The organism is Candidatus Phyllobacterium onerii (genome assembly GCF_028331445.1).
GTDB lineage: Bacteria > Pseudomonadota > Alphaproteobacteria > Rhizobiales > Rhizobiaceae > Phyllobacterium > Phyllobacterium onerii.
In genome coordinates, this window is record NZ_JAQMHX010000010.1 from 1 (window position 1) to 57,671 (window position 57,671).

The following is a 57,671-nucleotide window of genomic DNA, read 5'->3' on the forward strand; positions in this document are numbered from 1 at the left end:
GACTTCTCCAAAGATGAACTTGTCACGCGTGCTCAAAGCCCGACGAAGAGTGATTGTTCCCAAGAAAATTGGCACCGACGTCCAACCGTCCGGTGCATGACAAATGACGCTGAGTGCGTGTCGCTCGGGAACATTGCGGCTTCGCTAGAGTTTTCAGCTAAACAAATTCGGGAGTTGATGTTTATGTCGCAAGCCTCGGTCGGGGGTGGAAATGCCAAGCGCGACCCCGTCGTCGAGCCGAGCAAACCAAGACTGCTGAGTGTCCTTGGCCTTGGCCTGACAACAGGTGCTGCCGACGACGATCCGAGCGGGATTGCCACTTCTTCGCAAACGGGGTCTCAGTTTGACTATGCCAGGGTGTGGACCATATTCGCCGGTGGAACAAAATGAAGCATGTCGCTGTTGAGTCTGGATGATACGCACAACACGACCGTACCCAGAGCCGTGAACAACCCAGATCGATTTGAGCCGCGTTATAACTATGATGTCGGTCAAGGGTCGGTTCGGTCTGCTGCCGCCTCGACTCGCCTGATCGACAAACGGGGGAAAAATGATGAGCGCACGATTATTCGACAAGCTATTGTTTGGCGTCTTGGCAGGTGTCGCTGCGACCATGGCAATGACGGCTACGATGAGACGCTTACATACAGCGCTGCCTGATGACGAGCGCTACCCGCTTCCACCTCGCGAAATCGTCGATCATTCTGTTCCAGCGGTTGATGAGAAAAGCGCTCGGTCAAGAACACTACTGGCGCATTTCGGTTTCGGTGGTCTCGCCGGTGCCCTGTTTGCCATAATGCCCTTCCGAGGGGGTGGCGTATCCTATGGTATCGGTGTCTGGACACTGAGCTACCTTGGCTGGATCCCCGCAGCCCGCATTTTGACCCCCTCGCACCGTCATCCGCTCAGAAGGAACCTGCTGATGATGGCAGCTCACGTCATCTGGGGCCTGACGCTTGCAAAATCACTGAAGGAAATGGAAGACACGGCGGACGAGGCGTTCGCGTCACCTATCGGTCGGCTCATTCGGCAGAAGGAGCAAACAGAGAGGAGCGGTCTGTGATCGTTCAGCTTTCACTATTTCGAAGCGATCAGCCGGGGCTCGGCATATTATGATATCTGACCGCACATCAGGAAAGAAGATTCTCGTGACGGGATCGAACGGCCTGATCGGCACAGCCGTTTGCGCGTGCTTGGTCGCCAGAGGCTATGTTGTCGTGCGGACATCAAGAAGCAAGTCAGATCGGGTAGGTGAGAACGAGACGATCGTCATTGATATGGCGAAGGCGCTATCGCCTGAAGATTGGAGGCTTGCTCTTTCAGATGTCGACGCCGTTGTGAATTGCGCAGGTGCTCTGCAGGACAGCGCCCGCGAACACATGACAGAGGTTCATGCTACGGGCGCAGCAGCGTTATTTCGGGCCTGCGAGCTGGCCGGTGTGCGCCGCGTCATCCAGTTTTCTGCCATCGGGGTCGATCGAGAGCTACCCTCCGCCTTTTCCGCCAGCAAACGGGCTGGCGAAGAATCCCTGATGAAGCTGGACCTGGATTGGATCGTACTGAGACCCTCCGTCGTTCTGGGCCGGTCAGTTTTCGGAGCGAGTGCACTGTTTCGCGGGCTGGCAGCGCTGCCTGTCCTGCCATCCATGCCGAATACGGGGCGGCTTCAAGTCGTCCAACTTGATGACGTGGTGGAAACAGTGATCTTTTTCATTGAAGCCGACAGCCCATCAAGGATCGCTCTCGACCTTGCCGGCCCGGACGCCTTCTCCATGGAGGAGGTGATCGCGCAATACCGAAGATGGCTTGGATGGAAGGACACGGTGGTATTGGCCATCCCAAGCTGGGCGGCGCGTCTGCTCTATCGCCTTGGTGACGCAGCGAGCGCGCTAGGATGGCGTCCGCCCATGCGCACGAACGCCTCCCTGGAGATAAGTCGTGGCGCGACAGGAGACGCGGGACCTTGGAAGGCAGCAACTGGAATCGAGGCACAAGGTCTTTCAGTCGCGCTAGCCGTCAACCCCGCCACAGTGCAGGACAAATGGTTTGCGAATCTCTATTTCATCAAGCCCGCGATCTTCATCGTGCTGCCGTTCTTCTGGATCATGACGGGAATTATATCATTAACAACCGGTTGGCAAAGCGGCCTACAACTCTTGGTTGGTACGGCCGTGAGCGCGCTAGCGGCGCCGTTGGTCATCGCCGGGGCGTTGGCCGATGCGATCATTGGCATTCTCATCGCGATTCGCAAAACTGCGCGGCTGGGCCTGTGGGGAGCGATTTGCATATGCGTTTTTTATATATTGACCGGTACGGTCCTGCGCCCCGATCTGTGGAACGAACCGCTCGGTCCACTAATGAAAATCCTGCCGATCTTGCTTCTGCACCTCGCAGCATTGGCTATCCTGGAGGAGCGCTAATGCTCTACTTCGCTCTCAAATATTTGCATATCGTCGGTGCATCGGTTCTGCTGGGAACAGGCGCTGGCATCGCTTTCTTCATGCTGCTTGCGCATTGGACCGGAACTGCCGCTACTGTGGCGGCAGTAGCACGCATTGTCGTCATCGCCGATTTCCTGTTCACTGCCACTGCCGTTGTGGCTCAGCCAATCACCGGCGTCGCGCTCGCCTGGCAGGTCGGCTATACGCTTTGGGAAGGTTGGATCGTGGTCTCAATCCTCCTTTACATCGTAACCGGGCTCTTTTGGCTTCCAGTCGTCTGGATGCAAATGGAGATGCGCGATCTAGCAGCGGCTGCGGCTAAGGCTGGCCAGCCCCTTCCGCTGCGCTATCACCGGCTTTTCCGGCTTTGGTTCTTTTTTGGCTTCCCTGCCTTTGTCGCGGTTGCAGCGATTTTCTGGCTGATGATCACCCGACCAGTCATCGAATGGTAGGGACCGACTCTAGGGCTCTTCCCGGTCGTCTTTGCTGGGATTGATTTCAACATCTTGGACTTGCATCGCTGTTTTTGGCGAGCGAGCACAGGACTCCTCGATCCTTCAAGTTTAAGCGCGGCGGGCGATTTCATTTTTCGACACGGATCGAAATGGCTTTGCCGGTCGTTATAGCCAAACAGGAGGCAGCGATGAACGTCAGCGGCGAAGCCACGACATCCCTTTGGATGAAGGATACGGAATTTCCCTCGGCGCGGAAGCTCGATCGGGACGAGCGATGTGAAGTTGCTGTGGTGGGGGCAGGGATTGCCGGTGTATCAATAGCCTATGAGCTTGCGCTGGCCGGCAGAAGCGTTGTTCTCATCGATCGCGGACCATTGCTGGGCGGCATGACGTCCCGCACCACTGCCCATCTCGCACCGATCTGCGACGACGGGCTGAGCGAACTCGTCAAGATACGCGGCGAGGAGTTGGCGCGAGGTTTTCAGGAGAGCCAGCAAGCTGCCGTCGACCGTATCGAGCGGCATGTCAAGGAGCTTGGTATCGACTGCGATTTCAGAAGATTAGATGGCTTTCTGTTTCCGGCGGCGTGGATGGACGCGGACGAAGCTGGAAAGGTTTGCGAGGAAGAATATAAGGCTGCCGGGAAAGTCGGCGCCACCGTGGAGCACGGCAAGGGCGTCCCGTTGAAAGGGCATGAGTCCGCACAGGTTTTGCGCTATCCCAACCAAGCCACGTTTCACCCGCTCAAATATCTGCGTACCCTCTTGGCCGATTTCGAAAAACGCGGCGGCAAGATGTTTGCTGACAGCGCCGTCACCGAGATTGAGGAGGGCCAAGAGGTCCGTCTCCACGTCGAGGGCGGGGCGACCATCATCGCTGACAATGTGATCTTCGCCACCAACTCCCCCATCAATACTGTCGCGGCGATTCACAGCAAGATGGCGCCCTATCGTACCTACGCGATGGCTATGGAACTGCCCAAGGGCTCACTTCCCGATGCGCTCTATTGGGACATGGACGATCCTTATCACTATGTCCGCCTCCATCCCGGAACAGGCAACCTCGACTACCTTATAGCGGGTGGATGCGATCACAAATCAGGAGAAGCCGACGACGGCGAAGCGCGTTTCGATGCGCTCGAGGCGTGGATCAGAGCGCTGGTTCCGGACTTGGGCGCTGAAACGACCCGATGGTCGGGCCAAGTTCTCGATACGATCGACTATTGCGGATTCATCGGCCGCAGTCCGGGCAGCAACAACGTTTTCATTTCCACCGGCGATTCCGGTCAAGGCATGACGCACGGGGCTTTGGCGGGCTTGTTGATCCGCGACTTGATCGTTGACGGTTCGAGCCCGTGGGAAGATGTTTATGCTCCCGATCGGACGCCACCGTCGGCTTTGGCTAACTATATCAATGAAAACCTTACAGCGGTAAGGAATTTCGCCGAGCGTCTGTTACCCGGCGAAATCGGGTCGGCCGACGATCTCAATCCCGGCGAAGGGGGTATCCTGCGGCATCTTCTGAGCAAGCTCGCGGTTTGCCGTGATCAAAGCGGCCAAGTCCATACGCATTCCGCCTCTTGCACGCATCTCGGCTGTCTTGTTCACTGGAATTCGACCGAGCAATGCTGGGATTGTCCCTGCCATGGTTCGCAGTTCGCTCCCGATGGAACTGTGCTCAACGGACCGGCGATCCTATCTTTGTCTGGGTGCGACGCAGCTGCTGACCGTGATCCGACCGATGATACTAAAAGCGCAACCTGAAAAGTATGCGAACCATGGGCATCTATATCCGCTTCAGAGGCTCTTTCGAGCTGGACTGGTTGCTCGAAGCTTTCTACTTGACAATCGTTTAGGAAGCCGCCGCCATCAGATTCGCGCTCGACCACCAAGCGCAGCGATAAGTCAGCTCAGTTTGATCAGAGGGGTGCATCCCTTGGGTGCACACCGCAGGCATGCAGCCAAGACGAACGAAACACTAAACTCCAGCATGTGAACGGATAAGCGACTAGTCGCGATGGACATGACATCGGCGCGGATGGGTATGGGATCACGGCTCTGACAGCGTTCGGCGATAGCCTCTCACTGGATATGTCACCGCGCGGCGAAGTCGAATCGATGGCGGACACAAAAGAATTGTAAGGAACGTTCCCGCCTCTCTTGCGTTGGGAGCCTGTATCACCGAGAGGAGCATGATTATGGCCGAGAAAACACTGGCGACATTGTTTCACGAAACGCTCAAAGACGTTTATTATGCGGAGCGAAAAATTTTGAAGGCACTGCCGAAGATGGAAAGGGCCGCGTCCCATCCAGACCTTAAAGCGGCCTTTGAAAAGCATCGCATGGAAAGCGAAGTACATGTTGAACGCCTGCAACAGGTCTTCGAGATTTTCGGGAAACGAGCACAGGGCAAAACCTGCGATGCCATCGAGGGAATCATCGCTGAAGGCGAAGAAATAATGGAGGACTTTAAGGGTCAGGCAGCGCTCGACGCTGGCCTGGCATCCGCGGCCCAAGCGGTCGAACATTACGAGATAGCCCGCTACGGCACCTTGGCGCGTTGGGCCGGCGAACTAGGCTTGAAGGACGCGCAAAAGCTTCTTGTTACCACCTTGCAGGAAGAGACGAAGACCGACGAGGCCTTGACTGCTTTGGCTGAAGGCTCCCTCAACCCAGCCGCAATGGCGGCGTGATTGAAAGAGAGCGCCGCAAATGGCGCTCTCTTTGTTTTCGGAAAACAACGCGCGAAAAGCATCATGGCCGAGGGATTGAGATTTGGATCGATTGGAAAAGGTGCGGTTCACACCTGTGTCGACATGCAGGGATTGTTCCGGGGAGACAGCCCGTGGGCGATGCCGTGGTTCGAAAGGGTTCTGCCTAATATTCACTTGCTGGTCGAGCGCGACCCCCATGCAACGATCTTCACGCGTTTCGTCCCGGCCAGAAACCTCGACGAAGTTGGCGGAACGTGGCTTCGGTATTATCACAGATGGGAAGGGCTTACGCTCGAGCACGTCGACCCGTCCAAGGTCGACATCGTGCCAGAGCTCAAGCGCTATGCACCACCGGCCGCGATCGTGGATAAGTCCGTCTACTCTCCCTGGTTTGCCAGCACGCTTTCGACGCTTCTTAAAACTCGCGGCATTGACACGGTTCTCGTATCAGGTGGCGAAACTGACGTGTGCGTGCTGTCGACCGTCCTCGGGGCAGTTGACTTTGGCTTCAGGGTGATTGTCGTTCATGACGCAGTGTGCAGTTCGTCCGATGCGGCTCATGATGCGATGCAGCTCTTCTACGGTCAACGGTTATCCCAGCAAGTCGAGACTGCTTCGACGGAAGAAGTGTTGGATAGCTGGGTGGTAAGGCGATAGGCAAGCAGCATTTCCCATGACGGCAGGCCGCGAAGTACCGAATAGCAAGGGCACACGAGGTCTAGCGCGCTTGGCGAGGGATCGCTGAAGACTTCACGTCGTCAATTGTGTTTTGCAGCAACGATTTCGCGGGACGCTTGCCCTGTAAGCGCGGAGGCGATGTCCTGTGCCATCCGCAGATGTTTCATCACTGCGGGCAAGGTTGCCGCCGAATATTGTTGCAGTTGCGCATCCTCGCCGGACCCGATCTCCCATGCCAGCAATTGCGCGGTTTTTTGATGAGCGATGATCTGCGAACGGATGTATGCAACGTCAAATGCTTGTCCCTCGGCCGCGTCCAGCTTCTGTCGCATTGCCTTGTGGTCAGCGTCCAACTTGTCCGGCAATGGTATCTTGGCCGCATCCGCCAACGCCTTCAGTCTGCTGTTGGCATCGGAATGATCATCAACCATAGCCTGTGCAAATTCCTTGACCCTGGAATCGGTTGCCTTGGTTGCGGCAAGCTTTGCAAGATCGACTTCGGCCAGTCCACCCACCGCTGCGAGCTGTGCAAAAAGCCGATCCTGATTGTTGGTTTGATGTGCGGCGGGTACGCCCGGTTCCTCCATCCGTGTGTCCGGTGCAAACCCCGCGGGATTGCCCATCTGGGCAAGTGCCGGTGTGCTGACGAGCGTCACTAAAACTGTGGTCAGAAAATCACGCATGTTGTGTCTCCTCATATCAAATCAGAGTGTCAGCATGTAGGCCACGAGCGAATCCCTCTCGTCCTGGCTGAGCTTCACACCGAGCACCAGATTGAAGAACTCCACTGTGTCGGCCAAGGTGAGCAGGCGCCCGTCGTGCAGATAGGGCGGCGAATCCTTGATACCACGCAGGGTAAACGTCTTGATCGGACCGTCCGCAATGGCGACCTGATCATTGGCGGTGTAACCGATATTGTAAAAACGTTCGAGCTTGAGATCATGCATGTTGTTGTCAAGGAATGAGGTTTGCGGCAGGTGGCATTCGCCGCAGCGGCCTTTGCCCATGAAGACACGCTCGCCCGCCAATTCCTGCTCGCTCGCTTTCGCCGGGTCGAGTTTGCCCATCAGGTCGAGCTTCGGTGCCGGCGAAAAATCGATGATGTTCTGCATTTGCGCCATCATGGCAACTTGGTTGGGTCTGTCGGGCAAGTTCACACCTTTGCGGGTGGCGCTGACATGGTCGCCATTAAAATAAGCCGTGCGCTGTTCGAATTCGGTGAAATCCTCGATTGAACGCAGCGAGCGTTTTGATCCATGGATTTGTTGGTTGAACATGCCGCGCAGACTGGTGCTGTCGAGGCGAAAACGTGCGGCTTGCGGCCGGACATCGGGTGTGAGGTGAAAGGCTCCGTTCGTGTGAAAATTGGCGTGACAGTCGAGGCAGGCAACCCCCATGCTCTGCTGCGCGACCTTGCGATCTTCTGTCTGGTTGAATTCCTCTTGGGGAAATGGCGTCAGGAGAAGCCTGAGCCCCTCCATCTGGACCGGCGTAATGATGCCGTTCATATATTCGTAGAAATTTTTGATCGTCAGAAGTTCTCCGCGCGACACGTCACCCAGTTCGGGATGCGTCGTCAAGAAAATCGGAGGGGGAAATTCCGGCGTCAAATGATCGGGAAGATCAAAATCGACGTCAAAGCGTTTGAGGTCGCGGTTCTCCTGTTTGCCGATCTCGTCTATTGCCTTTTGCGGGAAAACCTGTCCCCCCGTGGCTTGCTTCACGTGCGGAAGGGGCCTGAAGCCCTCGGGAAGAAGGTTTTTGTCGCGGATCTCGGTTGGGCTCATACTTGCCAGGGTATCCCAGGTGACCCCGTCAGGCAGCCTGACCCTTACACCGTCCTGCACTTTTTTCTGGCCCCCGGACATGCTGGCGTCGGGAATAGGTTTATCCGCGAGGTCGTATCGTTTGTTGAGAAGGTCTTGCTGGCGTTTCATGACTTTGGGTTTCTGCGCCTCGTCATTGGCCCTGACGCTCGAAAGGGGCTGCGTCGGTAGCGGACGGTAGGTCAGATCCGGGGGCAGGGGATCCGAATATGCAGCAAGGCTTGCCGCGCTCGCACTCATAATACAGGCAAGAGCCATCAGTTTTAAGGGTGACATGGCCAATCTCCAGAACGCTCATGAATAACGCACGAACTTGCAAGGACAGAATTGGTTCCCCTGTTGCGGCATTTGCCGCTGGAGACGGGATCGTCTTCTGTAGCTGAGATTGCTTCGTGCGCCGCTGTATGTTCCACGGAACAAAGTGAGGCGTGGCTGGTTGGCGTTGCAACCCAGAAGGGAGGAAAGGATGGCACCACAAATTCTTTTGACGGACGATGTCGTCATCGACCGTGGGCGGTACGGAGTTTCGAGTTGATCTACATCAACTGGCTGACAACTTCGTCTCAAACGCAATCCCTCGCAAGGAAGTCTAATGTCGAGGCTGGGCTGATGAAAATGGGGATGAAGCAAGTTTCGGCGGTCAATCGTAGGGTGACACTTGCACTTTTGTGTCGGTGCCCAAGAGCTAGAGCAGGTCAAGAATGAATACCGCAACCAATGTCTTGGACTGTGCTATCGTCGGAGCCGGTGTGGCGGGGCTCACCGCCGCCCTTTATCTTGGTCGCTTTCGCCGCAACGTAACGGTGATTGATGGTGGTCCCAGCCGAGCCTCCTGGATACCGGAAATACACAATTACCCCGGGATAATGGGTTCGTCCGGGCAACATTTTCTCAGTCAGTTAAGGCAGCAAGCGCTTCGCTATGGTGCCAATATACAGCCGGGCTGGGTGACGAAGATTGATCGAACCGCCAATGGCGTCTTCGTTGTGGAAACAAAGGAGAATTCGATTTGTGCCTTCAACGTCATAGTAGCGACCGGCATTGAGGACGACCTTGCCGACATCGCCAATGCGGAAGATGCGGTGAAGGCGGCACGGCTCTGCCTCTGTCCTGTGTGTGACGGCTATGAGGCTATCGACAGGGAGATTGCCTGCCTCATTAGTCCCGACAATATCGACCACGCCCTTTTCCTGCGTACATACACCTCCCGTTTGACCGCCGTGATCGCCCGAAGAGCCGACAAAAATCTGACGGGGCGACAAAAGCGCGTTTTGGAGGATGCTTCGATAGAGGTGATAGCAGGTGATTTTGCCATTTGCGTCGATGCCGACCATGCAGACATTAAGACGGGAAGCGGAAAATCCCTTAGCTTTGACCGTCTCTATTGTTTGATGGGGTCGTTACCTGGAAATGGGTTTCTCCGGCAGGTTGGTCCCGAGATGGATCGTTCAGGCAAAATCATCACTGATCTCCACCAGCAGACGTCCGTCGCAGGATTGTATGCTGCGGGCGACGTCACCGCGGGCTTGTGCCAGATTGCCGTGGCTACGGGAGAAGGCGCTACTGCCGCCGCTCATATTCATTCGCGGTTGCCGAGCGACCCAAGATAGGATCGACAGACCGCGCCAGAGTCACCGCAGATGAGAAATACGAAGTCGATTATCTGATAAAGTCCCTCATGCTCGAACGCGACGATGCCGAGCAGTTGATAGAGAAGTATAATGGCGACCGGGAAAAAATCGAGGCAGAAGTAAAGAAGCGTAAACCTCGTCCTAAAAACTTGCCCATCTAGATGGCGTTTCGCCATACTGCGGGGACGACGTTGGTCGAGGATGCGGATAAATTGATGTGGCAATCCCAGCCACTGTCCTCACATCGGACGGCGTTGAATGCAACATTGCGGGCCCTCTAGAAGCCTTGTTCTTGATGCTCAACCATTGGCCCGTCAACGGTGCGCGGGAGTACGAAGATGCCATGGCAATTTGTTATTCGTCACTCGAGCTGCCTCCAATGCTCGAACATTCGCGCGTCGCATTACGTGCCGCTGCTCAGGAGGCAATGATACTGCTAAACCAGGTGTCGTCTTACCGCGAGCCGAGTGGCGGTCCGGCCAAGTTCATTTTAACTGGATTTTGACAAGCCCCGTCTCAGCACCCGAAACTCACGCTAAATCAAGACGACAGGGGAATATCCTCCGCGGCGGCAAGTTAGGATTGCCGTTTCATGGAAGGTTTCGGTGTTCACAAATTTCGTTTCGTCAACGCTCAGGATGAATCCACCTTCGTGAAATTCCACTGGAAGCCGAAACTCGGCCTCCAGTCAGTCGCGTGGGATGAAGTGGTCAAGATCAATGCGCTGACCCGGATTTCCATCGCCGCGACCTTTGGGAATCTATCAAATCAGGCGCATTTCCCGAATGGGAGTTGCAAGTGCAATTGTTCGACCAAGAATTCGCCGACAGTTTCGACTTCGACATTCTGGACGCAAACAAGATCATCCCCGAAGAAGTCCTGCCGCCGATCCCTGTTGGTCGGCTTGTTCCTGACCGCATGCCCGACAACTTCTTCGCCGAGACGGAACAGGTCGCGTTCATGACCCAAAACGTGCCACCGGGTACTTTCAAACGATCCACTGCTTCAGGGGCGTAACTTCTCATATCTCGACACGCAGCTGAAACGCCTCGGAGGACCCAATTTCACCCATATCCCCATCAAGGCAGGACCAAGCTGGTAACAACACTTCAAAAGGCCTTGCTCGCAGAGGGACGGCTCTAGGTAAAGGAGTTCACCAAGGCTGTGGCAGATGCGATGACTTCCGACAGCCCAGACAAGAATGTCGCAACCGTTGCCAAATAAAATTATAATGGGAAAATCCTCATGGACTACCTGCGCAACATATTCCAGCCGCGCGAGCACTGCCCTCTCCATGCCGCTTTCATGGAACGAACTCAGCCCTTGATCGGCCCCGACAGCGTGTCGAAATCGCACTGAAACTCAACTCCTGGCGCAACAGGATGCGACATCCTATGCACAAATGCAGCCGCACTTTACGTTGCTGGCGTTTCCTCCATGGTGCTTAGCACCGTTGTCGCCTCTAGGGAACGACTGTGCTGCAGAATAGTTACTGACGACAACAGGGCGGTTGGATTAAATGAACACAAGCATGCGCCAAGCTAAAGACAAGAACCAAGCCTCTGAACAAGAGCCCAAAGCGTTTCCAGTGTTGGGGGGGATACTCCTCGGCCTCGGGCTTGGAGGTTTTTTCGACGGGATTGTTTTGCACCAGATATTGCAGTGGCACCACATAGCAACGAGTGCGGGATATCCCGCCAACAGCGTTGAAAATCTGGAATTCAATACGATGCTCGACGGCGTTTTCCACGCCGGAACGTATGTGTTCACGGTCTCAGGATTGATCGTTTTGTGGAATACTGCTCGCAAACGGCATTTTCAGTGGTCGGCAGCTGAACTTTTGGCAACCATGCTGATTGGCTTTGGTTTGTTCAATTTGATTGAGGGTTTCGTTGACCATCATCTGCTCGGCCTTCACCATGTCAACGAAACCGTACGGCATGAGTTTTGGGTTTATTGGGATTTTGGCTTCCTTGTTTGGGGAGCAGTTCATGCTGCTTACGGGATTGGCACTTTTACGAAGAGGCCGATCTCCTCAATTACAGCAGCCCCCTGAAGCCTAGCGGGATGGGCACGGCGTTTTTCATTCAAGCCTTGATGCAACTTAGTTGCACTAGCCTACGGTAGGAGGTCGCAGATCCCTGCGGGGGCGAATGTTCGGCTGACATAGCCTTGCTTCGCCAAACATGGGCCGACCGCGTTATCGTTGTGAGCGCCGAGCTCTTCCGCTCCCAAACAATTACGATCATGCCGATAATTGCGCATATCGCTGGATGCGCAAGAGGAAGTAACAGGAGCCACAAAACCTCGGTCATAGGCTTTCCAAGAGAGTACCCGTATTTGCTGCACAAAATGCGCATGCATTGCAAAGGTTCCATATCCGTTCCCTGGCAAGCATCCTAGAACACCGTCTTCGATTATCGCAACTGCCCGCAACGACGCGTCGCACACCCTCGTCTAACGAATGTTCTTGGCTCCTCCGGGCCGCGTATTGAAAACTTTGGTAATACCGTTGGAGCTGCCAACAATCAGCTCTCAATGGGTACGAGGATGTCAACGACAAGCCCATCATCGGACCATTCTCGCTCCACCTTGCCAAGAAGCTGCTTTTCTATCATCGCACCGACCATGGCCGTACCAAAACCGGGCTGACGATCGGACGCGGGGGTACGGCCCCCGGTTTCTTCCCAACGAAGTTTGAAGCCGCCTTGTCCCGGTACTTCCTGCCAATGGATGTGCAACCGGCCCGACGGGGCACTCAGTGACCGGTGTACGGCCGCGTTGATGAGCAATTCATGCACGACAAGTGCCAAAGGTTGGACGATCATGCCGGAACGAGAATCTCCGGTCCTTCCATCGAGACTCGGGCAGGGGCTGAGTTCCTCAGATTGACAAGAAACATCCCGGTATTCTCATTGGTTTGGGCATCCTGCTGCGTTTTCCGTTCTACGGGCGCAAGCGCAGCCATGCTTCGCCGCAGTATGTTTTATTTGCCCGGTGCGGATCAAAAAGCTTCTGTCGACGTTGCGGACCATTAATTCAAGTTCAAGTCCGCTTGGGAGGTCCGATGTATTCCAGTCTCACCCTTCTTTGGTCCGTTTCCGTTTTGTGCCTCGCGCTGCCTTCCTCTGGAGGGGCGCAAACCAAGGGGACAGTCGGAGAATTTTCCGATGTCGTTGTCCAAGGCTCGATCCTTGAACCGGAAAAGCTTCAAATCAATGACGACGCCAAGCTGACTGCCCTAATCAAGCGGACCGAAGGATTCAAGGTCGACGTTTTCGCCCGCGACCTGATCAACCCCCGGATGCTTGCCGTTTCGGACAAGGGTGTTGTTTATGCCACCAGGCGTAGCGTCGGCGATGTGATTATGCTCAAGGATGACAATGGCGATGGCAAGGCTGATGACGTCCAGATGGTGGCCAGCCGCCCCGGCATGCACGGCATTGCTTTTGACGGCAAGACGGTTTTCCTCGTCGCGGTGAACGATGTCTTCACGGCTGAGGTGAACGACGACGGGACATTTGGTCCTCTCAAGCGCATTATCAACGACCTGCCCGACGCGGGGCAGCACGCCAACCGAACCATCGCCATCGGACCTGACGGAATGCTCTATATCACCGTCGGCAGCACCTGCAACGAATGCCAGGAGAGCAATCCGGAAAACGCAACGATCCTCCGCGCCAAGAAGGACGGCAGCAGCCGGACGATTTTTGCCAGCGGCCTGCGCAACACCATCGGCTTCGATTGGGAGCCGACGACCGGCGCCCTCTACGGCCTCGATCACGGGATCGATTGGCTCGGCGACGAGGTTCAGGTCGAAGAGGTCAACCGCATCGAGCAAGGAAAGCGGTATGGCTGGCCGTACGTCTTCGGCATGAGTGATATCAATCCCCATATCAACACGCCGGAAGGGATGTCGCTCCACCAGTGGGCAAAGCTGTCGACGGAACCCGTGCTTGGCTACACCGCTCACAGCGCGCCCATGCAGATGGCGTTCTACGACGGCAACGCCTTTCCGGCCGACTACAGGGGCGACGCGTTCGTCGCTATGCGGGGTTCATGGAATCGCCGTCCGCCGAGCGGGTATGAAGTGGTGCGGATCAATTTTGAAAACGGCAAACCCGTCGGCTTCGAGAAGTTTCTGGAAGGATTTCTTCTCAAGCAGGAAAACGGCAAATACGGCTTCCTCGGCCGCTTGACAGGTGTTGCTGTCGGCAAGGATGGATCGATTTACGTCGCGGACGATTCCAACGGCGTCGTCTACAGGGTTTCGTACGACGGCACGGCTTCTGCCCCAGCCGGGCCGGGGGCCGTTCCAAACGTGATCGCCGATATGCCGGTGTCAAAACTTGCCGTCGATCTGGTCGATGCAAAAATGACGGAGCCGATGAAGGTCATGTCGAGTTTCGAAAGCGATCAGGCCGTGCCACTTCCACATGCGGCGGACGGCGACAATGCCTCGCCGAGGCTCAGCTGGAGCGGTGCACCGCAGGGGACACAGTCATTCGTTATCATTGCGGACGATCCTGATGCGGCAGAACCAAAGCCCTTCGTCCATTGGCTCGCATATGACGTGCCGGGCACCACCACCGAGCTGCGCGAAGGCCTACCGACCGAGCCCGTGCTCTCGGATCCGAAGGGCATGAAGCAGGGCGCGAACTCGTCCGGTTCGCATGGATATACCGGACCCAAGCCACCTTTGGGCGATCCGGCCCACCATTACCATTTCCAGATATTCGCTCTCGACGTTCCCACCCTTGGTCTTGAACCCGGTGCCAAACGGGACGCCGTTTTGCAGGCGATGAACGGCCACGTTTTGGCGGAAGGCAAGATTGTGGGAACCTATGAAAGGAAGACCGCAAGCAAATAAGCGGGCAGGGAGGGGAGACACTACCAAGATTCGTCGGGAATGTGCGCGGGAGTCCTTCACCGCACCGCACCTACGGCAGCCTGCTTTCTTCGTGATAGCTGTAAGTCGCATCCCCCCGTTCCGCAGTAACCTTTCTTGGTCTTCTCGATAACATCCGGTTCGCCCGCCATGGCAAAGAAGATCGGAAGCCAGCCGTGGTGCTGGACGATTTCACGCGGTATGCAGCCATTGTCGATCTTGCCTGGCCAGCTTCGCAATTCGTTTCCGGTGCCATTCCTTTTTGCGGATGCCGCGGCCCTGTCGAGCCAGTCTGCTCAGGTTCGCATTGACGCCGCCGAGCGCTGTGCCGGCACAGGCCTTTGCCGGGGGCGTTTGCGGAACTACCCTCCGCATCTCAGGGTGTGCGATTGGCGGCAGGGACCTTGATCCGGATGCGCCCTGCTTGGGAGAAGGAACGTTTGGGTAAATCAAATGTTGTGCAACCACAACCACAGGAGGAAGCCATGAAACACGGACTGACTGTCATTGCAACCACGTTAATTGCATGTGGTGTCGCAGGAGCGCAAGAGGTCACGAAGCCCGCGGAATTTGCCAAGATGGCGGCGGTCTCGAATATGTTCGAAATCAAATCCAGCGAACTCGCCTTGACACGATCCAGCGATGAGGCCACGAAAAAGTTCGCAGAACATATGATCGCTGACCATACCAAGACCGGCCAGGAAATGATGCCGGCTGCCAAAGCGGACAAAGTCAAGGTCCCGGAGAAACTCGATCAAAACATCAAGCCAGATTGGATGCGCTGAAGGCCGCGGACAAATCAGCTTTTGACGCAATGTACAGGGCAGAACAGCTGAAGGCGCATGAAACGGCTGTTGCCTTGTTCTCCGATTACGCGAAAAACGGCGAAAAAGGCGAGCTAAAGACCTTTGCTGCCAAAACGCTTCCGACGCTGGAGCAACATCTGGCCGAGGTACAGAAAATGAAGGTCGCGCTGTAGGAGGACATCGAGCCGTGACTTATTGAGAAGTAGATTTTTGGAACAACGGCGTGACGTGTGCCCCGCCTTGGTCGTCGAGCCCATAAGGGGCAGTCGCATACCGACTTTGCGCGCCTCTGCTTGGTCATATAGTGGAACGACATTGGCCGATAAAGCGGCAAAACTATTGTGGCAAATCCCGGTAACGTCAGATGGTTTCTGTAGTGACCGTGCCTGTTACCAACTGCGTGCTGGCAGTCCGGAGATGCTGGTAAATGGTTTGAGCGAGAGGAGGAACTATGACTCAGGTTCAGGACATTGAAAAATCGGATATCCCACCGGAAAACGAAGATTGGGTGCTAATTGAGGTGACCGATGGAAAGTTTGTCGCGTCCGGTTCTTTGACTGCTATCGATGGTCCGGCGTTCTTCAAGCCGGCCCCGTTCGAGACCCTCGACGAGGCGGTTACGGCATCGCTGCTTTGGGCCGAACAGAACGACGTTCCGTTCGTTTATGTGAGGGCCTAGCTAGCACGCATACAGCACCACGGTGAAGTCGATGGTGGTGAACTGAAGATGCCGGGTTCTGCTATGGTGGCTATCGATCACGATGGAGAAGGCCTTTTTATATCGAACCGGTCAAAGAGGCACTTACCCTGTAATCGGGGCGGCCCGCCGGCCCGTCATAGGGCAGCCGCGTGACATCCCAGTGGCTGACGAAGCGTGCGTAGGCGTCCCAGACCGGTGGGCCGCCGCCGATGAAGACGACACGGCCAGCAAAGCGCCGGAGCGTGTCCTCGGGATCCATGCTGGAGCGAACGACGACAAGTTCCCGATCCGCCCGGGCAAAATCCGGAACGCTCGCGATCGTCTTGGGGCCGGCGAGCAGGACGTGTCCTCTCGTGATGTCGAAAAACCGTGCAACGTCAGCGACGAACTCCGGCGACCGGTCGCCTTCCCATGGAACGACGGCTCTGAGGCCGAGCTGTTCCGCTTGGCCGATGGCACAGACAACCCTAACCACAGCCGTCTTCATGAAAACTCCATCCACAACTGGTCTGATGGATCTGTTGCAACGTTCTGGTTACCCGCGACGTGGAGCGGCTTGCCCTTCAGCTCTCCGCGTCGACGCGCTTGATCGCTTCGCCAAGCTTACGGAAGTTCGATCTCGCCGTCCACCACGTGGGTCAGGCCCGTGCCTTCCGCCGCCAGCGTCATGCGGACCTTCAGCTTCTTGCCGCTGATCTGCCTTTCGCGCACCGTCTCCTCGATCTTGCGCTGTGAGGTGACGCCGACTTCCTTCAGGAACTTGCGGATCGAAATGTTGAAGGCATCTTCGCTCATCGCGGAACTTCTCTGTGTCGCGAGAGCATTGTAAGTGAAGGCGAGCAGTGAGGGAAGCATGACGATGTGGCACGTGAGGTCGTATTTATTCAAGAAATTGCGGGCTAGGCGCGGTCGGAAATTTGCGAGCCGAATCGGCTGAAAGCCAAAAGCAAGGTTGAAGTTTTCATAAAGGACAGAACGACTGAATCAGCCAACGGTCATGAGAGGCCCGCCAACTTTGCTTCACATCTAGTCCGAACCTCACGGTTTTTTTCCAAAAAGCCCCGTTGCGGATCCGAGTAGAACTTGTTGCAGTCATCGACCTGCCTTGGGCTTGGCGGTCCAACCGCTCGATCCAGGTTTCACGCCCTGTAGTCAAACCCTCGGAGATTGCTGTAATTCAACGCGATGAAGCTTCGGGGTTGATGCCGAGTATCAAACGCAGATGTCTGATCACTGCAGCGGCCTCCAGCATGACTGATCTCGTTTCATCGAGATAGATGAAATCGATCCGGTCTGCATAGTTCGTTAGCCTGCCAAAAATGTCCTTATCGATTTCGTAGGCAGCGGATCCATAAAGAGCTAGAAGGCTCTGATAGGCCTCGATTTGTTTTGCTGCTTCACGAAGCAGCGACTGTTGCTCTTGCCGTGAGGTTGCTCCTAGCGTCCGCGCACTGGTCGTTAACCGATGCACAATTCCTGGTTCGTGCGAAAGGTCATTCACGGGGTGCTCACATTGAACAATGGAGATCCGTCGATTGAAGTGCGAACAAATCCGTAGCGGCTACGATACTCTCACTCATACCCGGATCGCGCATCATCGCACCTTGCCTTGTCACAGTTCGGGAAACCATTCGTTTATTTAGATATGCCGCGGATCGCTGCTTATTTTGCTGTCGCCACTCACGCATCCTTGCAGCCAACTTGGCACTAGGCTCAGCCCGTCTGCTTTTGCCTCAATTGATGAGCGGTGAGCGGCACGCATTTCCGCATTTCCTCGGCACGCTTGGATTTGCGCACGGCTTCAGTGACCTCATGCCGTTTCATCCTCCCTACTCAGGCAGCTGCTCTATGGAGTATCTGCTAAAAGCGTAACACCGATAGCCCATAGCGCGGCAATCACGAGAAAAAATTTTCAGCAACCGCGGTTCACATAGCAAAAACACCAAATGCGCTGCGACTGGTATTCAACTTCAGCCAGAGCAGATTTGTTCCACTACTTTTCGGCTCACGGTGGAACTGCTTGCCGTGATGCAGGGAGCAAAGAGCATTCGAATGTTTTTTGGCGCACATCTCGAGTCTCGCAACACCACGGTACGAAGTTGCGGCGGGGCCGTCACTACGCCGGAACAAAAACGGTGCACCCAAGTTAGATCACAGTCCGAAGGAATGATCTGGCCCTTCGACAGTGGACCGCTGCAAACCGCCCATCGGTTAAACCCCTGTGGCGGGCCTCACTTTTCCGAGGAACAATTTCATTCTGGCGGTTCTTTTGGGGTCGGAGTTGCGAGTCCTCTGACCCGAGGCTCGAGGTCGTCAAGGTTACACCGGCGTCGAGCCTCACCGTTAAAAGCACTTGGGCGGTGCTAGAGGAGCGGTAATGCATATCGACATTTTACGGCGCTTATCTCTACACCGTATAATCTTTATGATAGCAGCCGTAGCGTCGGTGTCGGCTTTATGCTGCTATTTGCATCGTAGCCCAAGTTTTTTAAAAAGCAGCAGGCATGCGCTTTAACATCCTCAGGCGGCTAAGCCTAATTCGCTCCCGTTCGGCCAATGCCGATGAGCAAAATCCATGGAGCGTTTCTCGCCGCTGGATAGATTGACGTAGTTGCGCTGCAGAACGGGCGTTTAAAAATCTCTGGAATTTGTTACCGATTTCTATCTCGGGATGTCTAGCTTTGAAACGCCCATTTTCGACCGGCAGCAATGAAGGACCGCTGTCCGAGAAAAAACTCGTTTTGCCCTCCGCATGGTCAACTGGTGGACATAGCATTGCGTAAAATTGCACAGCCGGTATCCTCCATTTTTAACATGGAGGCTGCCATGGCGACGCAGTTAAATGGACGTTTGGAATGCTCCGAATGCCACCACCACGTATCTGCGGATAGCCGCGCAAGTACGATCTGAGAGTCCAATATTATGTACCACCTGCGGTAACTATGTCGGCAGTTGGCATGAAGCCGAGAGTAGTTTTATGAAGCAGGGCGGTTTGAATGGAGTATTCGATCTACATGATGGCCACATCATTAAGAGATGACAACGCTATCCTTGCTCTCTGTGTCATCCAGGCGATCTAACTTTCAGGCCGGGGTTCCTCGTTAGGGCGAGAACTGTGTCGAGCCACACGGTTTGAAGCCAGCAAAGGAGCGGTAGTGCGTACGAGCGATTTCAGGCGCTTATCTTCATCGTCGTCGATGCTATGCTGGATATTTGCGTCGCAATAAGCACTTTCAACAATTCGATCGTGAAACGGTCGGACTCAGTCCGCGATCCGCGCTAGTTAATTTCCAAGCGGTCTATGGCTCAAAAAAAGACGGCAAGTTTGATCTCGCCGTCTAATTCATGAGTCCTGATTAAACGGGGGTGGTCAGGTACCCAGCCGGACTGTCTCGGCAAATAAGCAACTACGAGGATATATGATTGTTCCTCTATAGTCCGCCGCTGGACCAATGTTGTCCGCGCACGAAGGAAAGCTCGCCAAGTACCTTTGAGTCAGCTATCAGCAAGTTCTCAGAATCCCATGAATGAGCTCAATCTCAAGCCGGATGATTCTTCCATCTGCGATATAGTATACCGCGTCATAGCTTGACCGCTCAGCCGCCGTTCCACCTCGTACCAGCGACCGATGTAGCTGCTACACAAATTTACAGAAGATTTGGTCTTTGCCGAGACAGTATCAGGCACCCGCATATTTGTGGTGCCACACGTTTCGGCCATTCCACATAATCGGGCTCGAAACGTCGGTAAGCGTTCTTCCGGCGGTTCTGCGCAACGAACCGACCGGGTTCCCGGCGGACCAGATCCCAGTTGAGCGCGGATTCCGGCTGCTCCACCGCTAATCGAAAACCCGGTCACTAACTATTTGGAATGAACGCTACTTAGACCGATGGGGTAAGTTTGGTTGCCTTGCGGTTTCCAAGACAGCACCCTACCCTCCGCGTCGGGAGTTTCCTTCCAGGAGGAGCTATGTGGCGCATTTATACCTGTCTCAGGTATGAACACGACAATCGTCTTGTAGCGATCGCCGTGGGAATATGTGTACTTGGAAGCCTGATCAGCGCGATGTTCCTCCAACGCGGGGTGATCTCAACGAGGGAAAAACGTTTCTACTGGATCGTATTGTCCGGAATCGTGACGGGGATCGTCATCTGGACTACCCATTTTGCAGCCATGCTTGGGTTTGCTCCAGGCCTAAATTTTAAATTTGACGCAGCTACCGCCATTATGTCGGGGTTCGTGTGCATACTATTTGGGGTTGTGGGCTGGATTGTAGGGTTTGGCGGAACACATCAACGGGGCGTTATTGGAGGGACACTCGTAGGGTTCGGGTTGGCAACCGGGCATTTTCTGGATATGGCCGCGCTACGGTTCAATGGCACCATGTCGTATGATAGCGATTTAATACTCGCTTCTGTTGTTGCGGGACTGTCGTTGAGTGCCCTGTCTGGTTGGCTGATGCAGCGAAGCCATGCTTCCGTGATGGCGCTTCCGACGGCGCTGGCTCTAGCAGGCGGAATCCTAAGCCTTCATTTCATCGCTATGGCCGGCCTGACAATTTTGCCATCGGTAGGTCCGGCGACAAACAATGGCGAGCTCGACGTTCACGCAATCGCCGTGGCCGTGATGGCTACTTCAGTGGCCATTGTGTCGATCGCGCTAGGTCTGACCTTCCATAGTCAGCGACTTGCACGGGCAACCGAAAGAGAACATGAGGCCATGCTTGGCGCTCTGAGTGCATTGCGTAAGAGCGAAGACCACCATCGTGCATCAGTGGAACTCAACCCACAAATACCCTGGGTTGCCGACCCATCGGGATTGATCACCGAAATCGCGCCGCGGTGGGGAGAACTGGTGGGATTGCCGAGTGAACAGGCACTGGGTACTGGCTGGTCCCGAGTTGTCCATACTGCCGACTTGCCAGGTGTGATGGCAGTATGGAAGCGGGCGATCGAGACGGGGCAGAGGGATGCCGCCGATACGCGATACCGCATCAGGCTGCATGATGACAGCTATCGTTGGTTCCGCGCCGTCGCACGCCCTCGGCACAACGACAAGGGTGAAGTCATCGCGTGGTATGGGAATCTCGAAGACATCCACGACCAAGTTAAATCGGAACTTGCCCTCAGGGAAAGCGAAGAACGGTACAGGCTGGCTTCGCGCGCCACCAACGACGTGATCTGGGACTGGTCTGCGGAAACCAACTTGATAACTTGGGCGGGCGCTTACCTCGAAGTCTTGGGTTTCCCAGAGCTGAGCGAGCGAACTACGCTCGACTGGTGGGAACAGAGAATTCATCCCGAAGACAGAGAGCGTATTGTGAGTTCCCAGTTGTCGTTGGAATTTGGAGATAATAGTCAATGGGATCACGAATATCGAATGCGAGTGGCTGGTGGCGACTACATCCACGTATATTCCCGCGGCCAGATCGTTCGGAACATTCAAGGGCGGGCCATAAGAGCTGTAGGGTCAATCAAAGACATAACAGCCCGTAAAAGAATCGAGCGAGATCTCCGGTGGACTGCCAACCATGATCCGCTCACGAAGTTGCCTAACCGATCCTTGTACTCAGATGGACTGGACACTGCCATAGAACGTGCCCGCAAGTACGGTGGATGCGTTGGTCTTATCGTGGTTGACCTCAACAAATTCAAGGTCCTCAACGATAGCATGGGCCACGCCGTCGGAGATGCCGTGCTGGTCGAGGTTGCCGCAAGGCTTTCAAGGACTATTCCCCAAGGCGCGATGGCAGCACGTCTTGGAGGCGATGAGTTTGCCATTATCCTTCCCAACGTACCTTTGACGGACGCGAAAGCAGAGATGGTCCAGGCGATCCTTTCTCCCATAGACGCGCCGTTCTTGGTCGACGACATCAGAATTAATGTCATGCTGAGCGCCGGGTTTGCGATTTGGCCAAGGGATGCGGAAACCGCAGACGATCTGTTGAAATGCGCCGATCTGGCCCTTTACGTTGCAAAGGCCGATACACCCGGGACAATCCGAGGCTTTCGACCCGAGATGAGGCAGGCATCTGAAACAACGAGACGGATGCTCGCCGATGCGAGGACTGCCCTCAGTCGCAACCGGATCGTACCCTTCTATCAGCCAAAGATTTGCCTCAGGACCGGAAGAATATTGGGATTTGAAGCTCTTCTCCGTTGGTACGACAAGCATGCTAACATAAAGCCGCCAAGTGACATTGCCGCAGCTTTCTCTGATTCCATTCTTGCCGTCCAACTTACAGAACGGATGCTGGATCGCATTATCGCGGATTGTACGAAGTGGAAACAGGCCGGAATACCGATTCTGCGAATTGCATTTAATGTCACTGGAGCTGATTTTGGGCGTGGTGATTTAGCCGATCGGATACTGAACAAAATTGCGGCCGCACAACTGGACCCTTCCTGTTTTGAGATTGAAGTAACGGAATCAGTCTTCATAGGCCATTTTTCGTCTCGCGTCGAACGAGCTTTGCGCCGACTGAGAGACGAAGGACTAACAGTCGCTTTGGACGATTTTGGCACTGGATACGCTTCTCTTACGCACCTTCAGCGGTTCGCCATCGACGTAATCAAGATCGACCGATCTTTCATAATGCGCCTATCAGAAGACACGGCGGGAACGGCGATCGTGAATGGGGTCCTGCAGATGGCCCAGAGCATGAGGATCAAGACCGTCGCAGAAGGTGTCGAAACGCCAGAGCAAGCCGAGTACTTGTGCAAGAGAGGTTGCGACGTGGGGCAAGGATATCTGTTCAGTCGCGCAATTGATGCGTCCACGATTCCACTTCTGCTGTCGGATGAAAAGCTTCAGCTTTCCGAATGGTATGAAGAAACGATTGATAAGGAGGCGGGTGGCGGTTCGGCACCATAGTGGAGATCATTACGGGGGCAGGGCACGGATAAGAGCTACGGCCAAGCAATCTCACGTTCCTTGGAGGAACGGGACGCGGCCGGGCTTATCGAAGGCCTTTAAAACCACGCAATTATGTAGCAAAAACCACCAGACTTAGAATCCAGCATGACATCGCCTCGATCGCGCAGATTGGGAGCAGTGCCGAATGGATGTTGCGGTCGAGTTGAAACGGAAAAGGGGCGAGGAGATTTTCGACGGGCTGGTCGAAGTCCGCGAGACGCAAGCGAGTTTGGAAGTCCCTTTACCGAGCACTTGTAGCGGCCGCGGCTCATGGAATAGCAACGCAGCGTGCCGCAGCTAGGGCAATAGGGATCTCGTGGGTTTCAGGCCAGCGCATCAAATATCAGAGCAAATACACAACAACAGGCGTAGTCCGCATCGAAATGCAATTGCGCCAAGCCGTTCATGCTCGCCATAATCCCTTCCGACCCGGGACAGTGGGTTTTTCGTAGCGATGCAGGGATGATTGTCTAAATGTGCCTCTTTTGTTGCTTTCTGCGAGTCCACACATGCTTGCCCATGCAGCGGTTGCTTTGTTCGAATTGCGTAGTGGGGGAAAATGACGCCCTCGTGATGCACGTGGGCGGTTGCCGATCAGGACTTTGTTTCCGGGAGCTTATCCTGTATTGCCACCCACTCGAAGGCGGGCTCCTCTTTTGTTTAAGACATCGGCGTTCCAGATTTTCGGCAGCTGACTGACTTCACCCGATGTCCCGGTCCAAGATTCAGAAGGCATGGTCCCTTCAGCGGACAAGAGCTTAGAGAGCGGGCTGATTGGGCCGGCACTTAAGTCAGCCGTCCAAAACGACACGAAGGTCACGGTCATCCTGGACGGAACTTTTAGCTACCCTTCTTCATTCCTGGAGGAAGCTTTCGGCGTCCTCGTTCAACAGGGGTTCAGCAAGGAAGATATCGGTCATCTCGAAATCGTTGCTCATTCAAGTCGCATGCAACACCACAAGATTACAGCCGAAAGGTCCATCAAGGACCAGTTAAATTTTGGGAAGCGAAATTAATGGTCAACGCCACAGAACCCACATCCGCAACAATCTTGTCGTTTACGGCCAAGCGCCCATTCATCCCGAACTCAGCCGCGAACAGCCTCACACGCACTGAACATGAGGTTGTGTGCGAAGCCGCAGATGGCGCGTGGTACCACGCAGAGGCATTGCGGACAGAGAAGTCACTTCCAAAGAAATAGATGGCAAGGTTGCAGACCATTCGACGTGTCGGCTAAGTCGACGGCGAAGACAAGTGGATTCTCGTGCGGATCCCGGCATAGAACCGGCCATGCCGATCGATGTAACTGTTACGTACTTAGATTTATCCGGCTCCAGTAATATCATCGCATCAACCTTCAGTGTCGATCGTGCACATCACCTGATGAACAGTGTCATCAGGATCAAGCAGTACAGATTTTCCGGATTGCCTTGCATCCGACTTCGCGGCTTCGGTCGCAATGGTCGATTAATCAGAAATGAATTGGGCCACACCAGCAGACGAGTGGCATGCGCATAGGCTGCAACATTTGCGGTTCCTCAAAATCCAGAATGGTCAGGTTGTCGACTTTCGCGGGCGATGGAAATCACTTTGAATTCTGGCCGGCGGCACTAACGACGAAATGGCTGAAGCATTGAACTCGTGAAGGGAAGGGGACCACCATGAGTAAATCTGACGTAAGATCAAACGGATCGCAGAAAGAAGTGGAGGAACCTCGGTCACCATGTAGGTCCATCAACAAACCCAACAAAAAACCGGACGACGAGCCTTGCTCGCAGAATGCTGCCGCCAGCTGCAACATAAACATCCACATCAAAAGCACTGGCACCATCAACATCTACAATTGTTCCACGCCTTGCGAGCCTGAACATGGCGGTCCAAAAGACTGCAGACCCAGTAAACCTGCCGGTTCTTGTCTTGCCGTACCCGCCGGACGAAAACACAAGCTCAGCCGGGAGCAAAGGCTGAGCAAGTGGAGCCATGGGACGCCTGTGCCAAGTGCGTTGGCGGCAAGCACGCTTCACACAATTCGGCGATACCTTCTCAACAACCCGCCAGCAAATGCCCTGGAAACCTCGTCTTTTTCCATTTTGTCCAGAATGACGCCTGAGATGCGCGAGGTGATGTCCTGTGCCGTATCGTCCTACGATGGACTGCCGAAAGAACAACGGAAGCAACTGTTCGACACGTCACTGGCTTTGGGAGACGATCAGCCGGTCGACCCAGACTTGTTGGCGACGGCAGTGCTGCAGGAGCTTACCCGTCGCATCGGTCTCGTGATATTCAATGATCCGGACGGGCTCGAACAGGAACGCCCGGGACAAATCCGCGTCTACGAACCAGTGGGAGAAGATTTCTTCACCCAAGTACGAATCTGCCGGGTCAATGACCTGAGAACCGCAAATTACATTCCAACCCTTACTCCGGGAGACCTTCTTCCTGATGAGGTCCAACATGATTGCACATCTCAGATCGTCGACGGCGCGGTTCAGGTCGTTTGCCAGGTTCGAACTGACGATTGTCCCGGCTACCGTTTCAACGAGGAAGTATGTTTGCGCGTTCTCGATATCGAGGCGGGCAATTCGGTAGTCCTGCGGGGCGTGAACTACTTCAGCACCGACGCAAAGGTAAGATTGACATCGCGGCCCCCTGCCACAGTCGTCCGCGAAGTGGACGCCCATGTTTTCGGCGACGTCACAACGCCTGTCAGAGAAACTGTAAACGGCGAGTCAGTGCTGATCAATGATTGCCGCGTTGACGACAGGATTACATTCCGGCTCCCTGATGACCTGCCGCCCGCGATTTACGAGATACAGGTCGTTGTCCCCAATGTCACCGGCATCGCGTCGTTGGGACCGTTCATGATCTCCAATACCGAGTTCATCAACGTATTGCCTGCATCGACGGCAAGGTTCCAGATAACTGCGGAACGTCTTGGGTGCCGAAAGGAATCGTCGCCCACGTGGGCCGGTTCCGACGAGGTCGGACTGACGTTCCTGACGATCGCGCTTTTCCCCGACCTTACCATGAGCGAAGCCGTCTCCAACAAGTTCCCGATATTCGGAGACGTCGATTCCGCGGAAAACCGCTCCTTGAACCGCGTGCTCTTCGACCAGCAGCAACCGATCGCCGCAGTTGTCGTTACCGCGCTCGGGCACGAGGTAGACGGCCAGGATGCCTATGACAACATGATCACCGACTGGAAGGACATCTTTGTCGATCTCGTCAAGGATCAATGGAAGTACATTACCGCCGGTCTATCGGCAGCGGGTGGGATTGCTGCTATCGCCAAGCTCGGACCCTACGCTTGGATCGCCATCGGAATAGGTGCATTGGTCACAGCGGGCATCGATCTGATCATCGCGCTGTGGGCTCCCGCCGATCTGATCATCGAGGACAGCCTCGGATATTCGACGGCCGATCTTACGGCGCTCACGAGCGAGAACTATCCCGCGCCGTCGACTGCAAGCTATGTCACTGCGGGAAAGATCACGGTGAATCCCCAATTCGTCGACAAGATACCGCTCCAATATCGGGTGCGGCATGACTACGTCGATCAGGATGAGGACACACGATACGACGTCACGTACCGGATCAATCGTGTAGCGTAGGCCCACTGTGATCGCGACGAATGCGGGTGCGGTTGGAACTCAACATCGGCGCGGGAGCGGACGATCCGGCGGCCCCCCAGGCACACTCAGTGCGCCGAGCGTCACATTTGACGCTGGCGGCGGAACGCTCAACTTCAGTCCGACGTCCGCCAGCGATGGCAGCGGTGCTGGCGATCTTGCCCAATCACTGGTCGTGTATGCTGCAAGCCCGGCACGACCCGTAGCGTAGACGGATATGGCCTGCCATCTTGATTATTATCGAACTGCGCAAAGTGTATGGCCAGCACGGGCCGTTGGGGGCGACCCTGGTCAGGTCGGATTGGCCGTCGTCACTTCCTCTGTAATTACCTCGAAGCGAGTTAGTAATGAGGCACCAAAACTGGTGGATATAGCCACGTCGGTTGCGTCACGCCCGGTGGCCATGAGTATGCGCCCTATGCGCGGCGTGTTGTGGCGGGCATCGACGGTGTGCCAGTGGCCGCCAAGATATACTTCGAACCATGCGCTGAAGTCCATGGGATCCGGATTGAATGGGACGCCGATGTCGCCAAGATAGCCCGTGCAATAACGCGCGGGAATGTTCATGCAGCGGCAAAGGGTGATGGCGAGATGGGAAAAATCTCTGCACACGCCTGTCCTGTCGGTATATCCGCCAAAGGCTGTTCTTAGCGGATCGGCTTTCTGATAGTCGAAGGCTATGTGGTCATGGACGTAGTCCCGGATCGCCTCAACCCGAGGCCAGCCCAAGGGTGTCGATGAGAACTGCGACCAGGCAAAGTCGCCAAGCCTGTCCGTGTCGCAATAGCGGCTACCGAGGAGGAAGACGAGAACATCGTCGGGCAAATCCTTGATGTCGTGCTGGATGGCATTCCGGGGAATGACGTCTGGCTCGCCGCCGTCATAGATTACGAATTCTGAGGAGATTGTCGTAAGTCCGGGCGGGGCGACAATACGGGTGCAGGCATTTCCAAATCCATCCGTATAACCCCACGCATCGATTGGCTGGTTGAAAGTCAGTTTCTGCTCCGTCAGAAGATCGACATGCCGCGAGGGATGAATATTCAGCACGAGCAACATCGCTGTCGGCTGCGGGCACTCGTATCCCAAAGTGAACCCGGCGCGTATCTTCATCGTCTCTCCTTGATTGATAGCCGACTGCCTTGTTGACAATCATGCGGCAACGCCAAGGAGCCACTATGGGTTCCCTACAAACCTTCAATCATGGCATCGTGTTCTCCGTAGTGACATTCACCTGCACCGACATTCCATCATAGTCGGAGGCGTCACCGTCGTAGCTTCCGGTCAATGGAATGGCTTGCCGCGGGTCACGGGCAACAGCCACCCGGATCAGATCCCTGTTTCCCACGATCCCGTTCGTCGGATCGAACTCCACCCACCCGGCCCCGGAAGATAGATCTGGCACCATGCATGAGTCGATCCGCCGCCGCGGGTTATCGAGCCATCGCGACTAGGCACATAAATGTAACCAGTGACAAAGCGCGCCGCTAATCCCAGTGAACGGGCTGCCTCCATCATCAGCACGGCAAAGTCCCGGCAGGTGCCCCGCCGTAACGCAAAGTCTGAACAGGGGACTGCGTTCCCCGCGCTGCGCGACGCTCATACACGAAGCTCTCATGAATTGCGAAGCAGAGCGTCATGAGCAGATGGCCCGTTTCCGTCGGATGGCCGACCCGAACGAACTGTCTGCCCCAGCGGCCGACTTCATCGTCACGATCCGGATAGTGACGCTCAATTGTGTGCTCCAGATCAGCAATCTCATCGTTCGCATAAGCGAAGGGATAGCTGAGGGCCTTTTCATCAATCTGCAAATCTTAAAAGATAGGATGGCGAAAACTTTGGCGGCCGCAATTGCAACATGGCCGCCTGAGATGCCTCTAGTGAGCAACGACATGACTTAGCGCGCGACGAGGACTTTCATGGGATTTTCCTGGAGCTGTCGCATCATCTGTTATTCGAGCAGAGATGGCATTTTACCAACCACGGAAATCGTACCGTTGGCGGGGAGTGCATGCAAATGCTGGCAACCCTTGGCCCTATGCCATCATTTCAGTCGTCAGCGTCGGCGGATCGTTCGCGATCGGCATCGCGGCCAAGCTTTAGTATATGCATAGCACCGCTACTCCCGCCGCCACTTGCATGGGGGCGAACCTCGCATCGATGATGACCGAATTCGACAGCAACTTGTCTAACGAGGAATACCACGATCCAAAATTCGCATATCGCGTGGCGATGGTTCAGAAAAAAGCCAACAATCCTTCGACATCTGATTTGGCAGTCGAATTCGTGAAGAACGACACGGACGAAGCTGCAGAAATCAACCGCGTCCTAATCAGGGATGTCGACAAACGGCGCTTCACATCAAGGCAAGTGTGGGAACTGATGCAAGCCAACGGCTACCCGAAATTCAACAACAACAGCCATATGAAACTTTGGAAGAGTCTTGAAGCAAAAAATCCTGACAAAAGCTTCGGACGGGCGGGCGACTACAAGAACACGTGGGTTTGGCACGATTCATGGATTGAACGCGTCCGAGCTCATTGTGAAGAGCACGCTCAAGATTATTGTTAGCGATATATACGATCCCATATGAATGGTAGTGATATAGGTCCATATATAAAAATAAACTATATACGTGCCTATATTGACCTGCGTGATATACGAGCGTATATCATGACCATTCATATAGGAGCGTATATCATGCGAATCCGAACTACTCGGGACATTGGCATTCTGATGAAAGAGGCCCGTAAACGGCAAAACCTGTCTCAGGCTACCTTAGCCAAGATGATCAACACGACCCAAACTTGGGTATCGTGGGTCGAACATGGCAAGTCCACCGCGGAGATCGGCAGCGTGCTGCTCGCCCTCACAACACTTGGTGTCGAGATGGACTTCAAACTTCCGACGATATCGTCGCCGACGCCGTCGGGGGATGATCAGGACGACGACACCCCGCCCTACACACTTTGAAAGATGATGATCAATGGTCGATATCCTCGATGTCTACATTTCCGGTCGGGTGGTGGGAGAACTGTACCACCTGCAGGGCGGCAAGCTCTCGTTCTCTTATAATGAGTCGTGGATGAACGGCAAAATTGCCATTCCGCTGTCGCTGTCAATGCCAACCATCACCAAGACCTACGAGGGCAAAGCAGTTGAAGCCTTCTTATGGGGACTTCTGCCAGACAACGAGCAGACCCTCACCAGATGGGCGCAAAGATTCCAGGTTTCTGCTCGCAATCCGTTTGCCCTGCTGAAGAACGTCGGTCGTGACTGCGCCGGTGCCGTCCAATTCTTGCCACACGGTGAGGAAACCTTCCGTGACGAGGACGTCGAATTACTAACAGATGAGCAGATTGGCGACCGCCTTCGCGACCTGCGCCGAGACGGTGCTGCAACACGGCGGATAGGCGACCCTGGTCAGTTTAGCCTTGCCGGCGCGCAAGCAAAGACTGCCTTTCACTTCAACAAGGCCACTGGCCGGTGGGGTATCCCACTGGGCGATACGCCCACAACGCACATCTTCAAGCCACCAATGCTGCACCTGCACGGGCATACAGAGAACGAACACTTCTGCCTGCAACTCGCAAACATGCTGGGTATGGATGCAGCGAACAGTCAAGTTCTTGAATTTTCCGGGGAGAAAGCGATTGTCATCGAACGCTACGACCGTAGGAATCTTGCCGGGAAAACCGTCCGCATCCATCAGGAAGATATGTGCCAGGCACTGTCGGTCATGCCGACGCTTAAATACGAGAACCAGGGTGGCCCCGGCATTACAACGATCTCGAACAGGGTGCTTGCAGCGTCTAGAGATCCCGTCCGCGACAGGCAGACGTTCATGGAAGCGAACATTTTCAACTGGGTTATTGGTGGCACTGACGCGCACGCAAAGAATTACTCCATGCTGATTGGCGTCTTGGCCGAAGCACGTCTCGCTCCACTCTACGACATCTCAAGCATCTTGCCACACCTTGGTGAAGGGGAGGTGCAAGCGGAGATGCGTGACCTGAAGCTCGCAATGAAGATCGACAAAACATATCAACTCGATGAGGTAATGCCCCGGTACTGGGAGCGCTGTGCGTCTGCCGCCAAAGTGAGTACCGAGTACACGATGGAGGCTGTTCGCCGTCAGGTCACTGTGATGCCAGATATGGTATCTGATTGTGCGGCGAGCGTACGTGCTGAGGGCTTAACTCATGAAATTGTCGATCGGCTCGTCGATACGATTGCGGGGCGCGCCAAAGGCCTGTCGAGGATCTACGGCACGGAGTAATCGAACGCCCAGGGCAATTTTCTCGAAGACGGAATCGTGAATCTGTTGGCATCCGCTACCGCATGCCAACAGATTCACGCGCATTTCCCGCCGCTGCCTGACCATTAGGGTTTCGGCGTCGCGCGAACTCCGAGCCTGTAGTACCGAGACAATGTTCGGACGAACTTAAGATTGGGCGACATCACCCAAACGTCGCTGGTGACTCCTCCGACGTCCGGAAACGAGGGTGGCCTGAGATCACGCCGTAAAGACAGGGCAGGGGTCTTGTTCCGACGGTCCATTGATCAATAAGGGGTGCCGACACCAACGCTTTCCTGGTGATCGACTTAAAAATCGAATTCCATCCAGACCAGTGCCTCAAGCTCGGCAGCAGGCATTGGCAGGAATGTACGAGACTTCAAAACGGTTCGACTGACAGGGTAAACATATAGCCGATCCCCCGCTCGGTCTGGATGACTTGGGGTGCGCTTTCGTCGATCTCCAGTTTGCGGCGCAGGCGCAGCACTTGCACGTCGATGCTGCGGTCGAAAATGTCCTCGTGGATCCGGGTCGCCTGCAACAGTTGTTCACGCGAAAGCGAGCGGCGCGGCGCTTCGAGGAAGGCGATCAGCAGACCATACTCCCCCTTGGTCAAGGAGACGATGTTGCCTGCCGGATCGGTGAGCCGCCTGCCTTGGCGCTCGAGTTGCCATCCGTTGAAGCGATAGCCGCCACTTTCCGAATTCTGCGAACGTGCCAGACGTCCGATCTCCTGACGGCGCAGGACGGCGCGCACACGCGCCAACAGCTCGCGCAGATTGAACGGTTTGGTAATATAGTCGTCCGCACCAAGTTCGAGGCCAACGACGCGGTCAATATCGTCGCGCCTGTGTCCTGTTGTGATGATGACCGGGACATCGGAATGGGTGCGGATTTCCCGCAAGATATCGAGGCCGTCCTCCTGACCAAGTTTCAAGTCCAGAATGATCAGACTTGGGTGCGTTCCGGTGAAATAACGCGCCATCTCGTAACGGCCGGACGCGGCATTGACCGGGATATTATGTTCCCCAAAGTAATCGGTCACCATCTGGCGTATCGCCGGATCATCATCGACAACGACAATATAACCAGCCTTCGTGCTCTCCCTGCCGCTAACATTGATCGCAGGGCCAGGGGAGTGGTTTCTCGATGCGGGGGTTGGACTCACAGCGTCTATCGGCTCTCGTTGTAGCGAGGTCATGATATCTCCGATTCGTTATGGCTGATGGGAGCGATGGCTATGGGTTTCTGGCTGGGAGCGACAGATCGGGCTGAGGCCGTTTTGCTTCTCGATATAACCAACGGCAATAGCTACGACCCTACCTCGGCTACGCCTTCGGGAAGGTCGCAAACGTGAAGCGATCAACGTGCTAGCGTCGGTGTATGATGAGTTGACCGAGGGTTTTTCTACACCCGATGTTCAGCATGCCAGGATGATTCTGCAAGATCTTGCCCGATCGTAGATAGCATGATGCGGCTTAACCAGCCGTGCACCCACGCGGTGGTGATCGACCTTCCCGTCAAAGGTTCGGGTGTAGCCGCGCCCGGTGTGATTTATGAGTGCGGCGTCTTTCACATGTTCATACAAACGGAATTCATGAAATACGGGGGCGTTGCGAGCACGCTTAGTCCGGCCCTATTGTCAGTACCTGATAGCGATGAGGACGGTATCTACATCCACACCCAGCGATCGTGAGTGGTAAGCGATACATTGTTTATTCCGGCATGCCGAAGTTCACACGGGTCCCGCAGCCTGACATTTATCTTGCACGAAGCATGTCCGATTCCTGGTTCGGCCCATGGAAACGGGTCGGCAAGATTTTAGACCATCCCGAACTTCTTCACCACAATTCACGTGAGGACCCAGACTACGAGTGGGGTTTAGAAGGAGCACAATTGGTAGAACTACCGGGCGGGCGCGTCCTTCTCAATGCCACTTGCTTTCTTCCCCAAGGTCCACGCGGCAGCCGTCAGCGGGTCTTTTTCGCTATTGCTGACAACATCAAAGGGCCGTACGTCTCGGTTGGACCAGTGCTCGATCCGGGGGGATTAGGAGAAAACGGTCATTCCACAGTTATAATTCATGACCGCCGACTTACGCTTTTCTACCAGGGTCGGGTCGAGGCGACGAATCATCGATGGCGTTATGGCTTGGCCAAGTACAGCATTTTATCTCGTTTTAAGGCATCTGAAAGGCTGAGGTGAAGGCACTGGGCCGTTGGTATCGCTAACGGTGGCCTGACGTCTTTTTAGGCGTGTGTGAAGGTGAACTGGCTTTCACACGTCATTTATAGTCCGCTGATTGGCTCGGCTTCTGCTGGAATGCTGGGCAGCTGGGCGTGAATATGGCTGGCGGCAGTCGCGCTCCCGTTGGCGATTTGACACAAGCCCGCAGTAACGTCGCCCGCAGCATATAATCCCGAAACGGAAGTTTGTTGGTGAGCATCGGTGATGATTTTGCCCGATCCATCCATCTCCGGACTAACCTGCCGGAGAAATTCATTCCCCGGCACCGAGCCAATCAAGCAGTACGGCGCGTCAAAAATGCGAGTTTGACCGTTTTCCAACTGGATGATTGCATGATCAGCGTGGATGCGAATTTTAAAATCCACGTCTACCAGCTCTATCGAAGCCTCCTAAAGGACGCGCATTTGGCAATCCGTTAGGCCGCTGCCCGTTATTTGTGGAGACCATGGCGGTCAGACGGGCGGTATACGTACGCAGGAACAAGGAATACTCTACTTCATGGTCCTCGCTTGAGGAGATTTGCGAGCGGTCGCGATTGTCATGCTTGAGTTTGTTGTGGTCATCTGCCTGCATCCTGTTGCCAAACACACGAACAATACCGGGCTATTTTCGTTCCACAAGTCGGTTGTCGTCGCTTCAATTCGCCATGCTGAACTTGGTTTGAAAGATGCCCAATAGCTTCTAATGACGACCTTGCAGGGAAGAGACAAAAACCGACGAGGCTTTGACCGCCTTGTCGAAAGGTACGCTAGGAGTGCTTGTCTGCCATGGCCTACTTGGGCGATCGAGCCATTTGCGATCGTGCGGCACAGCCTCGTGACAGAGTGGACGAAGGACTGTATCGGCACCGACTTTGGACGACTTCCAACCGCGGTGTTGGTTGTCGATTGAAAATAGGCTCGGCGTTGAACTACCAACACGAGTCGCGACTCGCTGCTATGCGTACCCGGCCCGGTCACCGCGCCAACTCGACGTACTTGGCTCCGATTGCTCGTCGGGCGGCGCTTCGAGGTCCCTAATCCCGTCGAAGCGTAGGGGAGCGCCTTCACGCTTGTCACAAGGCCAACGCTCGGCGACGGGAACCAACATCTCCCCCCGGCATTTCTGAGGACCCTCTCCTAGTTGGAACATCCCAATATCACACTCGAAAGGGCAGGCCGAAGATGGCGGTGCTTGAGACCTACCGGAATAAACGGAACTTCGCCAAAACAAACGAGCCGAAAGGTGGCGAGCCAAGGGAGGCAGGTAATGCGTTTGTCATTCAGAAGCATGCTGCGACACGTCTTCACTACGACCTACGGCTAGAAATGGACGGAGTTATGAAGAGCTGGGCGGTCACGCGAGGTCCCAGCCTGATACCGGGCGAAAAGCGACTGTCGGTTCATACCGAAGACCATCCCCTCGAATATAACGAATTCGAAGGGACGATTCCCAAGGGCGAATACGGCGGTGGAACGGTCATTATCTGGGACCGCGGCAGTTGGACCCCTGTTTATGACGCCCACAAAGGATACGCCAAGGGACATCTCGAATTTGAGCTCCACGGTCAGAAGCTTGGTGGTCGATGGCATCTTGTACGTATGCACGGCAAACCCCGGGAAAAGCACGAAAACTGGCTGCTCATAAAAGGCGAAGACGAAATGGCACGGCCGTCAGGAGCGCCTGATATTCTTGAGGAACAACCCCAATCTGTGGTTACCGGCCGGGTGATTGAGGAGGTTGCTGGGGAAGCGCCCGGATGGTCATCCAAGACGGGCAAAATCTACAAAAAGAAACCGACCTTACGCGCTAGAAAGCCGACAGTTGTAGTGGAGGAAACGGTTGAGCTTGTGCCAGCGAACGTCAAAGGTGCAAAGAGGGCGTCGCAACCGCATTTTATGGAGCCGACCCTCGCGACATTATCTTCAAAGCCGCCCGCAGGTGATCGCTGGATTCACGAGATAAAGTTCGATGGTTACAGGTTGCAGGCAAGCATCGAAGCCGGCCGCGTCAAGCTCTTCACCCGCAGCGGTCTCGACTGGACCAAAAAATTCGGCAAGGAGGTTGTTTCGGCATTTCAGGATTTGCCTGTCGGCACGGCGATCATCGACGGCGAGCTTGTCGTGGAGGCCGGCTCGGGCGCTTCGGATTTCTCGGCATTGCAGGCAGCACTCAGCGAAGGGCGCACCGAACGCTTCGTCTTTTATGCGTTCGATCTGCTCTATCTCGACGGCTATGATCTTCGACCATCGCCCCTCGCGGAGCGAAAGTCACTGCTTCAGAAAATAGTGGGTACTGAAGAGGGACTTTTGAAATACAGCGTCCACTTTGACGAAAACGGCGGACTGGTTTTGACGCACGCTTGCCGCCTCAGCCTCGAAGGGGTTGTTTCCAAACTCCGCGATGCCCCGTACAAATCCGGCCGAGGCAAAAGCTGGATTAAATCGAAATGTTCTTCGCGTCAGGAATTTGTCCTCGCCGGATACACACCGTCGTCCACCTCGCGCCGGGCTATCGGCTCGCTCGTTCTCGGGGTATACGACAAAGGTTCTCTGGTTCATGTTGGCCGGGTGGGAACGGGCTTTACTGTATCCCTGGCCGAGGAGCTGTTTAAAAAGGTAGATCGTTTACGAATTACGGAAAGCCCTTTCGCGGAGCGCCTCGCCTCGGAGGAAGCGCGCACAATTCGATTTGTTAAACCGCAACTGGTGGCCGAAGTCGAGTTTCGGGGGTGGACCGCCGATGGCAGCCTTCGCCATGCCGCGTTTCGCGGGTTGCGAGAGGACAAGGCTGCAAAAGATGTGATCCGTGAAACGCCAAAAACGACGATTACTGCCCGGCCTCAGGCTCGGACCGTCAAACTGACACATCCTGACCGTGTCTATTGGCCTGATGACGGAGTCACTAAGGAAGGTTTGGCTGACTACTACACCGATGTTTGGCGCTATATAGCACCTTTCATTGCCGGACGGCCCCTTTCACTGCTGCGTGGCCCTGGCGGTATCAAGGGTTCGCAACTTTTTTTTCAAAAGCATGCATGGAAAGGCCTGAACTCCAATATTGTTCTGGTGAATGATCCGAAGGATAAGAATGGCGAGCCGCTGATCAGTATCAACGATCTGGATGGGCTCATTGCTCTCGTTCAATCGGCTGTTCTCGAAATTCATCCATGGGGATCGGCGCTCCCAAATTGGGAGCAGCCCGATATGATCATCATGGATCTTGACCCGGGCCCGGGCGTCGGATGGCAGGATGTCATCGACGCAGCCATCGAGACGCGAGACAGACTGAAAGATGCGGGACTGAACTCCTATGTCAAAACCTCGGGCGGCAAGGGGTTGCATGTCGTCGCGCCTTTGGTCCCGAAGGCGGAATGGCCCGAGGTAAAGGCGTTTACCAAAGCCTTGGCCGATGCAATGACTTCGGATAGTCCAGACAGATATGTTGCGACGGTAGCAAAAGCAAAACGTCACGGCAAAATTCTCATGGACTACTTGCGCAACCAGAGAGGGGCGACTGCCGTTGCGCCATATTCCACCCGCGCTCGTCCTGGCGCGGCCGTCTCCATGCCCTTGGCGTGGGACGAGCTCGGTCCATCAATTGGCCCTGACTACTTCACTGTGGACAACGCGCCAACTCGCATAGCTGCATTAAGGGTCGATCCCTGGGAAGATTTCCGCGCCACAGCAGAACCGTTAAGAGCGACCAACACCCTCCACAGGAAGACCTAGTGTTGATTAGAACCTTTGCGCACCGAGAGGACACTTTTTCTTGAAACCAACCCCGCAGTATGATCGGTGGCCAGGTCTCGTCGGCGGTGATAAGCGAGCGGGGCCGGGCCCTTCAACGAGGCGGTAGCCATGCGCCCGGATACAAATTTTTCTCCCGACACAATGTGCCGCCTACATTCTGAACCTCGCAGCACGCGCTCACGGGAAAGGTGGGGAACGTCCGAGCCTTGGAATAGTTATTCACCGACAAAGGGCGGTGGGGTCGACGAATACAAACATTGCCCAGGATCACCAGAAAGGGTGAAGCGTTGCGAAAACAGCTCAACGAGTTTCCCGTGTTGGGAGGCATTCTGCTCGGTCTCGGCCTTGGAGGATTCTTTGACGGAATTGTTCTCCACCAGATACTGCAATGGCACCACATGGCAACGAGTGCGGGATATCCCGCCGACAGCGTTGAAAATCTGGAATTCAATACGATGCTCGACGGCGTTTTCCACGCCGGAACGTATGTGTTCACGGTCTCGGGACTCATCATCTTGTGGAATACTGCACGCAAGCCCCATTTTCAGTGGTCGGCAGCGACACTCTTCGCAACTATGCTGATTGGCTTCGGGTTGTTCAATTTGATAGAGGGCGTCGTTGACCATCAACTGCTCGGACTTCACCATGTCAACGAGACTGTTCGGCATGAGCTTTGGATCTTTTGGGACATGGGCTTCCTTGTTTGGGGAGCCGCAATGCTGCTGACAGGACTGGCACTTTTACGCCAACAACGATAACTCGAGAATTTGGTGTCCACAAGGATCTTAGGCCTTAGGAGAAAGCCATGAGATACGCACTGACTATAATTGCAGCCACGGTAATTGCGTGTGGCACCGCAGGAGCTCAAGAGATCACCAAGCCCGCAGAATTTGCCAAGATGGCAGCGATCTCGAATATCTTGGAGATCAAGTCCAGCGAACTCGCCTTGAAACAATCCAGCGACGAAGCCACGAAAAAATTCGCCGAGCATATGATCGCTGACCATACCAAGGCGGGCCAGGAGATGATGCCGCAGCCAAGGCGGACAAGGTCAGTGTTCCTGAAAAACTCGACAAAAAACATCAACTAAAGGCCGCCGACAAATCGAGTTTTGACAAAATGTACCGGGCCGAACAATTAAAGGTGCATGAATCGGCCGTGGCATTATTTTCCGAATATGCGAAAAACGGCGAAAAAGGAGAATTGAAGAGCTTCGCGGCCAAAACGCTTCCGACGCTGGAGGAACATCTGGCTGAGGTTCAAAAAATGAAGGTGGCACTCTAGGATCCGGAATAAGTCCGCGCGCGTCGAAGCCCGTGAGCAGTCAATATTCTTGGAAAGGTCACTTGACTGGGCGGACGCAATTCCACCTCAAGGCGAGCTTTGCTCTGTCTTCTCTTTTACACGCTCCCGCTCTTCTTCCGAAGCTTCTCTTGGCAATGTCGCTGGCGGTATCGAGCTTAACTTCAGACGATGACAGCTTGATATCTGGAGGTTTCTCCCACTGGGAGAGGTCTTTTAGCAGTGTTTACTTCAGGCATAATCTGATCTCCGTAGTGAGGTTCGGGCGGGCTTAATCTTCAGCACTGCGAGATCAAACCCGCTGCTACCCTTCGAGCAACTTGAGCCGAACATAGTACTGAGGATTAAGTTCCTTACCCCGACGACGCGGCTTCGTTTTTTGCTCCCGTTCCCGTTGAACGAATTGCTCAGTCTCGGATGTGCTCAAACCCAACGGTTTGGTGAGCATCTGGTATCGTCGGGCAATCACTCGACTTAGAAGCATCAAGATTATCCGTCGTCACGTTCGAAAAAGAGGGGAGGGCGGACGTATCAGGATGATGGGACGACGGACCTCTGTAGGAGGTGTCTATGCCGCGACTTAAGGCGATCGAGGTGAGCGAGCGGGCCTGTACCAGTGTTCAAACTATCTCGTCCCCGTCGTTGCTACTTCTTCCGTCATACGGCCAGGCACGGCCATCTGCGGCGGGTTTCGCAACACCCATGGTGTTCAAGTTGAACCTTCATGCCCGAGTGAGCCGAACATGACCTTCGCGGTACTTGCTCAGCCAGATTTTAGGCGGTTGTTGTGTGCGTGTTCACATCAATAAGTCGATTTAGCCACACGGTTTCCGGCGGATTGCGTCGCGTTGACGGTATTGGCCGTATCCGCGCCCATACCTCTGATGGTGTTTGCACAAGCCGACAGCGTTATGACGGCGAACACGGCGGCGATCGAAACAAGAGTCAGGCGTCTCATCAGCAAAGTCTCCCAGTTGCAAAGGTAACAAGTGGAGAACGCGGCTCGGCTCTTACAGTTCCGAGGATTTGCAGGGGTTGATGTGCTGCAATGGTTCGCACAATGCATACGAACAGCTTATCCGGGGTAGCGTTTGAATCGCGAGGAATGACCCTTCCAATGCACAATGCCGCTCTGAAGCTTGGATAGTTCTATCATATTGCCCGGGTCACATTGGACTACTTGTAATCGAGTGTGATCCAATGGGCGGACCGACGTTTGGAAGGCGGGCCTGTCTCAACTTCTATCTTTCGCCGTCACGGCAAAATAGCGGTACGTCGCGGTTTGCCATCGCGTATCCAAGGCTAAAATTTGAGCGGATGTCCGCTTGGAACGATTTGTTTTGCTGCGGAACAACTGGATAGACTGCTTGTTATTTCTCCAGTGGGAGCGCGCATAAGCGCTCAATCAAAAGGAGGATCTGAAATGCGTACGACAATCTTGATCACGACCGCTTGCCTGGCGCTTATGTCAGGCAGCGCACCTGCACAGACGACCACGACCCCGGCTGCACCTGCAGATACCACGGCATCGCCTGCAGACAACTCTGCTCCTGCCGTCACCAAGGAACTGTTCAAGGCACCTGCTGGTACCCAGGCGCTGACCGAAGTGCAGCCTATCAGCAGCGTTACGGAAGGCCAAGTGCTCGCCTCGGAATTTATCGGCAAATCCGTATATAGCGGCGACGGGGACGACGCGCAGTCTATAGGGGAGCTCAATGACCTGATCATCACGCCGGAGGGAATGGTTCATGCCGCTGTGATTGGCGTCGGGGGCTTTCTGGGGGTTGGCGAGAAGGACGTCGCCATTCCGGCAAGTCACCTCAAACTCTCCGTTCGCAGCGACAAGTCGAATTGGATAGTGGTGAACACGGCCAAGGAAGACCTCCAAAGCGCTCCGGCTTTTGAGGTTTCCGAGAAGTTTACGGAAGGGGTCGCTGATCCGAACAAGGCGAACGAAGCCAAGACGGATGCCGCGCCGGCCGAGACGATACCTGCAGTTCAGGACAACAAAATGGCACCGGCCACTCCGGCTCCCGCGAACTAACGGCCGGGAGCTAGCGAGATAACAGGCTCATCTCTAGCGATGAGCCTTCCCCTGCCTGTCGGTTTAGCGGGGACTTTTTCGCCTGAACACGCGTTGGTTTACGGTTCTTTGAGAAGCTGGAATGGTCCGGTACCTTGCCGTCCAGTCCCAGCCGGCAGAACAAGCGGTAGGCGAGATTGAGATGAACCTCCTCGCACAGCCGGCGCTCCGACCGGATGCCCATGCTGTAGCCGATGATCAGCATTCGCATCATCAGTTCTGGATCGATTGAGGGCCGACCCGTGCTGCTGTACTAGGGATTCAACTGCGTGCGGACGCTATCGAGGTCCAGGTGGTTGTCGATCCGGCGCAGAAGATGATCGGCCGGCACGTGCTCATCGAGGCTGAAATCATAGAAGAGCTGCGCCGGTCCGCCTGAAATCCCATCATCGCCTGATCCCCTGCCAAATCACTCAGAGGATTGAATCATGCAACCCAAGCGCCTGCAACGATGAGTTTTTCAACAGTATTGGCGCGAAGCAGACATTCAGCATTCATCCCGAGAGCCAAGTAGCTTAACAATGGCCAACGGCGCATCTCAGCAGCTACACTTTCTGGACTGGACGAGCGGAGACTTTGATCGCATAGTTTCGACTTGGGAGATAGTCCGATGTCGAGCGACGGCTACAACCAATATTGCCCGGTGGCTAAAGCGTCCGAGGTGCTGGAACCGCGTTGGACTCTTCTGCTCCTTTGCGAAATGTGGTCCGGGTCGACCCGCTTCAACGAAATTCGCCGAGGCGTTCCCGGCATGTCACCGTCTCTCATGTCAAAGCGGCTCAGGGAGATGGAGGCCAAGGGTCTCGTTGCCCGCACGGAAAATCCGTCGACGGGTGACATCAACTACACCACAACGCCAATTGCTGATGAGCTTGAACCGATTGTTCTGGAACTCGGCAAATGGGCGCACCGCAATGTCGATGCGGAGGTGACGCTGGAAAACCTCGATGCGAAACTATTGATGTGGAACATGCGTCGCAAGATCAACATCAACGCTTTGCCGGCCAGACGCAGCGTCATCGAGTTCACATATCCGGAACTGCCAAAAGACGAGCAAAATTTCTGGTTGATAGCGAAACCCGGAACGCCCGTTGACCTGTGCTCGCTCGATCCTGGTCACGATGTCGATCTGTTTGTCTCCGCCGATCTGAAAGCCATGACGTCGGCCTGGATCGGCCATTCCACTTTAAGAGCGGAGATATGTCGGGGCAAGATTTCCTTGATCGGCGACATTTCTATCGCAGCGTCCATCGACAGTTGGTTGGGGCGCAGCACGTTTGCCGATGGTTGACAAAGGGCCTTCCAGTTTGACCGCTCCATAATCTGTACCTGCGTCGCTACAGTTTCTGCACTGGCCTTATCGCTCGTTTTGGCGAAGACTCTTCCATGCCGAACAACGCAGCATCTGTCTTTGGACCGCTTCCGGTCTGGCTTCGGCACAGTATCAACAAAGAGAAATGATGCAGGAAACGCCCGTAAGGTTCCGCGCACCATCCGTCTATAAAGGAGGAGGTTTCATGAGTGACATTCAGTTCACGCAACGAGAAGGCGGGTCAATTTCCATCTCCAGTGACTTTTTGACCGTACTGCGGACCGAACTTCGAGGAGGCTTGTGTTTGCCGGGCGAAGTCGGCTACGACGATGCACGGACGATCTGGAACGCCATGATCGATAGACGACCTGCTGCTGTCATACGCTGCCATGGCGCAAGCGACGTAATGCGGGCTGTTAACCTTGCTCGCGACAACGGGCTGCTCGTGTCAGTACGCGGTGGCGGTCACAACATTTCCGGCAACGCCGTCTGTGAGGGCGGCTTGCTGATCGACCTTTCACCGATGAGGTCGGTGCGGGTCGATCCAAGGACGCGCACGGCACGGGTGGAGCCGGGCGTGACGCTCGGAGAGTTCGACAAAGAAGCGCAAACATTTGGCCTTGCCACGCCGCTCGGCATCAACTCGACCACGGGCGTGGCCGGACTTACACTCGGCGGCGGTTTCGGATGGCTCAGCCGAAAATTCGGTTTCACCGTGGACAACTTGATCTCGGCCGATGTGGTTACCGCGGCGGGAGAGCTTGTTCAAGCCAGTGCATCGGAGAACCCGGACCTGTTTTGGGCCATTCGTGGCGGCGGCGGAAACTTCGGCGTGATCACGTCCTTCGAGTTCCAATTGCATCCGGTTGGTCCCGATCTGGTATCCGGACTGATCGTTCATCCGTTTGCCAATGCCCGTGAACTTCTTGCCGGGTATCGCGAGGTGGCGGCCTCAACGCCCGACGACCTCACCATATGGGTGGTATTGCGGAAGGCACCGCCTCTGCCGTTCCTTCCTGAGGATGTGCACGGCAAGGAAATCCTGGTGTTTGCCGTCTGTTATGCAGGGGAGCCAAGTAAAGCGGAAGAGGCACTTCGCCCGCTTCGCGCACTTGGAGAGCCCATCGCCGAGGTCATCGGCCTGCAACCCTATACTGCCTGGCAGACAGCGTTCGACCCACTGCTGACGCCGGGTGCATTCAACTATTGGAAGTCCCACAATTTTATAACTCTCGGCGACGACCTGTTCGACACGCTGATCGACTATGTTGGCACACTGCCAACCGCGGAATGCGAGATCTTCATTGGCCAGCTCGGCGGTGCCAGTAGCCGCGTCGCCTCCAATGCAACCGCGTATCCGCATCGCGAGGCACAATTCGTGATGAACGTTCATACGAGGTGGCTGGAGCGAGCCGAAGAGCAGGTATCCATCGACTGGGCTAAAGGGCTTTTTGCGGCTACAGCGCCGTACGCGACGGGCGGCGTCTACGTCAATTTTATGCCCGAAGATGAGACTGACAGAGTGGCGCAAGCCTACGGTGGCAACCTTGCACGGCTGGCGACGCTCAAGGCCAAATACGACCTGGACAACCTCTTTCGGCTGAATCAGAATGTTAGGCCCAGAACGTAACGGGTTGACGCTGAGGGATGTCAAGAGTCACGAGTGCCGAGGTGTGATCCGGATTGGTGGGCCAGGGTCGTGTTTGTTGCTGGCGAGTGCACAGGGGGTGGAATGATGCGCAAGGCATGGCTCGTGGCGGCTGGGGCGTTGGCTCTTATGACTGTCGCCACGCGCTCGGAAGCATGCGTCGACACGGCGCTGGTATTAGCGGTGGATGGTTCTGGCAGCATAACCGACGACGAATATGGATTTCAGAAGTCGGCGATCGTCTCTGCCTTTCGCGACGCATCGGTGCTGTCAGCCATACGAACCTCCGGGAGTGTGGCAGTAGCCGCTGTATTCTGGGGAGACGGCGAATTATCCTCACAAAGAATCAGCTGGATTATCATGGACGGAATCAAGCCATCGGAGCAGTTCGCGCTTGAAATGAAACGCAATGAGCGAACGGCTTGGGGAAATACCGACATAGGTGGCGGCCTCTGGGTCGCACTTGATCTGCTTTCCGGGGCGGAGCCCGTCACGCGGGAAAACATCAAGGGTTTTGAATCAGCCCGAAGAGCCCGCCGGATTTCCGGCGGGCTCTTCCAAATCTATTTCCACTCAAGGATCGCCACGATGAACGCCGCTGTCTGTTGCCCCGGGCAATCGGGTACTCGAAGATCGTCCGGAACGGCCCGCAACTATCGGAGGAGCGAAAAATGAAACTATTCGATCTGCATGGTGAAGTGGCCATCGTCACAGGCGCGGGCAGTGGCATTGGGCAGGCCATAGCAATTGGGATAGCTGAGGCTGGAGCTGATGTCGCCTGTTTTGGCCATCGCTCAAACGGTGGTTTGGATCAGACGGCAGAAAAGATTCGTGCTCTGGGCCGCAAGACCTTGACGTTCGAAGGTACTGTAGTCTCAGCGAAGGACCTTTCTGGGGCGATCGAACGAATTGAGAAAGAGCTCGGCCCGTTGACCCTCGCTGTTAACAACGCAGGCATTGGCGCTGGCGGCGAAGCCGAGACACTGGAGCTGAAGGACTGGCAGCGGGTCTATGACGTTAACGTTACGGGCGTGTTCCTGTCTTGCCAGGCTCAAGCACGCGTAATGCTGCCCCGTAGGAAGGGGTCAATTATCAACGTCGCTTCCATATCCGGCTCGATCGTCAACCGCGACCTGAAGCAGGCAGATTATAATTCGTCCAAGGCCGCTGTCATTCATCTCTCCAAGAGTCTGGCGATGGAGTGGATTGGCCGTGGTGTTCGGGTTAACTCGATTAGTCCTGGATACACACTGACACCGATGAATCGTCGGCCAGAAGTTGCCGACCAAGTGGAGATATTTGCGCGGGATACGCCGATGGGTCGCTTGGCGACGCCTGAGGAAATGATCGGTCCCGCCGTATTCCTTTCGAGCCGCGCTTCGGCGTTTGTCACGGGCATCGACCTTGTCGTCGATGGTGGATTCACTTGCTGGTAGCGGTTGGTAGGAGGGGGGATTTTCTAGTCCCTCGGCCCGACACCACAGTCTACCGCAATATAGACTTGATCCGCCGCGATCTGCGCACCGTAGTCGGCGACCATTGGTCGGTTTCTCCATCACGCTGGATGCACATTGACTCATGTTTTAAATGATAAACAATAACGAATGGGTGCTCTGCCGCTCGAGACGAACGATGACGAAGTTCGTCGGATCAATGAATGAAGGGCAGGGAGATAAAGTCGCATGAATCGCCGGAGAATTGGAAATACGGGCGTTCACGTTACGGATGTCGCATTCGGTTGCTCGGCAATCGGTAATTTCTATAGGCTCGTCAGCGAGCAGGACGTCTCGCAAGTGCTGCAGCTCGCTTGGGATAGGGGTATCCGTTATTTTGACACCGCGCCTCACTACGGCGCGGTCGTTCGGAATACGCCTTGGCCTGTTCCTCAAGGGTCGCGATCGGCAAAGTTATGTCGTCTCCACCAAGGTCGGTCGCCTCCTGTCGCCCGGCGAAACCCTGGAGCAGGCTGATGGGTTCATCGCGCCACTACCAATGACCGTTCGCTACGACTATTCTGGAGACGGTATTGAGGCTGCCTTCGAGCAGAGCTGCGCGCGGCTTGGGACGTCCTATATCGATGTCCTCTATGTGCACGACATCGGCCGCCTGACCCATGGGGCCTGCCAAGAGGTGCATATGGCCGACTTGTTGGGCACCGGCATCGATCGGCTCCAACGGCTGAAGCAAGCCGGCGGCATCGGCGCGTTCGGCCTTGGTGTGAATGAGAACGAGGCTAGCCTGGAAGTGATGGCGGCGGCGGAACTCGATGTGATCCTTTTGGCGGGACATCTCACGCTAATTGACCGCTCGGCGGAAGAGGCGCTTGTCGCACGATGCCGGAAATCGAATACGAGCCTTGTGCTCGGCGGAATATTCAATTCCGGCATCCTGGCGACGGGGCCGGTTCCGGACGCCGTGTTCGACTATAAACCTGCGACGCCGCACATGCTCGGCGATTACTCCAAAGCCGCGCCGAGTCTTTTGAGGTACCCCTCGCCACCGCGGCACTTCACTACGCGATGACCCACCCGGCGGTCACATCGTTGCTCCTGGGGACCGCGCAAACGCGTTCCCTGATCCGCAATCTCGATGCAATCTATGCGCCGTGGCCCGGGGGCGGTGATGCCATCTTCGACCCGCTAGGATAGGGCGTGAATGCGCAGCGAGGAGAGTAGGGTCTGCTTCGATGTGCGAAGGTGATCGCGCGCGGCCGCGAGTGCCGAGGCTTCATCGCGCGATTTCAGGGCCGCGATCAGTCTCAGATGTTCGTCGATTGCGGCTGCATTACGCTCGCGTTCGTCCTTCTTATCCCACTGATAATGGTAGTGGAAAATCAATGAGATTACCTTCTGGAACTCGGCAACGAAGCGATTGCGCGTGATGCTGCCTATCGTTAGATGAAAGCGCTCGTCCAGCAGGGAAAAATCGTGAAAGCGCTCATCTATTGCCGCCGCCAGTGCGCGATGGGCCTCGTCGAGCTCCTCTATCCTGTCCCAAATCTGGTGGTTGTCGGGTAGCGCGATGAGCTGCGAAATCGCGTTGAGCTCAATCATCATCCGGAAATCGGAAAGCTCGATCGCGAAATCAGAAGTGAATCCAACCAGCTCCCAACCGTTTTTGGGCCGACGTTTGACAAGGCCGAACCGGCTGAGCGACGCTAGAAACTCCTGCAGGCCGTGGACGCTGACCCGAAACTGTCGGGCAAGTTCGGCGACATTGAGCGGTGTGCCCGGCGGCACGTCGAAGCGTAGGATCCAGTAGAGAAACTGACGTTCGAGCTCCTCGGGGGAAACCTGGCTCGCACTTACCGTCAGCCATTCGTCTGGGCGGGGCGTCCGCATAAGCGCTTTCTGGCGTCCCCTCCATTGCACTACCCCGATCATATCCAAACGCTCGAGGATTGAACGGATCACAGTACGGCTCACGTCGAATTGCGCGGCAAGCGCCAGTTCCGAAGCCAGCAAATCACCCGGTTTCAACGCGGAACACTCCTCGAGAACCGCATTGAAAGTTGCCCTGAAGCGTTCGTCCGTCCGCGCCATCGCGAGTGCCTCCTGTCTCGGCTTCCCAATATACCAAAGGACAAGTGTCGACAATAATTAAAAACAATTGACAGTGGATATTTTGCTCTGCATTCTGCATTTAATTATTTTATACCGCTCAGGGAGGGGCGTCATGTCAGTTGAAGTGGATCGGCTTGCTGTGCCTTTTGCCGGCGTCAAAATTTCATCCGACGCCCTGCATAAGCTTTCAGCGCTATTCACGCTTTTCATGCTGGTCGGATTTTTTTCCTTCGGCAATGCAGCCTTCCTGAGCGTCGGTAACGGGCTGACGGTGCTCTTGCAGACGTCGGTAATCGGCCTGCTCGGGATCGGAATGACGCTGGTGATCGTGACCGGAGGTATCGATCTCAGCGTGGGTTCGGTACTGGCGCTTTCCGGAACCGTGGCCGGGCTCGCGGTCAAGGCCGGAATTCCTGTACCGCTCGGCATGGCTATGGGAATCGCGGTCGGGGCTCTGTGTGGGGCCGTCAATGGGATCGTGGTCACGAAGATGCGCATCACGCCATTTGTCGCCACGCTGGGCATGATGCTGATCGCGCGAGGCACTGCCTTGCAGATCACCGGCGCCGCTCCGATTTCGCAGCTAGGCGAGGCGTTCGGCAAGCTGGGCAACGGTTCGCTTTTCCGAATGATCGGCATGGGTTCGAATGGGCTGCCCAAGGTCATTTTTCCGGGAATTCCCTATCCGGCGATCCTGCTTGTCGTCGTTGCCGTTGCCGTCGGCTTCATGCTGCGCCGGCGCTCCATCGGCCGCCACATCTATGCCACTGGTTCGAATGAGGAAGCCGCGCGGCTTTCCGGTGTCGAGGTCGATCGAACCAAACTTGCCGCCTATGTCATGTCCGGCGCGCTCGCCGGATTGGCCGGGATCGTTTTGATGTCCCGACTGGTTACCGCCCAGCCCAATGAGGGCGTCATGTACGAGCTCGACGCGATCGCTGCGGCCGTCATTGGCGGGGCGTCGCTGATGGGCGGGGTTGGCACCGTGTCAGGAACCATGATTGGCGCCTTCATCATCGGCGTCTTGCGCAACGGCCTGAACATGGCCGGCGTCTCAGCCTTCATCCAGCAGATCATCATCGGCTTCGTCGTCATCATGGCGGTCTATGTCGATCAGCTGAGAAGCCGCCGTTAACCGGCAAAACTGTTTTCATCAGAGGAGGAGACTATGAAGAAGACCTTGAAAGCACTGCTTCTGGCAAGCACAATGATCGCCGCGCCCGCCACCGTCATGGCGGGAGAAATCGCGGTGATCGTCAAGACGACGAACTCGAACTTCTGGCAGAATGTCAACAAGGGCGCTTCTGCCGCTATCGCCGGTCAGGGTGAACACACGATGACCTTCAACGGCCCGGCAGCGGAGTCCGCGATTGCCGACGAACTCAGCATGGTCGAAAACGCCATCAACCGCGGCGTGATTGGCATCGTGCTCGCACCGTCGGATCCGGATGCGCTTGCTCCGGCTGTCAAAAAGGCCAACGAAGCCGGTATTCCAGTCGCAATCATCGACTCCGCGCTCTCGGATGCCAGCAAGGGCACCTTCCAGACCTTCCTTTCGACAGATAACTGCGCGGCCGGCAAGCTTGCCGCGACGATGATGATCGACAAGGTCGGGAAAGAAGGCAAGGTGGCCGTAATGTCCTATGTGGCGGGTGTCGGTTCGGAAGTCGGTCGTGTCGGCTGCTTCGTCGATTATCTAAAGGCGAATTCCAAGCTGGAAGTCGTCGGGCCATACTATTCGCAGTCCCAGATGGCGACTGCGCTCAACCAGACGACCGACGTGCTCGCCGCTAATCCGGATCTCAAAGGCATCTTCGGCGCCAACGAGCCGACAGCGGTCGGCATGGGCCGTGCGATCGTCCAGGCCGGCAAGGTGGGCGATGTCGTCGCCATCGGCTTTGATGGCAATGAAGACCTGCAGGCCTTCGTCAAGGATGGTACGCTCGTCGCGACCATGGTCCAGGGTTCGTATCAGATGGGCGAACTCGGCGTGAAGGCCATTCTTGACATGGTCGGCGGCAAAAAGGCTGAGCCGGAGATCGATACGGGCGTTGTCGCTGTCACCAAGGACAATATCGCCGCTCCCGAGGCCAAGAACGTTCTGTACTGAACCGGCGGCCGCCAGAAGGTAGGGGCTTCAGGCCCCTGCCTTCTCTTTCCTCAGGAAGACCTCATGAATGCTCATGTCACACGATCGCGGCCGCTGGTCGAGATGATCAATATCCAGAAGAGCTTTGGCGGCGTCCACGCAGTCGAAGACGTGTCGATTGACCTCTTTCCTGGAGAGGTCGTTGGAGTCCTGGGCCATAATGGCGCGGGAAAATCCTGTCTGATGCGGATTCTCTCCGGCGCCATGGCGCCGAACGCCGGCACGATCAGGATGGGGGACGAGGATGTCCGGTTCCTATCACCTCAGGACGCCCGACGTCAGGGGGTCGAGACCATCTACCAGACGCTTGCCCTTGCCGACCATCTCGATGCTCCGTCCAATCTGTTTCTCGGCCGCGAGCTGAAGACGCGATGGGGCAATCTTGACGACAAGAACATGATGGAGGAAGCGCGCCGGGTGCTGCATCGGCTCAACCCCAACTTCAAGAATCTGAGCGATCCGATTTCGCGATTGTCCGGCGGTCAGCGGCAGGTCATTGCCATTGCCCGCGCCATTTATTTCAAGGTGAAGATCCTCATCATGGACGAGCCGACGGCCGCGCTCGGACCAGCCGAGACAGCAATGGTCGCCGATCTCATCAGGCAGTTGCGGAGCGAAGGTATCGGCATCTTTCTCATCAGCCACGACATGCACGACGTTTTCGATCTCTGCGACCGTATTGTTGTGATGAACCGGGGACGCAATGTCGGCGGCTACTGCATCGAGGAAGTAACCAAGGATGATGTGCTGAGCCTGATCATCAAGGGCGAGATGCCCGACGGCTGGTGGCCGCGCAATGCCGCCAAGACACCACAACCCGGCCTGAGTTCGAATTGAAGAAGGAAGACGAATGTTATGCGGCACCTGCGTCGAACCCGGACGGTTCGAACTCATCGAACGGCCTCTTCCCGTAGACTTGCCGGAGGGCTCGGTCTTTGTCGACATCACGGCAATCGGCATTTGCGGAACGGATTATCACATCTATGCCGGCAAACATCCCTATCTCAGCTATCCGCGCGTGATTGGCCATGAACTCAGTGGCCGGCTGGTCACGCCTGTAGACGGCATCGAGGCGGGCACCCTTGTCGTGATCAATCCCTACATCGCCTGTAACAAATGCCGGGCCTGCCTGCGCGGCAAACCGAACTGCTGCTCGAACATCGCGGTGCGGGGCGTTCACTGCGACGGCGGCCTCTGCCAGCGTGTCGCAGTTCCGGCAGGCAATCTTATGGCCGCCGAAGGACTCGACGAAATCCAGGCGGCCATGGTCGAATTCCTGGCGATCGGGGCCCATGCGGTGGCCCGTTCGGGACTGGCCGCCGGTGACCGGGTGCTGGTCACGGGCGCCGGCCCGATCGGCATCGGGACCGCGCTTTTCGCGCGGCTCGCAGGCGCCGATGTTCATCTTTTGGATTTGAGCTCGCAGCGGCTGGCTTTGGCGCGCGAGAGTTTCGATTTTCAGAATACGTATGAAGATACGTCGCGGATCCTTGAAGGCGACCGCGCCGATGGCTTCGACACTGTCTTCGATGCAACGGGGACTGCGGTAGCGATAGAAGCGGGCTTTCCATTACTCGCGCATGGAAGCAGCTATGTGCTCGTCAGCGTCGTGAAGGATCATATTCGTTTTGACGACGCGGAATTCCACAAGCGGGAAACGCGCATCATCGGCAGCCGCAATGCCGTCCAGTCAGATTTCGAAACCGTCATGGCGGCCATCCGTGAGGGCAAGATTTCCACGGATGCCCTCTGCTCGGTGATCCTGCCGCTGGCCGACCTGCCGCAGCGCCTGCCCGAACTCGCCCAGGACAGGACCGGACTGATCAAGGCGGTGGTGAGACTCTGATCCAGCGCTTACGGTTGCATCCAGAGAATAATGTGGCTTAAAATTGTGGGTGTGCCTCCCACGATGCCCTACGCCGTGCCCGACGGCCACAAGATTGCGTTTCCAGAATAATGGCTGGCGGTCAAATCGGCAGTACCTTGAAGATATCGGGTAAAAAAGCGGCGCACGATGCTAGATTGGGTCAGGCTGATTCGGTAACCAGATTGATGTTGAAAAAGTTATCCTTCGCCTCAGTCCTACCTTCGGCCCATAGCCCGAGTCCTTCATGCCGTCGAAGGCAAAATTCTGACGGATGCGAAGGATGGCTCGGCGTTCATGCCGCGGCGTGCCATCCATTGTGGATATGGCGGTATCCTTCGCGATAGACCACTTCCGGCGTCTCGGAAAAGTCGCGCCAGACCTTTGTCGCGGCGGCAAGGTCCTTGAGCGCTCGGCCGAACGCCTCGATCGTCAGCCAGTCGTCGTAGCCGCTCGCGCGCAGCGCCTTGAACGTCTCCGCCCAGGGAATGTTGCCACGTCCCGGTACGCCGCGGTCGTTCTCCGAAATGTGTACATGGACGATGCGGTCACGATTTCGCGTGAAGGCGCCGATGGGGTCGGGCTCCTCGATATTGCTGTGGAAGGTGTCGTATATAGCGCGGATATTCGTATGCTCGACCGCATCGACGTGGGCCGCAAGTGCATCCATCGTGTTGAACAGGTAGCATTCGAAGCGGTTCAGTGCCTCAAGCCCGATCGTGACGCCGCGCTTTGCAGCATGATCGCCAATCGCGCGTTGCGAGGAGACCGAGCGCGTGAGTTCCGCCGCGCTCGGACCACGTCCGGAAAATTTCCCCAGCGTCGAATGCAGCGGCCCGCTCAGCAGACTGGCGCCGAGTGCATCGCTGCAGTCGATTGCCCATTTCATGTAGTCGATGCCGCGTCTACGGGTGGCGGAGTCGGGGGCAATCAGGTTCATCGAGGGGTCGCCCATGGCGGAAACGGCAGTCCGTTCCAAGCCGATCCGCTCCAGCAGATCCCCCAGCCGCCGGTAGTCGTCTGGCGCGCCCGAAAAGACCGGGATTTCGACGCCGTCAAACCCCGTGTCCTTGATGTCCCGCAACAGTCCTTCATGCTTCCGGCCGACGCTGGTCGTCCAGAGGAACATGCACATGCCGATCTTCACGTGTCCTCCTTTTTGCCGCTATGGGCCCTGCGCGCCGCTTCTAGCGACGAGTAGTTTTTGCTTTATCTGGTAATACCAAATTTAGAGATCTGGTCAAGCCAATTCCTTGGTTCCGATCGCTCGCAAATGCGCGCAAGTGCAAGAGATTGCCGTTAAACGACGGCATAATAAGAGAAATATTCCGTTTTCGACCCATCTTGCATAGGATGAAAAATTACGCTAGAGCTTTGAAACAACAAAAATTGGCCAAACCAGTTGCTCAGCGGGTTGGCTGACGAGAGGGTGGCCGTCACTGCCGCCGACGGTGCTCGAGCAAGCTGTAAACAGTCTGGGAGGACTTCATGCATCTTTCGACACACAACTGGATGCGGGCGGAACCGCTCGCACTCACGCTGGCGCGGATCAAGAAATATGGTTACGAAAGCATCGAGATATCCGGGGAGCCGGCACAGTACGACGTCAAGGAGACGCGCGCACTGCTGAAAGAATACGGCATCCGCTGCTGGGGTGCCGTCACGCTGACACTCGGTGAACGCAACCTTGCCGCCCGGGACGAAGGCCAACGCGCCAGGTCGGTGGATTATGTCAAGAGCGTCATCACGATGGTCGGTGAACTCGAGGGCCAGATCGTCACCCTCGTACCGGCGACCGTGGGCAAGGTGGTGCCGGACGGGACCGAGGAGGAAGAGTGGACCTGGGTCGTGGAGGCCACCAAGGAATGTTTTGCCCATGCCCGGAAGAAGGGCGTACGCATTGCCGTCGAGCCGCTCAACCGTTTCGAGACCTATTTCTTTAACCGTGCCGCCCAGGCGTTGGCGCTCGCCGATGCCGTCAGCCCCGAATGCGGGGTCTGTCTCGATGCTTTTCACCTGAACATCGAGGAGGAAGACATGTATGAGGCGATCCGGCTCGCCGGAAAGCGCCTGTTCGATTTCCACGTCGCCGACAACAACCGTTTCGCCGCCGGCCTTGGCCAGCTCGACTGGCCAAAGATCATCGGCACGCTGAAAGAGATCGGATATGACGGAGCGGTAACGAACGAGTTCGTCGCTCCGGTCGATCGCACGCCAGCGGCCAAGTACCCGGATATGGTGGAGCGCAACCCCGTCGATATCCCGCCGGAGCAACTGAAGTTCATCCAGGACCACGGCTCAAGCCTGCTCACCGAGAAGTTCTACGATGATCAGATGCGGATCACCGCCGAGACGATCCTGCCGCTGATCAAGTAACGAACGGAAAGGCATATGCCCTGCGGCCCGCGGGTCGTGAGAGCGAGGGATCCGACACATGCGTATCAAGACCGTAGAGGCCTGGTGGGTGAATATCCCCATAGCGGCGAGCCGCCAACATCGCAGCGATTTTGGCAGGCTGACGACCTTCGATGCTGCGATCCTGCGTATCGAAACGACTGACGGTATCGTCGGCTGGGGAGAGGGGAAGAATGCCGCCGGCAGTGCAGGCACCTATGGCACGCTGGTCCACATGCTGAACCACGAGGTCGCGCCGAAGCTCGTCGGCCGTGACCCTGCCGACATCTCCAGCATATGGGAGATGCTCTACAATGGCGTGCGCCACGAGACGGCGGCGATTGCGGGTCACGCCATGCCCGAGATAGCGCGGCGCGGCCTGTCCGTCGCGGCTATCAGCGCGGTCGACATAGCGCTGTGGGACATTCTCGGCAAGTCGCTCGGCGTCCCTGTCTGGAAACTGTTGGGTGGTCGCAAGGCGGACAGGTTGCCCACCTATGCCTCGGGTGGCTGGGAGAGCGCGGACCGGATCGGCGGACAGCTTCAGTCCTATATCGCCGCCGGCGGTTTCAAATCGGTCAAGATGCGCGTTGGCGCGATGGACCGTGCGCCGCATGTCTCGGCGTCGCGGGTGCGGGCGGCCCGCGAGGCGATTGGCCCCGACGTCGACCTTATGGTCGACGCGCACGGCACCTATACGGTTGCCGAAGCGAAGCGCTTTATCCAGATGGTGGCCGATTGCGACCTCGCCTGGTTCGAGGAACCGGTGATCGCCGACGACAAGCCGGGCATGGCGGAGGTGCGCGCGGCGGGGAACGTGCCGATCGCTGCGGGGGAGAGCGAGGCGACACGGTTTGCCTTTCGCGATCTTGCCATCCTGCGGGCGGCCGATATATTTCAGCCCGATCCGGCCTTCTGCGGTGGCATTACGGAGGCAATGCGCATCAGTTCGCTCGCCAGCGCCTTCAACCTCCGTTTCGCACCGCATCTTTGGGCCGGTGCGCCCTGTTTCTTCTCCGGCCTACACTTATGCGCGGCTTCCCCGGCAAGCTTCGTCATCGAATATTCGCTCGGCACCAATCCGATGATCCATGATCTTGTCGAGGACACTGTGTCGGTAAAGGATGGTATGATAGAGATTCCTGATAGACCCGGCTTGGGATTCACCATCAATCAGAGGGTCCTGGAGGCCCACGCACAAAGACCGTGACGATGCAAAAAAATTCCCTCCTCTCCGATCTCGCGGCATATCTTTTCTCGACTTCGAGCGGCAACGGCCGCACGCCGTCGGAGCGGGAGCTTGCGGAGCATTTCGGCGTCAGCCGCGGCCAGATCCGCGAGGCGCTGGCGATCCTGGAGGCGATGCGCATCGTCGAGCGCCGCGCCAAGTCGGGAATCTACCTGACGACCACGGAGGCGAGCGTAGAGGCCATGGCACTTTTTGCCCGCGCCGGCGTGCCCCTTGATCCGATCCTGATCTATGAGACCGTGGAACTGCGCAAGATACATGAGATAAAGGCCGCGGAACTCGCCTGCCTGCGGGCGACAGAAGAGAATTACCAGCGCCTGAGCGTCATACTCGCCGCGTCCGAGGCGAAGCTTGCGGCAGGCGAGGGGCTGGCGCGCGAGGACCGGGATTTCCATTTGGAGATCGTCCGAGCCACCAAGAATAGCGTCTTCTATCGCGTGTGCAGCGTCTACTACATGATGGGCGAGCAGCGGCTGCCGATCTATTTTGGCGACGCCGCACGCAGCCGGCTCTCGCATGACGAACATATCCGTATCTACGAGGCGTTGCGTGCCCGCGACGGCAATCTCGCCCAGGCGTTGATGAACGCGCATCTCCAGGGTGCTGAAAGCTATTGGAAGGGTCTCATCGGCGGGCCCGCGGCTGCCGCCGGATAGGCGCAACCGGCGGGGAGGGCCGATGAGCTTTATCTTTTCCACACATCCCCTGCATCCTGCGGCCGAGGCCATGCTTAAGGCTGCGGGTGATCTGCGCGTCGCCTCAGCGCCCGATCCCGAAACGTTGCTGCGAGAAGGGCGGGGTGCAGGCATCGTCGTCGTGCGCGCTCCGATCCCGCCGGCCTTCTTCGAGGACGCGCCGGCGCTTCGTGCTGCGATCCGCCATGGCGCCGGGCTCGACATGGTGCCGATGGATGCGGCGAACCGTGCCGGCGTGCTTGTCGCCAACGTGCCGGCCGTCAATGCGTCGACGGTCGCCGAGCACGTCTTCCTCGTGACGCTGGCCCTGCTTCGGCGCTTCCGCCTGATGGACCGGGAACTGCGACAGAAGGGCTGGGCTGCCGGGCGTGGCCAGTCGGACGGGGCGACGGACCTTTGCGGCCGCGCCATGGGAATTGTCGGCATGGGCAATGTCGGCAAGGCGATTTTCCGGATCGCGAAGTTCGGTTTCGGCCTGGAGGTGGTCGCCACGAGCCGGTCGCCGGAAAGCGTGCCGGACGGTGCGCGCTTCCTGCCGGTCGACGACCTCGTCGCGATAGCCGACATCGTCGTGCTCTGCTGCCCGCTGACGTCGGAGACGACGGGCCTGCTCAATGCCGGGCGCATCAGCCGCATGAAGCCCGATGCCATTCTGGTCAACGTCGCGCGCGGCCCGGTGATCGATGACGCGGCGCTGATCGAGGCGCTGGGCGAGGGCCGCATCGGCGGAGCCGCGCTCGACGTCTTCGCAACTCAGCCCCTTCCGCTCGACCATCCATATTTCGGCTTCGACAATGTCATCGTCACTCCGCATCTCGCCGGTCTTACGGACGAGAGCATGATGCGCATGGGAACGGGCGCGGCAAGCGAAGTCCTGCGCGTCATGAGGGGCGAACTGCCCGTCAATCTGCGCAATCCCGAAGTGGTCGTGCACTACCGCCGGCGCTTTCCGGCATAGCTGCGGGCCCTTCGCGACATCTTGGACTATGAGCTCAGCCCGCGTGCCGCAGGCTGACGCCGCTTCCGCTGTCGAACAGCACGACCTTCTCCGGATTCCACGAAAAACGAACCGTATCCTCGATCTGCAGCACCGTCTGCGCCGGCACGGTCGCGTGGATGAACTTCTCACCGGTGAGCAGCGTCACGATCTTTTCGACGCCATGGTTCTCAACGTCGTGCACCCGTGCTTCCCCCGGCGCGCCGCTGTCGAGGAAGAGGTCCTCGGGGCGGATGCCGAAGGTGAGTGGGCGACCGTCCATGGCGATGCCGTGACCGTCGCCGAACGGCAGCCGGTAGCCCTCGCTGGCCACTGCCTCGCCGCCGGCAAGCGTGCCGGCGATCAGGTTCATCGGCGGTGACCCGACCGCGCGCGCGACGAAGGTGTTGACCGGGTTTCTATAGATTTCCTGCGGCGTACCCATCTGCACGAGTTGGCCGTTGTTAAGCACGCCGATCTTGTCGCCCATCGACATGGCCTCGATCTGGTCGTGTGTGACAAACAGGAAAGTCGCGCCGAGGTTCATCTGCAGGTTTTTCAGCTCGGTCCGCAGCGCCTCGCGCAGCTTGGCGTCGAGCGCCGAAAGCGGTTCGTCCATCAGAAAGACGCGCGGCTTGCGCACGATGGCCCGGCCGATCGAAACGCGCTGCATCTCGCCGCCCGACAGCCGGTCAGTCTTGCGCTCGAGCAGGTGCTCGATGCGCAGGGTTTTCGCAACCCGGTCGACGCGTTCCTTGATCTCCGCTTGTTCGACGCGGCGGATGCGGGATTTCAATGGAAATTCCAGGTTCTCCCGCACCGTATAGCGCGGATAGAGCGAATATTGCTGGAGCACCAGGGCTACATCGCGCTCGGCGGCACCCCAGTCCGCAACGTCCTGCCCGTCGATGAATATCTGCCCTGCCGTCGGCTTTTCGAGACCGGCTATCAGGCGCAGCGTCGTCGTCTTGCCGGCGCCGGTCTGGCCGAGCAGCACGAAGAACTCGCCGTCGGCGATGTCGATGTTCAGGTTTTTCAGCGCCGTGTGGTTGCCGAAGGTCTTGGTGATACCCTTGAGTTCGATGTGTGCCATCAGAGTCTGATCCCGAGCGACGAGCCGGTAGCCGAGTTAAAAAAATGCGCCTGGGCGGGGTCGATGCGCGCCCATACAGCTTCCCCCGCACCGGGCACGAAACCGCTCTTGGTGCGTGCCCTGATCATGTGGTCGCCGACCTTCAGGTCGACAATGTCGTGCGAGCCGAGCGGCTCGATGATGTGCGCCTTGACCGGCATGAAACCTTCGCGGGCCGCGCGCGAGATCAAAACGCCCTCGGGCCGGACGCCGAGCGTCAGCTTGCCGTTCTCGGCCCTCGCGTCCGCAAGGCGATTGGCAAGGGCGGCCGGAAACTCGAAGCCCTTTGGCTGACCGCCGACCTGCACGCTGGCATGGCCGCCCGTTTCGCTGACGATCGCCGGGGC

50 protein-coding genes and 6 pseudogenes (1 of these 56 running past the window's edge) are annotated in these 57,671 nt (G+C 56.5%); 39 read left to right on the forward strand and 17 right to left on the reverse strand.

Annotated features, from left to right (window positions below; translation table 11 throughout):
• Window positions 1-183: 183 nt before the first annotated feature.
• The 7 genes and pseudogenes from PHA01_RS21005 to PHA01_RS21035 form a co-directional block, all read left to right on the forward strand.
• A pseudogene (locus tag PHA01_RS21005) lies at window positions 184-369 on the forward strand (divalent metal cation transporter); the annotation flags it as partial.
• 184 nt (window positions 370-553) lie between these two features.
• Complete coding sequence (locus PHA01_RS21010) at window positions 554-1,063, forward strand: hypothetical protein (RefSeq protein WP_271898306.1); 510 nt, start codon at window positions 554-556, stop codon at window positions 1,061-1,063.
• Window positions 1,064-1,112: 49 nt separating this feature from the next.
• A complete protein-coding gene (locus tag PHA01_RS21015; RefSeq protein WP_271898307.1) occupies window positions 1,113-2,420 on the forward strand; it encodes an SDR family oxidoreductase in 1,308 nt (435 codons plus the stop codon).
• On the forward strand, window positions 2,420-2,893 hold the full coding sequence (locus PHA01_RS21020) for a DUF2269 family protein (RefSeq protein WP_271898308.1): 474 nt from the start codon (window positions 2,420-2,422) through the stop codon (window positions 2,891-2,893). Before PHA01_RS21015 ends, PHA01_RS21020 begins: the two co-directional genes overlap by 1 nt.
• 191 nt (window positions 2,894-3,084) lie before the next feature.
• The gene (locus tag PHA01_RS21025) at window positions 3,085-4,659 is read left to right on the forward strand and encodes an FAD-dependent oxidoreductase (RefSeq protein WP_271898309.1); all 1,575 of its coding nucleotides are present in this window, start codon (window positions 3,085-3,087) and stop codon (window positions 4,657-4,659) included.
• A 434-nt stretch (window positions 4,660-5,093) separates the two neighbouring features.
• Window positions 5,094-5,588: a YciE/YciF ferroxidase family protein gene (locus PHA01_RS21030; RefSeq protein ID WP_271898310.1), complete on the forward strand. Its 495-nt coding sequence runs from the start codon at window positions 5,094-5,096 to the stop codon at window positions 5,586-5,588.
• A gap of 63 nt (window positions 5,589-5,651) precedes the next feature.
• Window positions 5,652-6,266, forward strand: coding sequence for a cysteine hydrolase family protein (locus PHA01_RS21035; protein ID WP_271898311.1), 615 nt, complete (start codon window positions 5,652-5,654; stop codon window positions 6,264-6,266).
• A 101-nt stretch (window positions 6,267-6,367) separates the two neighbouring features.
• On the opposite strand, the gene PHA01_RS21040 is transcribed toward PHA01_RS21035, so the two are convergent.
• Complete coding sequence (locus tag PHA01_RS21040; RefSeq protein ID WP_271898312.1) at window positions 6,368-6,970, reverse strand: DUF4142 domain-containing protein; 603 nt, start codon at window positions 6,968-6,970, stop codon at window positions 6,368-6,370.
• Window positions 6,971-6,991: 21 nt separating this feature from the next.
• On the reverse strand, window positions 6,992-8,371 hold the full coding sequence (locus PHA01_RS21045; protein ID WP_417021003.1) for a cytochrome B6: 1,380 nt from the start codon (window positions 8,369-8,371) through the stop codon (window positions 6,992-6,994).
• Window positions 8,372-8,814: 443 nt separating this feature from the next.
• On the opposite strand from PHA01_RS21045, the gene PHA01_RS21050 reads away from it, so the two are divergent.
• The 4 genes and pseudogenes from PHA01_RS21050 to PHA01_RS21060 all read left to right on the forward strand — a co-directional run bounded on the left by PHA01_RS21050 (window position 8,815) and on the right by PHA01_RS21060 (window position 11,800).
• Window positions 8,815-9,723: an NAD(P)/FAD-dependent oxidoreductase gene (locus tag PHA01_RS21050; RefSeq protein ID WP_271898314.1), complete on the forward strand. Its 909-nt coding sequence runs from the start codon at window positions 8,815-8,817 to the stop codon at window positions 9,721-9,723.
• A 238-nt stretch (window positions 9,724-9,961) separates the two neighbouring features.
• Complete coding sequence (locus PHA01_RS29440) at window positions 9,962-10,249, forward strand: DUF982 domain-containing protein (RefSeq protein WP_417021000.1); 288 nt, start codon at window positions 9,962-9,964, stop codon at window positions 10,247-10,249.
• Between the two features lie 81 nt (window positions 10,250-10,330).
• A pseudogene (locus tag PHA01_RS21055) lies at window positions 10,331-10,831 on the forward strand (catalase); the annotation flags it as partial.
• Window positions 10,832-11,263: 432 nt separating this feature from the next.
• Window positions 11,264-11,800: a DUF2243 domain-containing protein gene (locus PHA01_RS21060; protein WP_271898315.1), complete on the forward strand. Its 537-nt coding sequence runs from the start codon at window positions 11,264-11,266 to the stop codon at window positions 11,798-11,800.
• A gap of 472 nt (window positions 11,801-12,272) precedes the next feature.
• Here PHA01_RS21060 and PHA01_RS21065 read toward each other — a convergent pair whose 3' ends face one another.
• A complete protein-coding gene (locus PHA01_RS21065; RefSeq protein ID WP_271898317.1) occupies window positions 12,273-12,572 on the reverse strand; it encodes a hypothetical protein in 300 nt (99 codons plus the stop codon).
• 239 nt (window positions 12,573-12,811) lie between these two features.
• On the opposite strand from PHA01_RS21065, the gene PHA01_RS21070 reads away from it, so the two are divergent.
• The gene (locus tag PHA01_RS21070) at window positions 12,812-14,614 is read left to right on the forward strand and encodes a YbhB/YbcL family Raf kinase inhibitor-like protein (RefSeq protein ID WP_271898318.1); all 1,803 of its coding nucleotides are present in this window, start codon (window positions 12,812-12,814) and stop codon (window positions 14,612-14,614) included.
• 56 nt (window positions 14,615-14,670) lie between these two features.
• Here PHA01_RS21070 and PHA01_RS21075 read toward each other — a convergent pair whose 3' ends face one another.
• Entirely contained in the window at window positions 14,671-14,871 is a 201-nt protein-coding gene (locus PHA01_RS21075; RefSeq protein ID WP_271898319.1) for a hypothetical protein, read from the reverse strand.
• A gap of 357 nt (window positions 14,872-15,228) precedes the next feature.
• Between PHA01_RS21075 and PHA01_RS21080 the strand changes: the two are divergent.
• A pseudogene (locus PHA01_RS21080) lies at window positions 15,229-15,611 on the forward strand (DUF4142 domain-containing protein).
• Between the two features lie 278 nt (window positions 15,612-15,889).
• Window positions 15,890-16,117 carry a hypothetical protein gene (locus PHA01_RS21085; RefSeq protein WP_271898320.1) on the forward strand — a complete coding sequence of 76 codons (228 nt, stop codon included), beginning with the start codon at window positions 15,890-15,892 and terminating at the stop codon, window positions 16,115-16,117.
• A gap of 97 nt (window positions 16,118-16,214) precedes the next feature.
• Here the strand turns inward: PHA01_RS21085 and PHA01_RS21090 are convergent, their stop codons facing one another.
• The 3 genes from PHA01_RS21090 to PHA01_RS21100 form a co-directional block, all read right to left on the reverse strand.
• Window positions 16,215-16,625, reverse strand: coding sequence for a diacylglycerol kinase (locus PHA01_RS21090; RefSeq protein ID WP_271898321.1), 411 nt, complete (start codon window positions 16,623-16,625; stop codon window positions 16,215-16,217).
• A 116-nt stretch (window positions 16,626-16,741) separates the two neighbouring features.
• Window positions 16,742-16,933 carry a DUF6494 family protein gene (locus tag PHA01_RS21095; RefSeq protein WP_271898322.1) on the reverse strand — a complete coding sequence of 64 codons (192 nt, stop codon included), beginning with the start codon at window positions 16,931-16,933 and terminating at the stop codon, window positions 16,742-16,744.
• Between the two features lie 382 nt (window positions 16,934-17,315).
• Entirely contained in the window at window positions 17,316-17,639 is a 324-nt protein-coding gene (locus PHA01_RS21100; RefSeq protein WP_271898323.1) for a hypothetical protein, read from the reverse strand.
• Between the two features lie 2,468 nt (window positions 17,640-20,107).
• Between PHA01_RS21100 and PHA01_RS21105 the strand changes: the two genes are divergently transcribed.
• The 3 genes from PHA01_RS21105 to PHA01_RS21110 all read left to right on the forward strand — a co-directional run bounded on the left by PHA01_RS21105 (window position 20,108) and on the right by PHA01_RS21110 (window position 26,664).
• On the forward strand, window positions 20,108-23,011 hold the full coding sequence (locus PHA01_RS21105; protein ID WP_271898324.1) for a bifunctional diguanylate cyclase/phosphodiesterase: 2,904 nt from the start codon (window positions 20,108-20,110) through the stop codon (window positions 23,009-23,011).
• A 776-nt stretch (window positions 23,012-23,787) separates the two neighbouring features.
• Window positions 23,788-24,069, forward strand: coding sequence for an STAS-like domain-containing protein (locus tag PHA01_RS29445; RefSeq protein ID WP_417021001.1), 282 nt, complete (start codon window positions 23,788-23,790; stop codon window positions 24,067-24,069).
• 1,095 nt (window positions 24,070-25,164) lie between these two features.
• Complete coding sequence (locus PHA01_RS21110) at window positions 25,165-26,664, forward strand: hypothetical protein (RefSeq protein WP_271898325.1); 1,500 nt, start codon at window positions 25,165-25,167, stop codon at window positions 26,662-26,664.
• A 309-nt stretch (window positions 26,665-26,973) separates the two neighbouring features.
• Here the strand turns inward: PHA01_RS21110 and PHA01_RS21115 are convergent, their stop codons facing one another.
• Together PHA01_RS21115 and PHA01_RS21120 are read right to left on the reverse strand one after the other, a co-directional pair.
• Window positions 26,974-27,795, reverse strand: a complete 822-nt coding sequence (locus tag PHA01_RS21115; RefSeq protein WP_271898326.1) for a transglutaminase-like domain-containing protein — start codon at window positions 27,793-27,795, stop codon at window positions 26,974-26,976.
• 88 nt (window positions 27,796-27,883) lie between these two features.
• Window positions 27,884-28,496, reverse strand: a pseudogene (locus PHA01_RS21120) (transglutaminase-like domain-containing protein); the annotation flags it as partial.
• Window positions 28,497-28,842: 346 nt separating this feature from the next.
• Here PHA01_RS21120 and PHA01_RS21125 point away from each other — a divergent pair.
• From PHA01_RS21125 to PHA01_RS21135, 3 genes are all read left to right on the forward strand, one after another.
• Window positions 28,843-29,253, forward strand: a complete 411-nt coding sequence (locus PHA01_RS21125) for a hypothetical protein (protein WP_271898327.1) — start codon at window positions 28,843-28,845, stop codon at window positions 29,251-29,253.
• A 129-nt stretch (window positions 29,254-29,382) separates the two neighbouring features.
• Window positions 29,383-29,655 (forward strand): helix-turn-helix domain-containing protein, encoded by a 273-nt coding sequence (locus PHA01_RS21130; protein ID WP_271898328.1) that lies wholly within the window; start codon window positions 29,383-29,385, stop codon window positions 29,653-29,655.
• Window positions 29,656-29,668: 13 nt separating this feature from the next.
• Window positions 29,669-30,961, forward strand: coding sequence for a type II toxin-antitoxin system HipA family toxin (locus PHA01_RS21135; RefSeq protein WP_271898329.1), 1,293 nt, complete (start codon window positions 29,669-29,671; stop codon window positions 30,959-30,961).
• Window positions 30,962-31,358: 397 nt separating this feature from the next.
• Here the strand turns inward: PHA01_RS21135 and PHA01_RS21140 are convergent, their stop codons facing one another.
• Window positions 31,359-32,180 (reverse strand): response regulator, encoded by an 822-nt coding sequence (locus PHA01_RS21140; RefSeq protein ID WP_271898330.1) that lies wholly within the window; start codon window positions 32,178-32,180, stop codon window positions 31,359-31,361.
• A 267-nt stretch (window positions 32,181-32,447) separates the two neighbouring features.
• Here PHA01_RS21140 and PHA01_RS21145 point away from each other — a divergent pair, with 267 nt between their 5' ends.
• On the forward strand, window positions 32,448-32,675 hold the full coding sequence (locus PHA01_RS21145; protein ID WP_271898331.1) for a hypothetical protein: 228 nt from the start codon (window positions 32,448-32,450) through the stop codon (window positions 32,673-32,675).
• A gap of 592 nt (window positions 32,676-33,267) precedes the next feature.
• Here the strand turns inward: PHA01_RS21145 and PHA01_RS21150 are convergent.
• Window positions 33,268-33,591 carry an FAD-dependent oxidoreductase gene (locus PHA01_RS21150; RefSeq protein ID WP_271898332.1) on the reverse strand — a complete coding sequence of 108 codons (324 nt, stop codon included), beginning with the start codon at window positions 33,589-33,591 and terminating at the stop codon, window positions 33,268-33,270.
• A 798-nt stretch (window positions 33,592-34,389) separates the two neighbouring features.
• On the opposite strand from PHA01_RS21150, the gene ligD reads away from it, so the two are divergent.
• The 4 genes and pseudogenes from ligD to PHA01_RS21170 all read left to right on the forward strand — a co-directional run.
• Window positions 34,390-36,936 carry a DNA ligase D gene (ligD, locus tag PHA01_RS21155; protein ID WP_271898333.1) on the forward strand — a complete coding sequence of 849 codons (2,547 nt, stop codon included), beginning with the start codon at window positions 34,390-34,392 and terminating at the stop codon, window positions 36,934-36,936.
• Between the two features lie 308 nt (window positions 36,937-37,244).
• Entirely contained in the window at window positions 37,245-37,715 is a 471-nt protein-coding gene (locus PHA01_RS21160) for a DUF2243 domain-containing protein (protein WP_271898334.1), read from the forward strand.
• A gap of 47 nt (window positions 37,716-37,762) precedes the next feature.
• Window positions 37,763-38,047, forward strand: coding sequence for a DUF4142 domain-containing protein (locus PHA01_RS21165; RefSeq protein WP_271898335.1), 285 nt, complete (start codon window positions 37,763-37,765; stop codon window positions 38,045-38,047).
• Window positions 38,047-38,241, forward strand: a pseudogene (locus PHA01_RS21170) (DUF4142 domain-containing protein); the annotation flags it as partial. The gene PHA01_RS21165 and the pseudogene PHA01_RS21170, both read left to right, overlap by 1 nt.
• Window positions 38,242-39,061: 820 nt before the next feature.
• Here PHA01_RS21170 and PHA01_RS21175 read toward each other — a convergent pair.
• Window positions 39,062-39,208 carry an entericidin domain-containing protein gene (locus tag PHA01_RS21175; RefSeq protein ID WP_271898431.1) on the reverse strand — a complete coding sequence of 49 codons (147 nt, stop codon included), beginning with the start codon at window positions 39,206-39,208 and terminating at the stop codon, window positions 39,062-39,064.
• 474 nt (window positions 39,209-39,682) lie between these two features.
• Here PHA01_RS21175 and PHA01_RS21180 point away from each other — a divergent pair, with 474 nt between their 5' ends.
• Window positions 39,683-40,303, forward strand: a complete 621-nt coding sequence (locus PHA01_RS21180) for a PRC-barrel domain-containing protein (RefSeq protein ID WP_271898336.1) — start codon at window positions 39,683-39,685, stop codon at window positions 40,301-40,303.
• 100 nt (window positions 40,304-40,403) lie between these two features.
• Here the strand turns inward: PHA01_RS21180 and PHA01_RS21185 are convergent.
• A pseudogene (locus PHA01_RS21185) lies at window positions 40,404-40,724 on the reverse strand (transposase); the annotation flags it as partial.
• Window positions 40,725-40,952: 228 nt separating this feature from the next.
• Between PHA01_RS21185 and PHA01_RS21190 the strand changes: the two are divergent.
• From PHA01_RS21190 to PHA01_RS21210, 5 genes are all read left to right on the forward strand, one after another.
• Window positions 40,953-41,633 (forward strand): winged helix-turn-helix transcriptional regulator, encoded by a 681-nt coding sequence (locus PHA01_RS21190; RefSeq protein WP_271898337.1) that lies wholly within the window; start codon window positions 40,953-40,955, stop codon window positions 41,631-41,633.
• A 226-nt stretch (window positions 41,634-41,859) separates the two neighbouring features.
• Complete coding sequence (locus tag PHA01_RS21195) at window positions 41,860-43,284, forward strand: FAD-binding oxidoreductase (protein ID WP_271898338.1); 1,425 nt, start codon at window positions 41,860-41,862, stop codon at window positions 43,282-43,284.
• Window positions 43,285-43,386: 102 nt separating this feature from the next.
• On the forward strand, window positions 43,387-43,977 hold the full coding sequence (locus PHA01_RS21200) for a DUF1194 domain-containing protein (RefSeq protein WP_271898339.1): 591 nt from the start codon (window positions 43,387-43,389) through the stop codon (window positions 43,975-43,977).
• Window positions 43,974-44,738, forward strand: a complete 765-nt coding sequence (locus PHA01_RS21205; RefSeq protein WP_271898340.1) for an SDR family oxidoreductase — start codon at window positions 43,974-43,976, stop codon at window positions 44,736-44,738. Before PHA01_RS21200 ends, PHA01_RS21205 begins: the two co-directional genes overlap by 4 nt.
• A 394-nt stretch (window positions 44,739-45,132) precedes the next feature.
• Window positions 45,133-45,825, forward strand: coding sequence for an aldo/keto reductase (locus tag PHA01_RS21210; protein WP_271898341.1), 693 nt, complete (start codon window positions 45,133-45,135; stop codon window positions 45,823-45,825).
• A 116-nt stretch (window positions 45,826-45,941) separates the two neighbouring features.
• On the opposite strand, the gene PHA01_RS21215 is transcribed toward PHA01_RS21210, so the two are convergent.
• Window positions 45,942-46,844 (reverse strand): GntR family transcriptional regulator, encoded by a 903-nt coding sequence (locus PHA01_RS21215; protein WP_271898342.1) that lies wholly within the window; start codon window positions 46,842-46,844, stop codon window positions 45,942-45,944.
• 133 nt (window positions 46,845-46,977) lie between these two features.
• On the opposite strand from PHA01_RS21215, the gene PHA01_RS21220 reads away from it, so the two are divergent.
• The 4 genes from PHA01_RS21220 to PHA01_RS21235 all read left to right on the forward strand — a co-directional run bounded on the left by PHA01_RS21220 (window position 46,978) and on the right by PHA01_RS21235 (window position 50,860).
• Window positions 46,978-48,000 (forward strand): ABC transporter permease, encoded by a 1,023-nt coding sequence (locus PHA01_RS21220; RefSeq protein ID WP_112527684.1) that lies wholly within the window; start codon window positions 46,978-46,980, stop codon window positions 47,998-48,000.
• 33 nt (window positions 48,001-48,033) lie between these two features.
• Complete coding sequence (locus PHA01_RS21225) at window positions 48,034-48,975, forward strand: ABC transporter substrate-binding protein (protein WP_271898343.1); 942 nt, start codon at window positions 48,034-48,036, stop codon at window positions 48,973-48,975.
• Window positions 48,976-49,038: 63 nt separating this feature from the next.
• A complete protein-coding gene (locus PHA01_RS21230) occupies window positions 49,039-49,851 on the forward strand; it encodes an ATP-binding cassette domain-containing protein (protein ID WP_271898344.1) in 813 nt (270 codons plus the stop codon).
• Window positions 49,852-49,864: 13 nt separating this feature from the next.
• On the forward strand, window positions 49,865-50,860 hold the full coding sequence (locus PHA01_RS21235) for a zinc-binding alcohol dehydrogenase family protein (RefSeq protein WP_271898345.1): 996 nt from the start codon (window positions 49,865-49,867) through the stop codon (window positions 50,858-50,860).
• 313 nt (window positions 50,861-51,173) lie between these two features.
• On the opposite strand, the gene PHA01_RS21240 is transcribed toward PHA01_RS21235, so the two are convergent.
• The gene (locus PHA01_RS21240) at window positions 51,174-52,025 is read right to left on the reverse strand and encodes a sugar phosphate isomerase/epimerase family protein (protein WP_271898346.1); all 852 of its coding nucleotides are present in this window, start codon (window positions 52,023-52,025) and stop codon (window positions 51,174-51,176) included.
• Window positions 52,026-52,366: 341 nt separating this feature from the next.
• Between PHA01_RS21240 and PHA01_RS21245 the strand changes: the two genes are divergently transcribed.
• The 4 genes from PHA01_RS21245 to PHA01_RS21260 are packed head-to-tail and all read left to right on the forward strand — an operon-like array spanning window position 52,367 to window position 56,174.
• Window positions 52,367-53,254 carry a sugar phosphate isomerase/epimerase family protein gene (locus PHA01_RS21245; protein ID WP_271898347.1) on the forward strand — a complete coding sequence of 296 codons (888 nt, stop codon included), beginning with the start codon at window positions 52,367-52,369 and terminating at the stop codon, window positions 53,252-53,254.
• Between the two features lie 58 nt (window positions 53,255-53,312).
• Window positions 53,313-54,482 (forward strand): mandelate racemase/muconate lactonizing enzyme family protein, encoded by a 1,170-nt coding sequence (locus PHA01_RS21250; protein ID WP_271898348.1) that lies wholly within the window; start codon window positions 53,313-53,315, stop codon window positions 54,480-54,482.
• On the forward strand, window positions 54,479-55,177 hold the full coding sequence (locus tag PHA01_RS21255; RefSeq protein WP_162701801.1) for a FadR/GntR family transcriptional regulator: 699 nt from the start codon (window positions 54,479-54,481) through the stop codon (window positions 55,175-55,177). Before PHA01_RS21250 ends, PHA01_RS21255 begins: the two co-directional genes overlap by 4 nt.
• Before the next feature lie 22 nt (window positions 55,178-55,199).
• Window positions 55,200-56,174 carry an NAD(P)-dependent oxidoreductase gene (locus tag PHA01_RS21260; RefSeq protein ID WP_271898349.1) on the forward strand — a complete coding sequence of 325 codons (975 nt, stop codon included), beginning with the start codon at window positions 55,200-55,202 and terminating at the stop codon, window positions 56,172-56,174.
• A 34-nt stretch (window positions 56,175-56,208) separates the two neighbouring features.
• Here PHA01_RS21260 and PHA01_RS21265 read toward each other — a convergent pair whose 3' ends face one another.
• Both PHA01_RS21265 and PHA01_RS21270 read right to left on the reverse strand, forming a co-directional pair.
• The gene (locus PHA01_RS21265) at window positions 56,209-57,285 is read right to left on the reverse strand and encodes an ABC transporter ATP-binding protein (protein WP_271898350.1); all 1,077 of its coding nucleotides are present in this window, start codon (window positions 57,283-57,285) and stop codon (window positions 56,209-56,211) included.
• Window positions 57,285-57,671, reverse strand: partial view of an ABC transporter ATP-binding protein gene (locus PHA01_RS21270; RefSeq protein WP_271898351.1) — the 3' end only. Its footprint extends 723 nt past the window's final position; the window shows 387 of its 1,110 coding nt (coding positions 724-1,110); the start codon falls outside the window, past its right edge; it ends in the stop codon at window positions 57,285-57,287. The genes PHA01_RS21265 and PHA01_RS21270 overlap by 1 nt, the downstream gene beginning before the upstream one ends.

Bases quoted from the DNA above. Each gene is read 5' to 3' on its own strand.
- PHA01_RS21250 (WP_271898348.1), top strand. From the start codon at position 53,313: ATGCGTATCAAGACCGTAGAGGCCTGGTGGGTGAATATCCCCATAGCG.
- PHA01_RS21180 (WP_271898336.1), top strand. From the start codon at position 39,683: ATGCGTACGACAATCTTGATCACGACCGCTTGCCTGGCGCTTATGTCA.
- PHA01_RS21260 (WP_271898349.1), top strand. From the start codon at position 55,200: ATGAGCTTTATCTTTTCCACACATCCCCTGCATCCTGCGGCCGAGGCC.
- PHA01_RS21145 (WP_271898331.1), top strand. From the start codon at position 32,448: ATGATGCGGCTTAACCAGCCGTGCACCCACGCGGTGGTGATCGACCTT.
- PHA01_RS21230 (WP_271898344.1), top strand. From the start codon at position 49,039: ATGAATGCTCATGTCACACGATCGCGGCCGCTGGTCGAGATGATCAAT.
- PHA01_RS21200 (WP_271898339.1), top strand. From the start codon at position 43,387: ATGATGCGCAAGGCATGGCTCGTGGCGGCTGGGGCGTTGGCTCTTATG.
- PHA01_RS21105 (WP_271898324.1), top strand. From the start codon at position 20,108: ATGTGGCGCATTTATACCTGTCTCAGGTATGAACACGACAATCGTCTT.
- PHA01_RS21235 (WP_271898345.1), top strand. From the start codon at position 49,865: ATGTTATGCGGCACCTGCGTCGAACCCGGACGGTTCGAACTCATCGAA.
- PHA01_RS29445 (WP_417021001.1), top strand. From the start codon at position 23,788: ATGGTCCCTTCAGCGGACAAGAGCTTAGAGAGCGGGCTGATTGGGCCG.
- PHA01_RS21025 (WP_271898309.1), top strand. From the start codon at position 3,085: ATGAACGTCAGCGGCGAAGCCACGACATCCCTTTGGATGAAGGATACG.
- PHA01_RS21040 (WP_271898312.1), bottom strand. From the start codon at position 6,970: ATGCGTGATTTTCTGACCACAGTTTTAGTGACGCTCGTCAGCACACCG.
- PHA01_RS21010 (WP_271898306.1), top strand. From the start codon at position 554: ATGAGCGCACGATTATTCGACAAGCTATTGTTTGGCGTCTTGGCAGGT.
- PHA01_RS21215 (WP_271898342.1), bottom strand. From the start codon at position 46,844: ATGGCGCGGACGGACGAACGCTTCAGGGCAACTTTCAATGCGGTTCTC.
- PHA01_RS21065 (WP_271898317.1), bottom strand. From the start codon at position 12,572: ATGATCGTCCAACCTTTGGCACTTGTCGTGCATGAATTGCTCATCAAC.
- PHA01_RS21115 (WP_271898326.1), bottom strand. From the start codon at position 27,795: ATGAAGATACGCGCCGGGTTCACTTTGGGATACGAGTGCCCGCAGCCG.
- PHA01_RS21090 (WP_271898321.1), bottom strand. From the start codon at position 16,625: ATGAAGACGGCTGTGGTTAGGGTTGTCTGTGCCATCGGCCAAGCGGAA.
- PHA01_RS21135 (WP_271898329.1), top strand. From the start codon at position 29,669: ATGGTCGATATCCTCGATGTCTACATTTCCGGTCGGGTGGTGGGAGAA.
- PHA01_RS21265 (WP_271898350.1), bottom strand. From the start codon at position 57,285: ATGGCACACATCGAACTCAAGGGTATCACCAAGACCTTCGGCAACCAC.
- PHA01_RS21015 (WP_271898307.1), top strand. From the start codon at position 1,113: ATGATATCTGACCGCACATCAGGAAAGAAGATTCTCGTGACGGGATCG.
- ligD (WP_271898333.1), top strand. From the start codon at position 34,390: ATGGCGGTGCTTGAGACCTACCGGAATAAACGGAACTTCGCCAAAACA.
- PHA01_RS21095 (WP_271898322.1), bottom strand. From the start codon at position 16,933: ATGAGCGAAGATGCCTTCAACATTTCGATCCGCAAGTTCCTGAAGGAA.
- PHA01_RS21035 (WP_271898311.1), top strand. From the start codon at position 5,652: ATGGCCGAGGGATTGAGATTTGGATCGATTGGAAAAGGTGCGGTTCAC.
- PHA01_RS21045 (WP_417021003.1), bottom strand. From the start codon at position 8,371: ATGGCTCTTGCCTGTATTATGAGTGCGAGCGCGGCAAGCCTTGCTGCA.
- PHA01_RS21125 (WP_271898327.1), top strand. From the start codon at position 28,843: ATGATGACCGAATTCGACAGCAACTTGTCTAACGAGGAATACCACGAT.
- PHA01_RS21020 (WP_271898308.1), top strand. From the start codon at position 2,420: ATGCTCTACTTCGCTCTCAAATATTTGCATATCGTCGGTGCATCGGTT.
- PHA01_RS21085 (WP_271898320.1), top strand. From the start codon at position 15,890: ATGACTCAGGTTCAGGACATTGAAAAATCGGATATCCCACCGGAAAAC.
- PHA01_RS21165 (WP_271898335.1), top strand. From the start codon at position 37,763: ATGAGATACGCACTGACTATAATTGCAGCCACGGTAATTGCGTGTGGC.
- PHA01_RS21245 (WP_271898347.1), top strand. From the start codon at position 52,367: ATGCATCTTTCGACACACAACTGGATGCGGGCGGAACCGCTCGCACTC.
- PHA01_RS21190 (WP_271898337.1), top strand. From the start codon at position 40,953: ATGTCGAGCGACGGCTACAACCAATATTGCCCGGTGGCTAAAGCGTCC.
- PHA01_RS21195 (WP_271898338.1), top strand. From the start codon at position 41,860: ATGAGTGACATTCAGTTCACGCAACGAGAAGGCGGGTCAATTTCCATC.
- PHA01_RS21140 (WP_271898330.1), bottom strand. From the start codon at position 32,180: ATGACCTCGCTACAACGAGAGCCGATAGACGCTGTGAGTCCAACCCCC.
- PHA01_RS21225 (WP_271898343.1), top strand. From the start codon at position 48,034: ATGAAGAAGACCTTGAAAGCACTGCTTCTGGCAAGCACAATGATCGCC.
- PHA01_RS21205 (WP_271898340.1), top strand. From the start codon at position 43,974: ATGAAACTATTCGATCTGCATGGTGAAGTGGCCATCGTCACAGGCGCG.
- PHA01_RS21030 (WP_271898310.1), top strand. From the start codon at position 5,094: ATGGCCGAGAAAACACTGGCGACATTGTTTCACGAAACGCTCAAAGAC.
- PHA01_RS21070 (WP_271898318.1), top strand. From the start codon at position 12,812: ATGTATTCCAGTCTCACCCTTCTTTGGTCCGTTTCCGTTTTGTGCCTC.
- PHA01_RS21130 (WP_271898328.1), top strand. From the start codon at position 29,383: ATGCGAATCCGAACTACTCGGGACATTGGCATTCTGATGAAAGAGGCC.
- PHA01_RS21050 (WP_271898314.1), top strand. From the start codon at position 8,815: ATGAATACCGCAACCAATGTCTTGGACTGTGCTATCGTCGGAGCCGGT.
- PHA01_RS21220 (WP_112527684.1), top strand. From the start codon at position 46,978: ATGTCAGTTGAAGTGGATCGGCTTGCTGTGCCTTTTGCCGGCGTCAAA.
- PHA01_RS21110 (WP_271898325.1), top strand. From the start codon at position 25,165: ATGCGCGAGGTGATGTCCTGTGCCGTATCGTCCTACGATGGACTGCCG.
- PHA01_RS21060 (WP_271898315.1), top strand. From the start codon at position 11,264: ATGAACACAAGCATGCGCCAAGCTAAAGACAAGAACCAAGCCTCTGAA.